We start from the raw sequence: 57,671 nt of genomic DNA, 5'->3' as shown, positions 1-57,671 counted from the left end.
ATTTACACCCCTGCTCCGGACAGCGATACGGAAGAGAAATTAAGCAAGCTGATGCGCGGAAAGCCGTCTTAGCCTGAACCTCAGGCCAAGACGGCTTTCTTTTTTACCGATGACATATATTAAGCTTCAGCAACCATGCGGTTCGTTAACTTGCCCAGCTTCTCGATCTCGATCGTGACGACATCCCCGGCTTGGAGATAAACCTGCTTCTCCGGCGGATAGCCCATCACGACGCCCTCCGGCGTGCCGGTCAGAATAATGTCTCCGGGCGACAACGTCATGCATTGCGAGATATAGCTGACGATTTCCTTGCAGTCAAAAATCATATCCGACGTATTCGAGTCCTGCCGGACCTCTCCGTTTACCGTGCAGCTGATCCGTAAACCATTGGGATCGCCTACTTCATCCTTGGATACGAGGTATGGGCCTACCGGAGCGAATTTATCGCAGGACTTGCCCGCCAGCCACTGGCTTGTCCGGGTCTGAAGATCGCGGGCTGACAGATCGTTTGATGCACTGTAACCAAATACGTAATCGAGAGCCTCGTCCACCGATACGTTTTTCGCCGTGCTTCCTATGACAATCGCAAGCTCTGCTTCGTAATCAACCTTTTGCGTCGACCGGGGCAACGGAACATCCTCGCCATGCGCGGCAAGCGCGTTGCTGAATTTACTGAACAGAATAGGGTATTCGGGAAGCGGCATATTCGTCTCTTCCGCATGCTTCCTGTAATTAAGTCCGATACAAATGATTTTCCCCGGTTCCGGCACGGATGGTCCAAAACTAATCTCCGATTCATCCAGATAACGTTCCTTAAATTGTTCAACGTATTGCCGGAGCTTGCCTAATTCAGCCTCTCCGCCCTGCAATAAGTCGTTTAAGGTTACATGACCGGCATCAACTATGCCTTTATCCGTCCGTACGCCCAAACGATAAGCAGAAGCTGCCGCCTTTTCCTTGAAATTGACTAATTTCACGAATAAGCCCTCCTAGTATTCCAATGATCTGCAATAGATTCCTCCTTTATTATACAGCCTTAGCCGTATCTCTTCAGCATCTTGAGAAACTTGCTGCCCGTAAGCGCTGGCGTTCCTGCATTGAGGCGGAAAACTTCATCGGATCCAGGCCTGTTAATGCCAGGTTGCGTGGTGAAAAATAAAGTTACGCCCGCGTTTTTCTCAATCTGCTTGGCCGTCTGATTAAACACGCCATACGGAAAAGCGATAATCTGATACGTGTTGCCCAGTTCTTCTTTGAGCCGCTCTTCCATCAGCTGTGCATCGGCTTCGATGCGAGCCTTATATTCCGCATTCGTCTCTACCCGGCCTTTATCAGGCAGATAAATCGGATTGCTAAGCTTAGGTCCCGTTTTACGGCCCATTTTATCAAGCGGGGCATAATCATGCTGGTTATACGTATGGCTGTAGAAGCTGAAGCCTTCCGCTTTAAGCTTGCGCATGGTATCCCAGGTCAGATGCTTGGTGTGTACGTTCTGCTTGTCGCTGCTTGCGCCAATGATGAAATCAGCAGCGGTAAACTTATATTTTTTCATAATCGGAACGGCGTATTGGTCAAAGCTCTCATAACCGTCGTCAAACGTAATCACAACGGCATTATCCGGCACCTTTCCTTTGCCGCGCATGAAGTCCGCGAACTGCTCTATGCTGATGACATGGTAACCGTTATCCTTCAGAATCTTCATTTGCGTGCCGAAACGGCTCGGAGATATCGTTGCCCCGCTTTCCGCTGCATCAATATGGTGGTACATGAGGACAATAACTTTATTCTTATAATGTGCGGCGCTGTTAAAAGCAGCGTCAAGCTGGTTGGTGGGCGCAGGCCAAGCAATTACGATCGCGATGGCAAGCAGTGCGGCAATCCCTTTCCATTTCACTACTTACTCCTCCTCGAAACGGGATTCGTTTGTTACTGACTCAGTATATTAAGCCGTTATCTCCAAAATGTTTCCGTATTGTAACGAATCCGCAAACATTCCCGGACCCGGAATCAAAATAAAAACTCCCCGCACAGCTACAGGAGCCGCACGGGGAGTATACTGATGATACTTATTTCAATCTTGCTATACCTGTTGCCACTTGCTCGATTTGAGCTTTTGTCAGGCTTTTGTCCGCGGAGCTGATTGTGACGTAACGATCGTCGATTTGGAAGCTCAGCATAGCTGTGTCGCTTGGCGCAAACCATTTGGCTTTTACACCATTTGCCAACGTTACTGCTGTGCTGTCATAACCAAACGAGTAGTCGCGCGGCGAAATTTGAACGTTCATGTGCTTGAACCAGAAGTTAACGGAATCTCCGCCGGTTACTTTTTGGAAGGCATCGTTTATTGTCATTAATGTTGGAGCGTAAGCCGTAGTAAAGCCGTCGAACTTCGCAAACTCGTCTCTAATCGCATTGTTTTGAGCTGTCGTATACGTTACTTTTGCCAGATCGGATTGAGCAGCGCCTACTTTCGCCACCGTAATGGCTACCTTTTCCAGGCGTGCTTGAGTCAGGTTTGCGTTCGGAGAGCTCAAAGTAACATAACGATCATCCACTTTTAAAGTCAGCATGAGAGTATCGCCTGCTTTGTACCATTTCGCTTTTGCGCCATTCGATAAGGTTACCGATGTACCGTCATATTCGTAGGAATAGTCACGCGGCGATACCGTTACGGTCATATTTTCGAAAATGATGTTTACGCCGTCCGCGGAAGCTGCGGTTTTCTTCAGAACGTCGCCGTTAATCATCATTTGCGGAGCGTAAGCCTCTTCGAAGCCGTCAAAGCTGGAAAATGCTTTCTTGAGCTCATCGAGCTGCGCTGCTGTATACAAAACTTTTACCAGATCGGTCTGAGCAACGCCTACTTTCGTTACGCTTGCTGCCACTTTTTCCACCTGGGATTTGTTTAACTTCCCGTTTGGCGAGCTAACCGTTAAGTAACGGTCGTCTACTTTCACCGTCAGCATGTCTTTGCCATTTACGTTGTACCATTTTGCTTTTGCGCCGTTAGACAGCGTTACGTTTGTGCCGTCGTAGTCATGCGAGTAGTCGCGGGGCGATACGTTGACGGTCATGTTGGTGAAGAGAAGGTTCACGCCGTCGCTTGTTGCTGCCGCCTTTTGCAGAGCATCGCCTTTAATCATCATTTGCGGAGCGTAAGCCTCTTCGAAGCCGTCAAAGCCGGCAAATGCTTTTACGATCTGATCAAGCTGAGCAGCCGTGTAATTCGTCAGTACCCATTGATCCGTTATGCTTGTGCCGATGTAGATGGTGTTTGTTTTGCTGTCGTATTGGATTGGCGTATTCAACGCGTTGGACAATGCGCGAACCGGCAAATAAGTCGTGTCATGATAAGTGATTGGCGAAAGTTTATTGCCGTTCTCATCCTTAGGAATATAGGTGCTGCCGTTGATTTTAAAGCCGATTCCGTGGTTCAGGAACGCGTTGATTTTCTCCATGTTACTTCCGGCAAATGCGCCGGCTGCTCCCGATACCGTCATGCCTGCGATCATCATCGTTGCGACTGTTCTTTTCATGTTTTTGTTCATTTTTTATAATCTCCTTTAGAGTTGAATTTGTTTTTTGTTTGAAGCTCCTTACAGACTTAAGTATAGATTTGCGTTATCTCGAAACCGTTTCGAGCTTGTAACGAAGCTGTAAACCTTTTTGCCCGGGCTGTATCAATATTTCGAGGACAAAAAAACTCCCCGCACAGCTGGAAAGCCGCACGGGGAGTGCTGAAGGATGCTTATTTCAATTTCGCTACGCCTGTTGCGATTTGCTCGATTTGAGCCTTAGTCAGGCTGTTATCCGCCGAGCTGATTGTAACGTAACGGTCGTCGATCTGGAAGCTCAGCATAGCTGTGCCGCTTGGTGCGAACCATTTCGCTTTTACGCCGTTTGCCAGCGTTACCGCTGTGCTGTCGTAACCGTACGAGTAGTCGCGCGGCGAGATTTGAACGTTCATGTGCTTGAACCAGAAGATGACGGAATCTCCGCTCGCTACTTTTTGGAACGCGTCGTCTTTAGCCATTTTTGTTGGAGCATAAGCAGCCGTGAAGCCGGCGAATTTCGCAAATTCGTCTTTAATGGCTTTCGTTTGAGCAGCTGTATACGTTACGGTTGCCACATCGGATTGCGCAGCGCCAACTTTAGCTATGCTAACGGCTACTTTCTCCGCTTGCGCTTTGGTCAAGGTTTTGTTCGGCGAACTTACCGTTACATAACGGTCATCTACTTTTACGGTCAGCATGTCTGTGCCGTTTACGTTGTACCATTTTGCTTTAGCGCCATTGGACAGCGTTACGTTCGTTCCGTCGTATTCGAAAGAGTAATCGCGCGGCGATACGTTTACCGTCATGTTTTTGAAGAGCAGGTTGACCCCGTCCGCAGTAGCTGCCGTTTTTTGCAGCGCATCGCCTTTAACCGTCAGCTGCGGCGCGTATGCTGCTTCGAAGCCGTCAAAGCCGGCGAATGCTTTTTTCATTTCATCCAGTTGTGCGGCAGTGTACGATACAGCGGCCATATCCGATTGCACGGCGCCAACGCTAGTTACGGCAGCCGCTACTTTTTCCGCTTGCGCTTTGCTCAAGGCTTTGCTTGGCGAGCTAACCGTTACATAACGGTCATCCACTTTTACCGTCAGCATGTCTGTGCCGTTTACGTTGTACCATTTCGCTTTAGCGCCATTGGAGAGCGTTACGTTCGTACCGTCGTATTCGAAAGAGTAATCGCGCGGCGATACGTTTACCGTCATGTTTTTGAACAGAAGGTTTACGCCGTCACCCGTTGCCGCTACCTTTTGCAGAGCGTCGCCTTTGAGCATGATTTGCGGAGCATAAGCCGTTTCGAACCCTTCAAAGCCGGCAAATGCTTTTTTGATCTCTTCCAGCTGTGCTGCGGAGTAGTTGGTCAGTACCCATTGATCCGTAGTGCTTGTACCGATGTAGATCGTATTCGTTTTGCTGTCGTACTGGATTGGCGTGTTCAGTGCGTTCGAAAGCGCGCGAACCGGAAGGTAAGTAGTGTCATGGTAAGTAATTGGCGCAAGCGTATTGCCGTTCTCGTCTTTCGGAATGTACGTGCTGCCGTTGATTTTAAACCCGATGCTGTGGTTCAGGAACGCGCTGATTTTCTCCATGTTTGTACCGGCATATACCCCTGCTGCTCCGGATACCGTCATGCCTGCGATCATCATTGTTGCGACTGTTCTTTTCATGTTTTTGTTCATTTTGATTATCTCCTTTAGAGTTGAGTTTGTTTTTCTATTTCCGAACTTCTAACCTTTTTACTTTCTGTCTTTATAACCTGTTTCTCTTTGTTTGAAGCTCCTTACTGACTTCAGTATAGAGCGGCGATATCTCCAAAAAATTTCGGGCTTGTAACGAACCTGTAAACATTATTGCCTCGATGTATTTCAATTGTCTTTATTTCATCTGTTCTCTCCTTCGCTGATTCGTTGTTGTTTCTTGCTGATGAACTTAGTATAGTAAGCCGATATATCCAAAAAATTTCGAGCTTGTATCGAAGCTGTAACAATTCATCCGTGCAAATGAGCACAAAAAAGATCCGGATCGCGTGATCCGGATTCCTCGTGGATATTCTCATTGAAAATCAATAATGTGCGTAACGGGCATGCTGTCCTTATCGGCGACCGTCACGCCAAGGCGCGTACCTGAAGGATTCCAACTTAACGGATATTGCGGAAAATAACTTGGGCCAATCGGCGAAACCTTGCCGGTTGCCGAGTCGAAAATATAAACCCCGTTCATCCCGCTCTGATTCTCGGTATACAACGCGGCCGCCAGCTTGGAGGAACCCGGAGACCAAGCGATATACGGAATCAAATCGCCTTTCGCAATGGAGAGCCCTTCCGCGCTTCCGTTCGAGTCGAAAATACGAAGCTCGCTGCCCGCCTTCCCGGCTTGCTTTTGGATTTCGACCGCAAGATGCTTGCCGTCCGGCGACACCTGGAACGTCATCGCATGTTTGACCAATTCGGCTGGTTTCGGATCGTCAGGCGTGAATTGCTTTAAGGTCTGGTTATTGTCCGTGTAGTAGATGCGCCCTTGGCCGACACCAAAATTCACGAAAGGCTGGTCGCCGAGCGCCGGATCATCCAGCTTCAGAAGAGTTACGGTTCCGTCTACCGCAATTTGGCGGATATCGCCAAGCCCGCTCATCGAGCCTGCCGCTAGAACATACGTGGTATCGTTCAGCCAGCCGCCGGTCTCCAAGTAATTGCTGCCCTTAATTTCGATCGTATTGCCCGTGCTGCTCTCTTTAATAAAATTACGGGCCGTATATTTATCCTTCCACTGCTGAACGAACGCATACTTGCCGTCCGGAGACGACTGTTCTTTTTCGACGGTTTGAACCTTCTTCACCGGTTCCTCAGCCGACTTCTGCTCGTTATTGTTTAAATCCACGCTTACGGTATTGTATTCGAACTGAGCTTCTTCCGTAGCCGTGGCTTGCTTGACAAGCTTGGTGTACATAAGCTGAACCAGATCGTCGGACAGCCATTTATCCATGCTCGCACCCTCGAAGCGATGAATCCGCTGCACCATAACTTCCTGGTTCGGTTTCTTCTCTGGGCTTTTTACAACCGTTAATTCCCCATGTTTATTCGTGTCATTGCCGTTATTGGCTTGATTACCGCTCTGTACAGAGGAACACGCAGCAAGTGCGGCTGCGAGCGACAACACGGCGCCTAATTTAATGATCTGTTTCATCGTTATCCCCCCGGATTTGTACCAGTTTCCATAAGTATAGAAGGCCTCTATGTCGAAAACATATCTGAATTGTATCCAAGTTGTAACAACTTTTATGGCAATGGCTCACCAGGCAGGGAGATAACAAATCTTGAGCCTTTAGGTCCCGATTCGGCCAGTTTAACGGTGCCATGCTGCTTCTCGGCCAAGCTCCTGACTAAAGCCAAGCCAAGCCCTGTACCGCCCGTTTCCCGGGATCGGTCGTCGCTAACGGTAAAGAACGGTTCAAAGATCCGGTTCTGAAGCTCTTCCGGTATGCCGATACCGTTGTCCGCGACTTCGATAATGACCCGCCGCTCGCCAGAGGCTTCCGTTTCCGAATGATTGGTAAGCCGAACCCGTCCTCCGGGGCGGTTATATTTTATCGCGTTGCTGAGCAAATTCGTAACCATATGCATGAGGTTGTCCTGATCCGCCCATACAAGGTCATCCTTTAGTTCGGAGGAAAGCGAGATTTTTTGTTTTTCCGCCTTAATATGCAGACGGCTTAGCGTCTCCTCGAGCAGCGGCTTCACCTGGAACTGAGAGGCATTGGTCTCAAAATCGTAAATATCCATCGAAGAAAGCTGAAGCGCCTTCTCGATGAGCGCATACAAACGCTCCGCTTCCTTGCTGATCTGGGTACGGGCATTTTGCAGCAAAACCGGGTCATCGCTATACAGGCCAAGCAAATCCGAGTAAGCCAGGATAGAAGTTAAAGGCGTTTTCAGCTCGTGGCTGATATTGCCGATAAACTGCTTTTGCTGCTGCTCCAGTTCCTGAAGCCTCTTGATTGCCGTCAGCAGCTTCTGCTTCTCTTCGTTTAATTCGTCGACATAAGATGCGATACTGCCGCTCATATCATAAATGCCTTCAGCAAGCTCGCCGATCTCATCCCGTCTGCGGACGGGCGGCTTGTCCAAATAACGGCCTTCCCCAATATCCTTGGCCGCCTGATTGAGCTTGCCAAGGATAAAGGCTTGCCTCCATACGTACAAATAACCAAGCAGGAGACCGGCCGCCAGCACGGCAGCCCCTGTCCCGATAAACAAGTCGCGGATATGGCGGTAAAACATTTTCTGATCTTGGAGCGAGCCATGAAACTGTACGCTGCCGAGAAATTGATCGGCATTATAAAGCGGTGCCAGATACAGCACCTGATTGCCTAGCGTAATATAGGCCTCCTGCCCTTTGGCGGTATGGGCAAGAGCATCCTTTACGTCGGTCACCGGCTGTACCGGCAGCGATGTCCCGGCGAATTGGCCGTCAGCGCTGTACAGCGTCACCGCCATGCCGCTTTGTCCGCCAAGATCTACCGCCAGGCTCTGCCCGTTACGCTCCATAAATTCGTCCGGGGATACCCGCTCACCGGTCAGATACTCCTCGCGTACGCGAAGATTTGCCGAACTCGCCAGCTGGGAGAAGCTTTGCTCCATTCGCTTCTGTTGATCCTCGCGAATCCCCGCAAGCACCAGCATGCTGAGCAATACGACAACAAAAGCGAGCAGCAAAGCGAGAAATACGGTGATTTTCCCTTTTAAGCCAATTCTGAACCTATGCCGGGAACCGGCAGCTCGGGTCATCCGTTTGTCCTCGTGCTTTTATAACCGATACCGTAAACGGTTTGTATGAGTCCTTGCCATTCGCCAAGCTTCTTGCGAAGCCTCTGCACATGGATGTCCACGGTGCGCGTACCGCCGGCAAAATCCATCTCCCACACCTGCTCAAGCAGCGCTTCCCTGGAGTATACCCGGTCCGGATGCTTCGCCAGAAGCGCCAGCAGATCGAATTCTTTCGGCGTAAGATCACAGATCTCTCCGTCAATCCTGACCGTGCGGCTTAAAAGGTCAATCGCTATTCCGCCAAGCTCCAATTTGCCCTCTTTATCTGGGTCCTGTTCCGGCGCTTCAATCTGGCGCCGTCTGTGGAGAGCCTTCACGCGGGCGACCACTTCCCGAATATCAAACGGCTTGGTCATGTAATCATCGGCGCCAAGCTCGAGCCCAAGCACTTTATCAACAATATCGTTTTTAACGGTGAGCAGCATAATGGCGGGTTTGTTGCCAGCCTCCAGCTTCCGGCATACCTCGTAGCCGTTCATCTTGGGCATCATTACATCAAGCACCATAACATCCGGCTTAAAGGCTGCAACCTTCTCAAGCGCCTCCATCCCGTCACCGGCAGTTTCTACCGTAAATCCTTCACGCTGCAGCGCATAAGCTATCGCGCTGGAGATACTGACTTCATCATCTACAACAAGCACTTTAATCATGCGATTTATCACTCCTCGTTCGAGCTTTCCTTATCACCGGGCAGGTATCATTAGATATGGCTTATTCTTTTCATTATAGCCGCGCTTGTTCCAAAGTCCAAAGCACAAATCCGATTTCAAAAAGAAAACACAAAAAAATCCCTTACGGATGTAAGGGATTGAACTTTTAAGTTATGGTGCGGTAGAGAGGACTCGAACCTCCACGGGCGTACGCCCACTACCCCCTCAAGATAGCGTGTCTGCCATTCCACCACTACCGCACATTTAATTTCATTTCCTTCATACCATCACTTCGAGGGAGAAGTAAAATGGTGAGCCATGAAGGACTCGAACCTTCGACACCCTGATTAAAAGTCAGGTGCTCTACCAACTGAGCTAATGGCTCTCATGCTGTAAAACGAACTCTCGAGAGCCGCTACATTAAAGGAAATGGTGACCCGTAGGGGATTCGAACCCCTGTTACCTCCGTGAAAGGGAGGTGTCTTAACCCCTTGACCAACGGGCCTTACTTACTTGTTGTTGCTATCGTCATCTCTCTCGAGCGACTTGTCCACCAAGAAAATTATGGCGGAGAGAGAGGGATTCGAACCCTCGCACCACTTACGCAGTCTAACCCCTTAGCAGAGGGTCCCCTTGAGCCACTTGGGTATCTCTCCATGGCTCCCCGAACAGGACTCGAACCTGTGACAACTCGATTAACAGTCGAGTGCTCTACCAACTGAGCTATCAGGGAATGCTTCAATCACTTGCTTTTTTCTTTCGTTTCAACCGCTTGATTACCGCGGCGACAAGTAATAATATATCACGGCCATTTCAGAAGGTCAAGCGTTTTTTAAAAAAAGTTTTCCGCGACATTTTCCGCATGCATATCGGGCTGGATCAAGCCTTCTTTTACGCGGATACTCGGTACCGCAGCTGCGGCAGACAAGCATGTATTTATAAGGAGTTGGCGCCTTGGAGGCCCTCTCCGGCAGCGAATTGCAGTAACGGGATCCGCCGACGTAAGCGAGCAGTTTTTTGAAATCCTCATCCCGGTGCTGGTACCCTCTCTTCATTATATGGAGATGATAATGGCACAGCTCATGCTTAATAATTTTTTCGGTTTCTTCTTCGCCAAACGCTTCTAATTGATGAGGACTAATCTCAATGTTATGCGATTTCGTAAAATAACGCCCGCCCGTTGCCTTCAAACGCCCGTTAAAGGTCGCCTGATGGATGAAGGGTCGTCCAAAGCTTTCGAGCGATACGCGTTCAACCCACTGCTGCAATTCATCGTCATTCATTTTCATGGTCATTGTATTCTCCCCCAGTACTTGAATTTTAAAGCGTTCATAGGCTACACTGTCAAGTAGAAATCATTATAGATGGCCTACGAGGGGAGTTTATTTTCACCATGCCTACAATGCGTTACGTCCTTATGAACGGCAGCAGCCACATTTTCTTTGTTGAGATGCCGGAAACCCATGCTTACCAGCTCAGCGCGCTGAACCTGCGCCTTCATAAAGAAATTGACAAACTTACCGCTGATCATGTGCCTCAGCTGCCGTACGCGGTCGCGGAATGCGACAATGTCGAGCTGCACGACAGCTCGATCCGGATCGTCTCCGGTCTGGACTACATTAATGAACTGGAACGCGATTTTGCAGCCGTTAAGGAATCGGCTTACCCGCTGATCGCCCTGCTCACCGAGATTCGTGCCCTGCAAGCCCAGCTTGAACAATGGTACGAGGATGAAGAACTCTAAAATGAATAATCCTCAATCGAGGCCTTTCGAAGTTGAGCGACCGCGTTTAAAGGTAGGATTAATCGCCAAATAGAATTTCGGTTTCCGTGGATTCAGAACTGAGAATTCTATTGTGGTAGGACCTGCACGGACATTCGCCCTTCTCCATACTGTAGTAGTACATCAGGTATGGCCGGAAGGAGAAGATACGAATGCCACAATGGCTTTGCAATCAAATGATGCGTGCTTTTCAGAAGAAGGATCTTAGGCAGATTAAACTGCTGAATGAATGCTGGTATTTCTATCGGAGCAAGCAAACAACAAAAAACGAAGACGAAAGCCGTCCCGAAATAACTCTTCATTAAAGTCTTAATAAAAAACTCCCGCCAGCGAGCTGCTGCGGGAGTTTTTTGCATCCGGAATTATTTTACGCTGTTCCAGAACGTGATTTCGTCGAGCGGAAGACGTACGGTTGGACGGCCTTCCTCTTTTGCTTTGCCGATCGGCAGAACAAGAAGAGGCAGGTAACGGTCCGGAATTTCGAAGAAAGCTTTCAGCTTATCACGGTCATAACCGCCCATTGGTACCGTGTCATACCCTTTGGATTTAGCCGCAAGCATAATTTGCATCGATACAAGACCGGCGTCAAAAGCAACGATCTCCGTTACGCGCTCCTTGGGAATAGAAGGGAACAGGCTTGTGTAATGATCGGTAAAGCGCTGGGCAATCTCTTCCGTCATGTAGCCGGCTTTAACTGCCGCCCCGTTGATCTCGCCAAGCTTGGTGTAGAACTCCAGATCTCCAAGAACGACTACAACAGCCGATGCGTCAACAACCTGTTGTTGGTTGTTCGCGATTGGGAGCAATTGATCTTTCAGCGCTTGGTCCGTGATTACCAGGAAGCGCCAGGATTGCGTATTTGCCGAAGACGGCGCTTTAGTTGCGAGTTCGAGAATTTCTTTGATTTCTTCATCCGAGATTTTGAACGACGGATCATAATGACGAACAGAACGACGGGATGTCAGAACTTCCGTAAAATCCTTGCCAACTTGTGTTTCGATAGTCATTGTTGGTTCCCTCCAATAATTAAATGATCTGTGTGCCAGATTGCTCAGTTAAAACCAAAAAAAGGCATAATAAAATGACGACTGTGAGAAATAAACCACAGATTAAACTGCGAATAATTTTACACAGTTACAAATATGAAAAGGCGCCTTTTATGCTGTAAGTACGCTCGCATCTGTAACAGTTTTGATAACAGTATAAAATCGTGACGGCGGAAAGTCAACTGGGATAGTGTGACTATTTTTTCCGCCGTCATCATTAACTATTCAAATCCATTCGCTTGAGCGTGCAAATCCTCTCGGAGAGCTGAGCAATCGTAACCTGCCGCAGCACTTCCAGCGTCCTTCGTTCCACTTCGTCGGTTATTTCCATAAAAGCGACCCGCATCTCCTGACCGAAATCATGGATGCCGGTTGTATCAAGCATTCCGCTGCATAACGGCTCCCCTACGCGCAAAGCCAAATAGACATCGGCTAGCGTGATCGTCTCCGGGGCACGCTTCAATCGGTAACCGCCGTCACGGCCTTCCCTGGTCTCAAGCAGCTGTTCCCGGGCCAGCTTAGCCAGCACGCGCCGCAGCATCGTTGCTTCCGACTTCATATGACCGGCCAGCTCCGCGCTGGTACAAGCATTAGGTTTGCGGGATAACACAACAAGCGCCTGCAAGGACAAGCCAAACCATTTATGATTCGGAGCGCTGCTGCACCGTTCTTTTTCCGTTTGAATGGCATTGTTATCGGGCTGAATAATGATGTTCATCCTCTCCTTCCTTAGTAGGATCTTAGAGGCACATCTGTATTATAGGCTCCAAAATATGCAGTCAGCAAGCCCGAAATTATGCCTGCTTGCGCATGGTAAGGGACACCCGGCCTTTTTTCAAATCAACGCCAAGCACCCATACGGTGACATTGTCGCCTACGGATACCACGTCCATCGGATGCTTCACGAATTTATCGCTCATCTGCGAAATATGGACAAGGCCGTCGTTCTTGATGCCAATATCAATAAAAGCGCCAAAGTCGATAACATTCCGTACGGTTCCTTGCAGTTCCATTCCCGGAGTCAAATCTTCAATATTGAGAACATCGGTATGGAAGATCGGCGGCGGCAGCTCTTCGCGCGGGTCGCGCCCCGGACGGAGCAGGCTGTCGATGATGTCCTTCAAGGTTGGCACCCCTACGCCAAGCGAAGGCGCAATGGCTGCGGGATCGATTCCCGATAGCTTCTCCTTCAGCTCCTCCGTGCCAAGCTGATTTTGCTTCAGGCCAAGCTCGGCAAACAGCTTACCGACAACATCGTAGGATTCCGGGTGAATCGGCGTGCTGTCCAGCGGATTCGCCGCTTCCGGAATACGCAGGAAGCCGATGCATTGCTCGTATGATTTGGCGCCAAGCCGCGGCACCTTTTGCAGTTGGCCGCGCTTTACGAACCTGCCGTTCTCCTCGCGGTACTTCACGATATTTTTCGCAATCGTTGCATTAATCCCCGCTACATAAGATAGCAGTGACGCGGACGCCGTGTTTACGTCTACGCCAACATGGTTAACCGCAGATTCGACTACGCCGCCAAGGCTTTCGTCGAGCCGCTTTTGGCTGACGTCATGTTGGTATTGCCCGACGCCAATCGCTTTAGGCTCGATCTTCACAAGCTCGGCGAGCGGATCCTGCAGGCGACGCGCAATCGACACCGCGCTGCGCTCGGCTACGTCGAGATCCGGGAACTCCTCCGCCGCTAGCTTGGAAGCGGAATAAACGCTTGCCCCGGCCTCGCTTACGATAATATATTTCAGCTCGCCTTGTCCAGCTGCCTTGCGTTTGCCGATTAAGCCGGCAATAAACTGCTCCGTCTCGCGGGAAGCTGTCCCGTTGCCGATTACAATAAGCGTTACGCCATAACGGTCAATCTGACCGTTAATGATTTTTTCCGCTTCCGCGACCTTGTTGTTGGGAGGAGTCGGATAGGTAACGGCAACTTCCATCAGCTTGCCGGTATCGTCAATAACGGCGAGCTTGCAGCCCGTCCGGTAGGCCGGGTCAACGCCCAATACCACATTGCCGCGCACTGGCGGCTGAAGCAGCAGATTGCGAAGATTTTCCGAGAAGATGGAGATCGCATGCTCCTCCGCTTTCTCCGTCAGCTCGCCGCGTACTTCCCGCTCGATCGAAGGGGAAATAAGTCGTTTGTAAGCATCCTCGATAACGGCCGACAGCACGTCGCGTACGGCAGGCGCCGTCTGCTGGCGAAGCAGTTTGCGCTGAATAAACTCATGAATCCGTTCCGCGGAAAGCTCAAACGAGACGCGCAGAATATCTTCCCGCTCTCCCCGGTTAATCGCCAAGACACGGTGCGGCGGCAGCTTGCGGACCGGCTCCTGGTAACTGTAGTACATCTCATAGACGGATTCGGCGTCCGCGTTTTTCGCTTCGGTCTTAAGCAGCGCCTGGTCAAAGGTATGCTTCCGCACCCAGGAACGGATCGCTGCGTCATCCGCGATATTTTCCGCCAGGATGTCCATTGCGCCTTGAAGCGCATCTTCTGCCGAACCTACGCCTTTGTCCTCATTCACATATTTAGCCGCCTCGACTAGCGGCTCGCCCTGGCGAGGCTGAGCCCACAGCCATAAGGCAAGCGGCTCTAATCCGCGTTCCTTCGCTACGCTGGCGCGTGTCTTGCGCTTCTGCCGGTAAGGACGGTACAAATCCTCGATTTCCTGCAGCTTGCCCGATGCCTCGATCGAGCGGCGAAGCTCATCGGTCAACTTGCCCTGCTCGTCAATCAGACGGATTACTTCGCGCTTGCGCTCTTCCAGATTGCGCATATATTGCAGCCGTTCTTCAATCGCCCGGAGATCATTCTCGTCGAGCTCGCCGGTCATCTCTTTCCGGTAACGCGCGATAAACGGTATCGTATTGCCTTCATCGAGCAAAGCCACAGCCGATTTTACTTTCGTAATCGGAATCGACAGCTGCGATGCCATGCTTTTTATGATTTGATCATTCTCGGCAGCAACCTGCTCGGGTGTCCGTTTGCCTGTGCCTGCCGCTTCCTCTTCTACCTGCTTTACTTTAGTATCCGCCAAACAACTGCACCGTCCCTTCAAACTTTTCATTTACAAAAAGGCCATAACTATATTGTCTCAGATTTGAAACCGCTTTTCCATATTTCCGGAAACGAAACCCAAAAAGCAGTAAACCGCCGGCAGAATCAGCCGGCGGTTCGCTTAATGAATCATCTCACATAAGGGTTATTGGCCATTTCAAAGCCAATCGTTGTTTTGGGCCCGTGTCCCGGGTATACCTTAACTTCAGACGGAAGCTTATACAGCTTCAATTGAATCGAATCGAACAAATCCCGCTCCCGGCCGCCCGGCAGGTCAGTCCTGCCGACCGATTGCCGGAACAGAACATCCCCCGAGAAGATATCATTCCCGCAGAGGAAGCTTACGCTGCCCGGAGAATGTCCGGGCGTATGCAACACTTTAAACGTATGGCCGATAAATGTCAGCGTCTGCCCTTCATCCAGCGCGTATTCGGCTGGACCTGTCGTCAGCGGCGGCGTCACGTCCGACCACCGCATCGAGCCGTTCTTGCGGGCATCCGTCAGCCAATCCGCCTCAAGATCATGAATGTACACCGGACAGCCCGCAGCAGTTCTTACTTCCTCTACGCCGCCCATGTGATCGAAGTGGGCATGAGTAAGCAGAATCGCTTCAACTTTAACTCCGGCGATCCGGTCCAGCAGCCGCTTCGGCCCCATTCCGGGATCGATAATAATTCCGCGCTCTTCGCCGCTCTGCTCATCTTTTTCCGTCAATAGATAAGCATTGGTTTGCAGCGGGCCAAGCGTAAACGTTTCAATACGCATGTTCGTAATACTCCATTCTAATCCGTTTAAACCGATTCAATCAACGCTCTAAGTTCTTGTACAACCAAAGCGTGATAACCGGCGCCTTCGCCGTAACGGCGCATAATTTCTTTACGGGTCTCCGCAAGCTTATCCTGGTAGTCCGCTGCTTCGCGGTCCGGATTTTCTTTCTTGAAGAGCACCATTGGCTCCTGGACGTAGGTTGGTCTTGGCCCCCAAGTGCCGTGTATAACCTTGCCTTCCGCGTCGGTTACGATAACAACCGGAACGGAGCGGCCTCCCATCGTCAGGAATTGATCCATCGTATCGAGATTTTCTTCCATAATAAGTACCTCAACCGGAACTCCTCCCGCCTCCAGCGCGCGGAATACAACCGGAATATTGCGGACAACGTCTCCGCACCAATCCGCCATCAGAATAAAGACGCGCAGGTCATTGCGGCTTTTGAGCGATTCGAAAAATTCGCGGTCGCTATCGTTTGCCCATTCAAATTTATCGTACCAGCCTTGAAATGCTTCCTTGTTCTTGGTCATTCCTTCAACAAACTGCTGCGGGCTAATCCCTTTGTTTAATTTTTCTGCTACGCTTCTGCTCATGTTCATCCCTCTTTCCGTTTAATTATACAGACTTGCCTCTGGAACGAATAAACTTGTATACCACATAAATTATCAGTAAGGCTATAGCAATCAGAATAGCCGGTTGTACGTACTGAGCAGCCTTCTGATCGACATCTTCCCAATTCTCACCTAATGTTTTGCCCAAATGAACGAATAATATCGTCCAAGGGATGGAAGCAAGCGCCGTCAGCAGCGTAAACAAGCCGAAGTTCATCTTCGCCATACCGGCCGGAATCGAGATAACCTGGCGCATAACCGGGATAAAACGGGCGGTAAAGACGATACCCGCTCCGTATTTCTTGAACCAGCCTTCCGCGATATCGACATGCTTCATCTTGATCTTAATATATTTGCCGTATTTCTCGACCAAAGGACGGCCGCCGAATCTTCCAATCGCGTATAAAATCCAGTTCTGCCCAACCGCGCCAAGCACGCCGAAAATAATCGCGCCCAGATACGATATTTTCCCTTCCGACACTAAGTATCCGCCGAAACCTAATACTATTTCACTTGGAATCACCTCTATGAGCAATCCAATTAGTATCCCGAAGTAACCAAGGCTTTCAATCCATACTAAAATTTCGTGCAATATATCCTTTATTAAATCCATTCCATCCCGCCTTCCCCAACCTAAATAATAGCAATTGACTGTATTCTACCATACGAAGCGGATAAGCATCTACCCGGCAGAAGTCCGGCTTGTCCATGCGACGAAAGGTGTCATGCCGGGACAGGCCTCCGCATACACTAGCATAACTTCGAAACCGTTCCCATTAAAAGAATAAAGAGGAGGAATCCTTATGTCACGTGTATTTATCATTAATAAAAAGCATGTACAGCTATTTATGTTTGCCCTGCTTATCATCCTCCTGGCAGCCGTCTATTTCAGTTGGGATCGTACGCGCACGGCAAGCAGCCAGCCGGCAAAGGTACAGACCATCCAGCTTGTAACGGGCGAATTCAGCACAACGACCGAAGACGGCAAAAAGCTGGAGGTATACCGCTGGGATCCGGGCACTGTCAGCCTCCGCAAGGGCGAGCCTGTCGAGCTTCGCATCAGCGGCGTTAACGGCAGCAGCCACCCTTTTGTCATTGAAGGCCTCGGCATTAAAGGCGAGGTAAAGAAAGGACAAACCACGGTTGTCCGGTTTACGCCTGAGCAAGCCGGCACCTACCCCATTATATGCCAGGTTCATACCGATATGAACAATGGCGGACCCATGGTCGGCTACATCGAGGTCCATTAACAAACAGTAATACGCGGCTTATGAAGTGACCGTCTCAAACTCGGACGCATATTTATGAGTTAGAGAGGAGTCGGTTCACGATGAAGTCAACTGCCCAGAAGCATACGTCCGGCCTGCCGTCCGCACGAAAAATCCGCCGCGCCTGCAGCAATGAACTGTATCGAACCGTCAAACGGTTGAAGGTATGGGTGCCCAAAGAGAAAATGGAGCAGGCCGAAGACTTGTATTATAAAAAGGTCATTATGAACCTGCTCTTTATTGCGGAGAACGAGAAAAACCGCAAGGTTCTGTCCGACTGGTGGGACGAGAACGTTGCCAGCGATATCGCCGAGCTGTGGGACGTGGATATCACGAAGCTCCGCTGGGCATTCCGCGATGCATTCGGGGGATAAAAAAAGCTGCCGTCTTCCGGCAGCTTTTTTTCTTATTTTTATAAACGATCAGTAATAATTGCTGTTCATAATCGGCGCATCCACTTTGTCCTGCAAGGTTGCAAGTCTAAGCAGAACGATACTGATTTGTGCCTTCGTCACCGCAGCGTTCGGGTTAAATTTCCCGTTCTCGGCCGTTAACAGTCCCAGCTTCATCGCAATCGTTACGGCGCCTTTGTTTTTGACTTGGGCAGCATCCTTCAGCTTGGTTACATCGGTATCATTGGACATAAATTCGGACAGTTTGTCGTATTTAAGCAGCTTTGTCAGCCATACGGCCAAGTCGCCGCGCGTCAAAGACTGCTCAGGGTGCAGCTTTTGCGTTGGGGAAGCTTTCAGGAAGCCTCTCTGTACCAGATACTCTACCGCCTGAGCATACTGGCTGTCGACCGGAATGTCGGCAAACCGCTGCTTCTGCGGAGTCATATAGCTTTGTCCTCCCGTAAAGCCGGCCAGCAGCATATTCACCCAGTCTCCGTTGTTCACGGTTTGGTCCGGGTGAACAAGTCCGTCGGCTTCCGGCTTAATAATGCCATAGTCAAACATGACTTGCAGCGATTTGGATGCCCAATGCTTCTTCGCGTCTGCCGGAATTTCACCCTTCTGCACCGTTGTGCCAGGGAAAATGTATTGCTGCTCCAGCTTGCCGGTAACCGCATTTACAATAACACCCCAGTTGTTGTCATCGGTTAATTTTGGCATGTACACAAGCTTTACCTGCTGCTCCTGAAGCTTGCCATCCACATAGTTGCCTCCGACTGTAGTGTATTGCAGTTCAGTTCGAATAGAGTCCCGGTATAGCTTAAGCGCTTCTTCTTCCGTAAGTTTCGCGGTTAAGGAATCCAGCTTGCTCAGCTTATCCGCCGGTGTAGTCATATTATAATAGTTCGTCAGATTCCCTTGTCCGTCCAGATTGATCTGAACAGCTGACGACTGGATCGGCTTGTCTTTATAGAATTGCTGGAAGCTGTAGATAAAGGCCGTATCCGGACTATAGGAACCCGTTCCCGAACGGTCTACCAGCTTGAGGCTGCCGGAGGCATTCGGATATAACGAAGTGACGAGATCCTGGGCTTTTGCCTTTGCTTGCGCTTCCGTAATCGACGGCTTCCCTGCCGTTTGATCCGCGGCGGAGGAATCACCGGTCGGGTATGAAAAAGTAGAATAGTCGATTAATTGGCCGGTTTTTGCATCCACTGTGGCATGAGTTTGAATACCGCCAAACGGGCTGCCGTTATAAATCGACCACGTCTTGCGGCCGTCACGGTCTGTGCTGGTAGAAGCTTGTTGGGTTCCTTCTGCGTTTTCCTTGCCGATAACCGCAGTCACGACCGCAATAGCTTCCTCCTTGGTCAATTCCGCTCCTGTATGTGGCTTAAAAGCAGCTGCCGAAGAAGAGATAGCGGAATAGCCGGTTGCCGGAAAAGAATCGATAGCCTGGCCTTGGTCATCGAGGAACTTGCCCGATTTGGCATCAATCAAGCCTATTCCGCTAAGCGCAACATATCCAAGCCGGTAGGCAGAAGTATTCGTCTGGTTCACGTAATAATCAGCGCCCGGAACATAGGCAAGCTGAAGCTTCAGTTCTTTTTTTATTTTATCGGCAGCTTGTTCAGCTGTCAGGGCCGTATCCGGAGAAGGGTAATCTTTACCCGTGCTAAAACCGTAATAATTAATAATATTCCCGTTACCGTCAACAACGACCTGAATTTGATTGCTTGTTGTCGGAATGCCGTTCACTTGAGCCTGATAGCTGAAGCTGTATTGTACCGGGCCAAACAAAGCTTGCGGATAATCACCTTCGACCGGCTTAAGCTGAAGCTTGTCTGTCGACTTCATGGAAGGAGAAGCAACCAAAATGAACTGCTTGGCGATTTTCTCAGCCTCTGCTCTCGATACTTTAGCGGGATAATAAGCTTCTTCCTTAGGGAGCGAATTATAATATGTAATGATATCCCCGGTGATTGCGTCAATTCTGGTATCAAATCCATAACTTCCGTTCTCGACGGACACGTTCCACTGTATCGTCCAGACCATTTCGTTGCTTGGCGGATATTGATTCGGATTACCCAGATCAATGCTTGTCACTTCGGCATCCTTCAGCTCCGGAAACAGCTTCCTGAAACGTTCAACGGCTTCATCCTTCGAAATTTTCGCCAAGCTTTCGTCCAGTACGCCACCCGGGGCGGTGCTTGCTCCTGTGCCAGTGGAGGAAACAACTGTCATTGTCCCTGATTCCGCCGCGTAAGCAAGACTTCCAACCGGAAGCAAGCTGAGCGCCAGGACCGTTGCAAGCAGCTTGCCTTTCATTGATTTCTTCATTCCTTTTCCTCACCTTCTCTAAAATAGAAATCACTTCCAAATTACACCTTAGTATAGACGATAGAAAAGGGGCGAAGGTTTCAATTTTTTTACAATTTGTTCATGAGAATCATTTACTATATTTGTAAAACAAAAAAGCCATCTGGGCTTTGAGCCCCAGACGGCTTTCTTAATATCAAACCATTATCCTTCTTGCAGACGATCAACGGATACCGTCTTGGAATTTCCTCCGACCTGTACGGTAGCTGTACCGCTTGCTTCATCTACATGCTCAATCCATACGGAATTCCCGTCATCAAGATGCACCTTGATCGATTCCTCTGAATTATAAATTTGTTTGGCACGGTTTACGTCCATTTGCTTCACGGCCTCCTTCGTACTTGCCTCTGCAGGTCAGTCTTTTGTCTCCGGAACCATGTAATCGGTAGTTGATTCATCGATTAACCCGTTATGCTCGGACACGGTGCCTCCGCCTAAGCCCTCATTCACCATACGGTCGATATCCATAAAGTAATTGTCGCGGCCTTCATCCCATTTGTCTGCCGGCGGCTTCTCATTGTTTTCCAAATCGTCAAATTGCATCATAGTCGGTTCACTCCTCCCTGCGGCAAGCATTATTGGTTCAAGCAAAATATACCCGATTTGATTGATTCTCATGCATTGCGGGAACAATAAGAGTAAGAGAAGGCATAAAGAAGATCATTTTAGGAGGAGTAACCAGATGCATACGGTGTGGAAAGGCGCAATCAGCTTCGGGCTTGTCCATGTGCCGGTGAAAATGTTCACCGCTACGGAGGATAAAGATATTTCGCTTCGCATGATTCATAAGCCTTGCGGCAGTCCGATCGCCTATGTCCGGCGCTGTCCGAATTGCGATGTAGAGGCGGAATGGGACGATATCATTAAAGGCTATGAGTATGAGAAAGGCCGTTATGTGCTGTTTGAGAAGGATGAATTAGAGCAGCTGGCCGGAGAAAAATCCCACACGATTCAAATTCTTGATTTTGTCGCACTCGAGGAAATCGATCCGGTCTACTTCCAGAAGACGTATTATTTATCCCCGGATCAAGCCGGAAGCAACGCTTACGGTTTATTGCTTCAAGCCATGTCCGATACCGGCAAGATTGGCGTAGCCAAAGTATCGATTCGTTCGAAGAGCAGCCTAGCCGCTATCCGGGTTATTGATAACTGCCTGGCGATGGAAACGATCTTTTATCCGGATGAGATCCGCTCGATCTCCCATGTTCCCGGAATTCCCGAATCGTTTACCATTAACGACAAAGAACTGACAATGGCCAAGCTTCTTATCGAGCAGCTGTCCACTCCGTTCGAACCGTCCAAATATACCGATGATTACCGGGCCAACATGCTTCAGGCTATCAATAATAAAGTTGCCGGTCAGGAAATTCGCGTAGCGCCTCAACAGGAGCAAACGAATGTGCTTGATCTGATGGCCGCCCTGCAAGCCAGCCTTGATGCAGCCAAGCTGCCTCCGGGCGGAGTAGGTCTCGATACCGGTGCAGGCAAACCTGCGGCTGCAGCTCCTGAAGCGGCATCAGACCAACCGGTTGTAAAGCCGCGCAAACCTAGAACCAAGAAGCCTAAAGCAACGGAGACCGTCTCTTAATGACGGTCTTTACGCTGCCTGCCGAGCCGATGATCCCTGTCGCGGATGATCGTATCCCCAAGGAATCCGGCTGGATCTACCAGATCAAATGGGACGGCGTCCGAATCGTTGCTACGGTTCACGATGACGGCAGGATTGACTTGTTCTCGCGCAAGCTGCTGAACAAAAATGCCGTTTATCCGGAAATCCACCGGACGTTGCAGGAGCAGGCGGAAGCACTTGGTCCTTGCATGCTGGATGGAGAGATTGTCTATTACGATGGCGAACGTCCGAATTTCCAAATGGTGCTAAGCCGTGAACGCAGCTTTGGCGGGGATCTCTCTTCGTCTTCAAGCAAAGGGAAAGTGCTCTATGTTCTCTTTGACCTGCTGCAGGACGGTGAGGAGGACTTGCGCCCGCTCCCCTATGCGGAGCGGCATAAACGGCTGCTTGCCAAGCTGAGGCCCATCCAATCCGACCGGCTTCTTATAGCCGATCTCTACACGGATGCGGATGCTCTATGGAAATGGGTCGATGACCATCAGTGGGAAGGAATAGTCAGCAAGCGGCTTGAAAGTTCTTATAAGGAAGGCAAAGCTCATCGCGATTGGTTGAAAAAGAAACGGGCTCTCCTGCTTGATGTTGGCATTGTAGGCGTAAAGCGCCGCGACGGCCGCGCAGCCAGCCTGATCATGTCCGATCAGGGCCGTTTTATCGGCAGCGTCTCGCTTGGCCTTGATGAAGCGATGCGGGATGCGCTTGGTCAGATGCTGCAGCTGCGAAGAAGCGATGCTCCCTCTTGGCCGATGCCTTTTCCGGCTTTGCCGGCTGAGCTTAAGGGCGAGAGCGTGATTTGGCTGCCGTCCCCGCTTCCTTGCCGCGTAACCGGGCTTGAACTGACATCCGCCGGATTATTAAGGCATCCCAAGCTTGTATCCTTTGGTCTAAAACCATCAGGAGGCCCCTCATGAACAAGACAAGCTCATCTGCCAAGCGGCACGCAACGGTCATGGTGGAAGGTCAGGAAATAACCGTCACCAATCCGGAAAAGCCGCTTTGGCCCGAACATGGGATCACCAAGCTGATGTATTTGGAAAAGCTCGCCATGCTGTCGCCTTTTTTGCTGAAGCATTGCAAGGATCGTTATTTGACGACCATCCGTTATCCGCATGGTTATGCGGGCAAATCGTTTTATCAGAAAAACTGTCCGGAACCAAAACCGGATTTCGTTCATATCGCCGAAAGCGAAGGGATCTCGTATATTCATCTCGACAACCTTCCGACTCTGTTATGGCTTGGCAACTTGGCTTGCCTTGAATTTCATGCTTCCTTCGACCGGATCAGCAATCCGCACTACCCTACCGAATGGATTCTGGATCTAGACCCTTCCCGCGAGGAAGAACCGCGTATCATCGAAGCGGCCGCGCTTGTCGGGAAGCTGCTGGAATCGCTGAAGATCAGATCCGTTCCAAAGACCTCGGGGGCAACGGGCGTCCAGATTGTTGTACCGCTTCAGCAGAAGTACACCTTCGATGAGCTGAGAGGCTTAGGCCAATTTGTCGGAGACTACTTATCCAGCGCGTATCCGCAGCTGTTCACCGTCGAGAGGTTGACCAAAAACCGCGGCGATCTGATCTATGTCGATTATCTTCAGCATTACAAGGGGAAAACAATCTCGGCCCCCTATACGCCAAGAGCCCGCTATGGCGCCCCCGTCTCTACGCCGCTCAAGTGGGAAGAAGTATACGCGGGAGGCATAAAGCCGGCCGACTTCCATCTTCTGAATATCGGGGAACGTCTGCAGCGTTACGGCGATTTAATCGATCTGGAAAAGCCGCAGGATTTGGGCCATGTGCTCAGCTTTATCCACGCTAAAAAATAAGCCGCTCTTTACAAGAGCGGCGATAACAGCCTGGCAGCGGCCTCCGCTGCCTTTTCCTTTTTCGGTCTTTGCCGAAAGCCTTCCAGATCAAGCTCTCGGCTGTCATGCAGATCCTGTTCGTAATCCCGCTTCAAATGCTTGATTGTCCCGACGTCGAACAATACCGCATTTTGCTCGAAGTTGCTGTGAAAGCTTCTCATGTCCATATTGGCCGTTCCCACTACCGCAAGCAGCTCATCCACGATCATCACTTTTGCGTGAATGAAGCCTTTTTGATAACGGTACACCCGGACTCCCGCTTCCAGCATCCGCTCTACATACGACAAGGTCGCCCATAGAACGAGCTTCGTGTCGGGAATACCGGGGATGATCAGCCGTACGTCTACCCCGCTTTTTGCGGCACTCCCCAGCATGGCCAGCAGACTCTCATCCGGTATAAAATACGGCGTTGAGATGTAGACGCTTGTCCGAGCCGCTTTTACGGCAGCAAACGCCGTCTCCAGAATAGGCTCCCCGCTCCGGTCGGGTCCGCTGGACACAATTAACACCGGCTCCTGCAGAGCCTCGTCCGGATCATGCTCGGGCATATAACCGGCATTCACCGGCAGACGCTCCTTGACGGCCAGCTCCCAATCCTTCAAAAACAGCTCCTGCAGAAAATAAACCGCATCCCCTTCAAGCCGAAGCTGCGTATCCCGCCAGAATCCAAGCTTCTTATCCTTGCCCAAATACTCGTCTCCGATATTGATGCCGCCTACGAATCCGACTTTCCCGTCAATCACGGCAATCTTGCTATGATTACGGCTGTTTAGGAGCCGGTTGAGGAAAGCCGCCCCCGGCGGTGAAAAACAGCTTGCCTGCACGCCCGACCGCTTCAGCTCCCGGACATACCGCTTGCTCAATTTGACGCTTCCAATTCCGTCATACAAAACGCGAACCTCAACGCCTTCCTTGGCTTTGGCGGTCAGGATATCCAAAAATTCCCGGCCAATCCCGTCATCGCGAATCGTGTAATAGTCCAGATGAATATGATGATTGGCCTTCTTCATTTCTTCTAATATAGAGGCAAACGTCTCCCTCCCGTTTGTCAGCACCTTCACTTCGTTGCCTAAAGTGACCGGTCTGCCGGAAGAAACGCGAAGGAGCCGAAGCAGCGGCTCCTGCTCCAGCAGGCCGGCTTGCCCGAACTCGCCCGGACCGGTTGCGCAAATAGACAACCGCTCGGCAGCTTGCTCGTATTCTCTCGAGACGGCTTGTCCTTCCTTGATGCGTCTAGAGCGCCCCACCATCCAATACCCCGCAAATCCAAGAACGGGAACGGCCAGAGAAAGGACGATCCATGCAGCCGCCTTCGCCGGAAGACGCCTCTCGATCCATACAATGACGGCAGGCTGAGCGCTATACAGGAGTAAAAATAGGATTATTGCCGTAAGCCAACCGATCATCCTCTCACCCCATTACTGATATCCCCTGAAATACCCATTCACTTAGTGTGGTCGACCTGTCATAAGCGTATACTTTTGGAACACAAAAACAGCTCACTTGCCGATGGTTCCGGCAGATGAGCTGTTATCCCTCAACGCGAGGATTGGATAAATAATGACGAAGCGCTTCCCTCCAATGCGGAAGCGGCGTAAATCCGTTGCTGCGAATCGCGACGTGATCCATAACCGAATAATGCGGGCGGGGAGCCGGCCTTGGAAACTCTTCCGTCGTACACGGCTCGATCCTCGTGCCGCTGCCGCTCTCCTCCATAATGGCCTTCGCAAATTCAAACCAGGAGCAGACGCCGCTATTAGAAGCATGATAGATGCCGAAATAATCGGTGCTTACAAGCTCCAGCAGAAAAATAGCCAAGTCCCTGGTGTATGTCGGCGAGCCCCACTGATCCGCTACAACCTTTAGCTGCTCCCTCTCCGAAGCAAGCTTCAGCATGGTTTTTACGAAGTTATTGCCGTAAGCGCCAAAGACCCAGGAGGTTCTGACGATAAAATAACGGTCATGAAGACTCGACACGGCCTGCTCACCCGCCAGCTTGGACTTACCGTATACGGTCCGTGGATTAGTCTGGTCATGTTCCTTGTACGGAACCTTTCCCGTTCCGTCAAATACGTAATCGGTGCTTACCGCGCATAGCTTGGCGCCAACTTCTCTTGCTGCTACGGCTATATTACGCGTACCGGCAGCGTTAATCCGGAAGGCTTCATCGGGCTCCGCTTCCGCCTTGTCCACTGCCGTATAGGCCGCGCAGTGAATAACGGCATCCGGACGAAGCCGGGCTAATACGCTGCGGCATTGCTCCAAATCCGTAATATCGAGCTCCGTGCGGCTTAGTCCAATGATCTCGAATTGGCCCTCGGTATCCAGCAGGGCGAGCTCGCGTCCCAGCTGTCCGTTTGCTCCCGTAACGGCTACCTTCTGCTTCCTTTTCTCCCCCGCTGCGGTCATTTGGACTCGAGCCTTTTCGCATACTGCGTATCGTAATAGTTCCTGTACGCACCGGATTCCACTTGCTCGAGCCATTCTTTATTGTGAAGATACCATTCGATTGTCGATTTTATCCCGTTCTCGAAGCTATGCTCCGGTGTCCATCCAAGTTCGTTTTTAATTTTATCCGCATCAATCGCATAACGCCGGTCATGGCCGAGACGGTCCTCCACATGGCGGATCAGCGATTCCGGCTTGCCCAGCTCCCACAGAATGGTTCTCACCACATGAAGGTTGGTCCGTTCATTGCTGCCGCCAACGTTATACACTTCGCCGATCCGGCCTTGATGAAGCACCAGATCGATCGCCTTGCAATGATCCTCGACATACAGCCAATCTCTGATCTGAAGACCGTCGCCATAAACCGGCAGCGGCTTATCCTGCAGCGCATTGAGGATCATCAAAGGAATAAGCTTTTCCGGAAATTGATACGGTCCGTAGTTATTCGAACAACGCGTAATGACAGCCGGCAGTCCGTAAGTCTCGTGATAAGCGCGGACAAGCAGGTCTGCTCCGGCTTTGCTAGCCGAATACGGACTATTAGGCGCAAGCGGCGTGTTTTCCGTAAACAATCCCTCGGCACCAAGCGTACCGTACACTTCATCCGTTGATACCTGCACGTATCTCTTCACCTGATACGTCTTGGACAAATCTAGCAGCGTCTGCGTCCCGACGATATTCGTATGAACAAACAGTCCCGGCTGCAAAATACTGCGGTCTACATGGGATTCCGCTGCAAAGTTAATGACCGCGTCAATACCGGACTCAAACAACGGGGTAAGCGCCGCCTGATCGGCGATATCCGCTTTGACAAACGTATAGTTCGGATGACCCTCCACCTGCCGGAGATTTTCCGGATTGCCCGCATACGTTAAGGCATCAACATTAATGAACTCGTAATCGGGATAACGACTCATCATATAATGAACGAAGTTGCTTCCTATGAACCCCGCTCCGCCCGTAATTAACAGTTTCATTGCGAATGCTCACCCCTCATATACAAAATTGATTTCCGCCTGGGCAAGCACGGGATGCTTGGCGTCTTTATCCGATAAGATCGGCTTCGTCACCGGCCAGTCAATGCCAAGCGCCGGATCATTCCAGGCAATTCCCCTGTCATGCTCCGCAGCGTACAAGGCATCCACCTTATACTGTACCTCGCAGTTCGGCACCAGCGTACAGAAGCCATGGGCAAAGCCTTGCGGAACTAACAGCTGTCTCTTGTTGGCCGCGCTTAGAATAAAGCCCTGCCATTGTCCAAAAGTTGGCGAGCCGCGGCGAATATCTACTACAACATCGTAGATCGCCCCCGCCGTAACCCGGACCAGCTTCGTCTGCGCTTTTGGCTGAAGCTGATAATGCATGCCGCGGAGAACCCCCGCTTCTACCGACAAAGAATGATTATCCTGAACAAAAGCATGGAGGATGCCATTCTCGCGTGCCGTCTTTTCGTTATAGCTTTCCGTAAAAAATCCTCTGTGATCGCCGTATACGGGTGGCTCCAGCAGCTTCACTCCCGGCAGCCTTGTTTCTATTACGTTCATGCCTCACCATCCTGTCAGATCAAAACTCAACACTATCATTATATTCGGCAAACTCGTACTGACCCTTAGGTATACGCCATTTTTCTCCTATAGAACGAAGATAACTCTGGCATGTTTCGAGCTTTGCGAGAATAAAAGTCAGTAGGACGTCAAATACCGGCCGGACGGAAGGAGGATCAACATCCCCATGTTCAAGGACAATAAGCGTGTTTCATCGACCGATACGTTAATTGGTAAGCGGTCTGATCAGACCTTCATCGGCAGGAACGAAAAACTCCCATTCTGCTCTTCCGGAAGGAAGAACAGAATGGGAGTTTTTACGCTTTAAGCCGCTACGTCTCTTTTCTTGAAGACATACCAGGCCAGACCAACAAAGATGGCATAATAGACGGCCAGGACCGCAATAGAGAAGCCCATTGTTAAACCGTCGCGCAACGGAGTATCATTCAAATACTGCGTAAGGTCAAGGTGGATAAACAGAATGTAATCCGCCCATTTGTATTTGAGAGCAGCGAGCAACGGCGTGAAGGAATTAACACCCAGAATCAGGAACAGCGACAAGCCGATAGCGAGCGCGCCGCTGCGGGACACGGTCGCCAGCATAAAGGCCAGCGTTGTTGTGACGATTAGCGACACATACTTCAACAGGGCGTACTTGATCAAATAAGCGGCAATAGATCCCGAGACCAGCGGGGAAATAATGTCGGTTGCCGTGTTTCGGCTGGAATCAAACAGAATCAAATTCAGCACGATGGTAAACAGCAGCATGACAATAACCATCCCAAGCGCATACAGAAGGACGGCAATGTATTTGGACAGCAGAATTTTGGACCTTGTCCATGGACGAATCAGAAGCAGCTTGATTGTGCCGCTTGTGAACTCGTCGGCTACGCCGGAGGAAGCGATAATAATCGTAAATACCGTAATCAGCGTATAAGCGATCATGACTTCCGTCATGATCATGTTCCATGCGGCCATCGTATGATTTTGATTTACGAAATAACCAATAATCGAAATCGCCGCGATCAAAGCAAGCAATATTCCCAGCATGACATACGTCCGCGGGCGGCGGTAAATTTTCATGTTCTCATTCTGAACCAGCTTGAAAAAATTAAACAATGCGTTCACCCCCCGTTACTTCAAGGAATTGGTCCTCAAGCGACTTGGTTTGTACGCGAATGCCGTATACCTTGATGCCTGCGGCAACCAATCTGGCATTAAAGTCCGCCGCGAACTCGCGGTTTGCTTCAATAATAAGGCTGTCGCCTTCCCTGAACGCAGCTTTGCCAAGCTCCGCCGCAACTTCGGATGCTTCCGCAGGCTTGTCTACCTCGAACAGCATATTTACGTCGCTCGCGACATCCAGACCTCCTTGATGGATAGCCCGCACATCGATCAGCTTGCCGTTTTGAATAATCGCAACCCGGTCGCACATCAGCTCCATCTCGGAGAGCAAATGACTGGAGACAAACACGGCGATGCCTTCCTCCTTGGATAGCTGGCGGAGATAATCGCGCAGCTCGCGGATACCCGCCGGGTCCAATCCGTTGGTTGGCTCGTCTAGGATAAGCAACTTTGGACGGTGAAGGATGGCTTGAGCTACCCCAAGTCTTTGGCGCATCCCTAGAGAATAGGTTTTCACCTTATCATGAATGCGGGATTCCAGACCAACAAGGGCAATGACCTCCTGAATCCGTTCAGGCGTCACACCTTCGATCATCCTCGCAAAATGGACAAGATTCTGATAACCGGTCAAGTACTTGTACATTTCCGGATTCTCAACAATCGCCCCCACATTGCGTATTGCCTGCTGGTACTGGGTCCGGATGCTGTACCCGCCGATTTTGATTTCGCCCGCGGTCATAGCCATAAGGCCAACCATCATGCGGATCGTGGTTGTTTTACCCGAGCCGTTGGGCCCAAGAAAACCAAAAACTTCGCCAATCGGCAGGTCCAGCGTCAGATTGTCGATAATCGTCTTCTTCCCGATTCGCTTCGTAACCTGCTGCAGCTGTACGATCAGTTGCTCCATGATACCCTCCCTTTAAATGATGCATCTAATGATGAATCATTGCTTTATTTTCCAAAATCTAGTTCTATGTATCGTCCGTCTATTATAGCGAATTAGAAGGGGGAGGGAAAGTGAACAGCCTATTAAGACTTTATTTAGTTAGACTCGGGAACAATCCGAGCAGCAGCCAAGCGGAAGGACAACACGGAAAAAGCCGGTCCGAAAAAGTGCCTTTGCATCATGCACCTTCACCATTTTTCCGCAGCCCACGCAATAAAAGCATTCTTCCAATTGCATCATCATTATTCCCCCGCTCCCAATACTAATTGTATCAATACCGATTAGTTGTTACACTTCGTATCTTTACTTTATTGGATTTAGCGAAAGTTGTCAATACTTGTATACAATTTGTCGTCTTTTTATCTGTAAGCGTTTACAGTCTGAGAGATAAAAACAGCGTCCTGTTAAGACGCCGTCTGATTGGTATCCATCTGTTCTTTAAGCAGCTGATGAATTCTCTCTTTCTCTTCCTTGCTTACAATAAGGTACCATATTTTATTGATCATGCTTCCCGAACCGCTAATCTCAACCGTATTAATATTGCCGAGATCTTCCCGGTAATCGGACATAAAGGTCTTCATCTCGTCAAATGTAATGTTGGTTTTGACGCTGTTTCCAAGCTCTTTCAGTATTTTTTGAATCTGCGTAATATTGGAGAACTGAAGCGAGCTCTTCATAACCTCCATCATGATTTCCCGCTGTCTAGCATTCCGGCCGAGATCCCCTCTTGGATCATCGTAACGCATTCTGGAATATTTGAGCGCCAGCTCGCCGTTAAGATTGAGTGTTCCTTTATCGAATTGATGATCCTCATAATAGAAGGCAAACGGATTATTTACTTCGACACCGCCTAGAATGTCAATCAAATGGGCGAAGCCTTCCATGTTAATCCGGATATAATAATCAATGGGATAATCGAGGAAATGCTCGACCGTATTTTTCGCCATCGCTACTCCGCCAAAGGCATACGCATGATTGATTTTGTCGGTTGTACCATGGCCGATAATTTCCGTTCTCGTATCACGCGGGATGTTGAACATGAGGATGGATTTCTTCTCTGGATTAACCGCAAGCACAATTAAAGTATCGGAGCGTCCTTTATCATTCTCCCGCTCATCAACGCCCATCACCACTACCGTAAAAGGATGCCGTTTCTCGATTAAAGCTTGAGCCGCTTGCTGGGGTTTGACGGTAACCTCAGGATCCTTGCTTACATATACCGTTGGCTGAATCGGCTCATAAATTTTGTCCGCCGTCTCCTTCACCGAACCGTACAGATGCCAGACATATCCGCCTGTCCCAGCAGCAATGATGACCAATCCCGCTCCAATGCCAATAAGTGCTCTTCTCCAGCCCCGTTTCACCCTTTGCTTCCCCCTTCTTCATTACCGCAAACTCTAGATGGCCGTGTGGACTTCCTCCCAATGATCCCCGAGCACAATCCGGTCATCTTCGGTTAAATCCGTTCCGATGTGAGCTTCCAGAAGCGTGAGTCCGGACCTGGCCATAACGGTATGCCGCTCTCCCGGCAGAAGCTCGACAACTTCGCCTGTCTTAATAATGCTTCTCTTCTCATTGCGGACCAGCTCTCCGACACCTGCCAGTACCGTCCATACGATCTTCCGCTTCAAATAAAAGGCATAGCTTAGAAACCCGCCGTCTACCATTTCGAGCTTTCTTGTGATTGATTGCTGTCCATCCTCGCAGGATAAGCAGTTAATTACGACTGCACTTCCCCATCGGCCAGCCTCATATCCAGGGGTTAGCGGCTGCTGTTCCGTGCTTATATTCCGCGACTGTTCATCAGGAATGCAGGCGGCTTGATCGGCAATCAAAATTCCCGCAGAAGAAACGGCCACAGTAATATTGCTCAGCCCCATCATAATTACGGGAACTGCCGAATCATTATAAATAGAAGCGTTTTCCGGGAAGGCAGCAGCAAGATCGTTCCAGCTGTTAATGCGGCAAAAGGGCTGCTCCGGCATCCGGAAGGTAGGGCTTTCTTCAAATAATTTGATCATTCTGCCTGCCAACCGGCTATAAAGCTCCTCGTAACGACGGAAAAGCTGCTCGTACTGGATGGGAAGACCTTCTTCAGTCAAAGCGGATATTACGCTTTCCAGCCGGAAGACGATAATACCGCTCTCATCGCTTGTCACCGCATGGTTTAATTGATGCCTGCGAAGCTGCTCCGGCAGCTCCTTCAGCGTCTCAAGCCAGTCCTCTTCCTCCACATACAGATCCGCAGGCAATACGGCAACCGTCTCGTGGAGAGGAATGGAAGCAACCGAATAAAGATAGGAAGCAGCAAGGGCAACGGCGGGGTAGCTCCCTTTCGTCTCCGGCTCCTGTATCACGTTCAGGCTGACGGAGAGCTGGCTGCGCAAAGTTTCCGTCTGATTGTGGCTGATTGTAATAAACGTATCCTGCTGCAAACCGACCTGATTCAGCTGTCGCCACAGCCTGTTCAGCAAAGACTCTTTATCACCGCTTGGTCCAGGCAACAGGGGAAGAAGCTGCTTCGCACGCTTCGAATGAGAAAGCGGCCACATCCGTCTGCCTTGACCGCCGGCTAATAATACGAGTCTTACTTGCTGCTCTCCCATTACATCCTCCTGTTTGTACCGTAATAGGTGTAATACAGCTGTTCCTTGCTTTTCTTTTTCTTATTGTTGAGCACCACGCCAAGAAGCTTCGCTTTTACATGCTCAAGGCTGGCGTACAATTTTTTCGCTTGCTGGCGCTTTGTCATTCCAACGCTGATTACAGCAACTACGCCGTCGCATTTGGAAGCAAGCACAAGTCCGTCGGTTACAACAAGAGAAGGCGGAGCGTCAAACAGAATCATATCGTAATGGGCGGACAGCTCTTCGATAATCTGATTCATTTTTTTGGAGCCCAGCATTTCCGATGGATTAGGCGGAGTGGGACCGGAACCGATAAAAAACAAATTATCAACCGAGGTGGAATGCACGGCATCCTCCCAATCCATCTGATTAGCCAAAACATTCGTCAGGCCAGTCTGATTGGACAGCATAAAAACCGTATGAAGGGTTGGCCGTCTCAAATCCGCATCAACCAGAAGTACACGCTTGCCCTCTTGCGCGAAAGCAACCGCAAGATTCGCAATCGTTGTTGTTTTGCCGTCACCGGACTGACAGGACGTAACCATCAACGTCTTTACGGGTACGTCAATAGAAGAGAATTGAATATTCGTACGCAAAGAACGGTACGCTTCAGCAATAGGGGAATCGGGATTACTCGTCGTAATCAGCTTGCTATTTTCCATTATGGATTGTTGCATGGGTTTACCACCTGCCAGCTATTATTGGATTGCCTTATGGCTTAATGCCCGATATAATGCATGGATCTTGTACTGATGCGGGCTTTGACGCAGAAGCTCCTGATTCAGCATGCGGACCAGCAAAGTCCGAAGCCGGTTAGGAGGATGAAAGACGATACCGTACTCATATTGGTTATCCCTTGCGTTGCGCCAAACGACATGGCCGCGCAGATTAATCGCCACGCCGGAAAGCTTCATCTGGAAATCCAGCATGTAGCCTTTATGCACAGGAAAACGTAGTCCCGATAAAAAGCATAGTCCATGACGGCTCATTTTCAGGATCAACACCGGGCATGTCGAAGCCGTAAGCAAGAGGCCCTGCTCATCCAGCAGGCCAGCTATTGCCGTTATCCCTTCGTGCAGGTGAATACGATTATTAGACCGTGGTATAAACGGATCGGCCCCCATGGTTAAAGCATCTCCTTACCTGATTTTCACCCGCGAAACCTAACTCTATCGGCTACGCTAGCAGAGAGGAATAAAGGCGGCGAAACGTGTGAATACTGAGGATAAATGATACAATACGTATCTAGCATTTCCTTCACTTTACGATACGTTTTGTAGCATGTCAAGTGGAAATAAAGAGTGTGCGGATATTTTGCGACGTTTTGTTGCAACAAATGAAATTTTAACGTTTACGTATTAATATAGGTGTAGCGGAAGTCAGTCATTTTAGGAGGATATAAAGATGAATATAGGAAACCGAATTGCTGGCTTGAGGGAAGAAAGAAAATGGACACAGGAGCAAACCGCCTCGAAGCTCGGCATATCCAGGGCTGCATTATCTCATTACGAGAAAAACCGCAGAGAGCCTGATACGGAGACCTTGGCGAAGTTTGCTGACCTGTATCAAGTTTCCATAGATTATTTGGTAGGAAGAACATCGAATACACAAGCGGCGTTAAGCGAAGATATTCGTAACTTTGTCGATCATTTGGAGCTGTCTGACGAAGAGCTGCTGGAGAAGTATAATTTAAGCGTGGACGGCCGTAAGCTTACAGCTGAAGAGACGAAACGGTTTATTGCCTTCGTGCGGGCAGAACGTATGATGAATTAGGCCGGGACAATGGTTAGGGCTGGATCAGGTCCGCTGGCCATTTTTCCGGCGGAATATTGAGTTGAATTAATATTTCCCTAATATTTAGCTCAGTACGTTTATCTTCGGTGCTTGCTACTTGCATTTCTGCATCTCTCATTTTATCCGACTCCCTACTCCTAATAAAGTAAAACAATAATGTTATTATACCTAACAGTTCGGCTGGAATATGTCGGAAAGTGTGGTAAGATTAGTTCTTTTTTTGTCGAAAATAGGAATATGGGCCCATCTTTTCGTAAAATTCCAGCTTCAATCTCATTGGAAGCCTTTGTAAGATCTCGTAACAAATGGTTAGAAATAGGTTAGAGACAGATAGAACTGCTCCTAACCTTTTTTTCATAGATAGACAATCTTCCTTACTGTTTCATCCTATGCAAGTCCAAAACATAAAATAACCGTCTCCGTGGAGACGGTTATTTTATGTTCGGCTATGCCCTCGAAGGTTAAACGATGAGTTCATTCTCCGACTTGAGTTTTATGGCATTTTGCAGCAGACGCTCGAGCAAAGCTCCAAACACGGCGATTACAAAGGAAGCAAAAGCTACAGCCAATCCCATTACGATAATCCCCGGCGCATCTTCTTGTCTTGCCATGACAAACACGAACGGCATCATCGCCACAAAAATGATTCCAATACATACACCGCAATATTTAATCTTCTTTAATGCCCGGACGGACAGCTCCGAGAACGCAATGTTCTTGTCAATGTAACCAAGCAATCTCATGGCCATATATAAAGCTATAAAGTATGGGATTACGGCTACAAAAAAGCCGATATCCGATAGATGCATCCTGCCTGGAAATTGGTTAGGGTCATTCCGTATCAAAGCAATCACCGCAAATACGCAAACAGCAATCGCAGGTATCGCCATTAATAGCACGGTTATCTTTAGAAAAAAAGTGGATACCCGGTTCATAATAACCACCTCATCGGTCTAGATTCAGTGTTATTATAATCCGTCATTTATCGTTTTACAATATATTTTAATCGTTTTATTAATTAGAATTAGGCAAAGTATTTGCATTGCCCTCCCCTCTTGCTCTTGCTCTTCCCTGTCCCCACCTTAACAGGCGAGCGGCATTTTGCGCAGCCTGCCTTTTTAAATGGTGGGTGCGAAGGAATAGAGGGAAAGTATCTCCTGGAGGAGTGTAACGTGCGCCTTTGAAATCGTGGGATTACCTAAGCCTAATTAATTCAGAGCCCCACGATTTCAACAGCGACCGGAAGGAGATCCTTTCCCGGCATTCCGAGCTACTCCTACCTTATAAAAAAAACAGGCTGGGCAACTGCCCAGCCTGAATTTATTAACCACCTGTACGAGCCAGCTCTTTCATGCTTTCTTCGAAAGCAGCGAGAAGCGCTTTGTCGTCCTTCAAGCCGGCATCTTCCGCTTTGCGGATATGCTCCAGCATTTTTTTGTAGTCCTTCGGAATAACCTTAACGAATTTCGTGAGGCTTCCTTCCCAATCGTTCAGGACACGGGAGCCAACTGCAGAGCTTGTGTACTCCACATGACGCTCAATCAGGCCACGAAGCTCGGCAGCATCTTCTTCAGTCTCCAGACGCTCTAGGAGAACCATCTCGATATTGCAGTTATTGAAGAAATCGCCTTGCTCATCGTACACGTATGCAACGCCGCCGGACATACCTGCCGCAAAGTTACGGCCTGTGCCGCCGAGAACAACAACCCGGCCGCCCGTCATGTATTCACAGCCATGATCGCCTACGCCCTCGACAACAACCTTCACGCCGGAGTTACGGACCGCGAAGCGTTCGCCGGCGATACCGCGGATGTAAGCTTCGCCATCCGTTGCACCGTACAGCGCCGTGTTGCCGATAATAACGTTCTCTTCGGCTACAAACGTAGCTTTCGGAGACGGTGCAACGATAATTTTACCGCCGGAGAGGCCTTTACCTACATAGTCATTGGAGTCGCCTTCGAGCGAGAGCGTTATGCCCTTCGGTACAAATGCGCCAAAGCTTTGGCCGGCAGAACCAACGAAGTGGTACGAAATAGTATCTTCAGGCAAGCCTTTCGCGCCGTAACGACGGGTTACTTCGCTGCCCAGAATTGTACCTACTACGCGGTTTGTGTTGCAGATCGGGAATGTGCCGCGAACGCGTTCGCCGCTTTCCAGAGCTGCTTGCGCACCCGGAACGAGCTCTTGCATGTCGAGCGACAGCTCGAGGCCATGATTTTGCTCTTGTACGTTATGACGCGCTGCGTCTTGCGGTACATCCGGCGTATGCAGCAGAAGGCTAAGATCAATGCCTTTTGCTTTATAGTGATCAACCAGGTTTTTCGATTCAAGAACATCGACGCGACCAACCATTTCTTGAATGGTACGGAAGCCAAGCTCAGCCATAATTTCACGAAGCTCTTGCGCAATGAAGTGCAAGTAGTTCACGACATGGCTTGGATCGCCCATAAACTTCGCGCGAAGCTCAGGGTTTTGCGTTGCAACGCCAACCGGGCAAGTATCAAGCTGACATACGCGCATCATAATGCAGCCCAGTACAACGAGCGGTGCAGTCGAGAAGCCGTATTCTTCAGCGCCGAGAAGGATTGCGATCGCAACGTCGCGGCCGTTCATCATTTTACCGTCGGTTTCGATAACGACGCGGTCGCGCAGGTTGTTCAGCATCAGCGTTTGATGCGTCTCCGCAAGACCAAGCTCCCATGGCAGACCCGCATGGCGGATCGAGTTCATTGGAGATGCGCCTGTACCGCCGTCGTAACCGCTGACCATGATAACGTCAGCACGAGCTTTCGCAACACCTGCAGCGATTGTACCTACGCCAACCTCGGATACGAGCTTCACGTTGATACGAGCGCGAGGGTTTGCGTTCTTCAGGTCATGAATCAGCTCGGCAAGATCCTCGATCGAATAAATATCATGATGCGGAGGTGGCGAGATCAAGCCTACGCCCGGAGTGGAACCGCGAACTTCCGCAACCCAAGGATAAACCTTGCGCCCTGGAAGCTGACCGCCTTCACCCGGTTTCGCGCCTTGCGCCATCTTGATTTGAATCTCGTCCGCGTTAACCAGATAGTTGCTCGTTACGCCGAAACGGCCCGATGCAACCTGCTTGATCGCACTGCGGCGGGAATCGCCGTTTGCATCAGGGATAAAGCGTGCAGGATCTTCGCCGCCTTCGCCGGTATTGGATTTGCCGCCAATACGGTTCATCGCGATTGCGAGACTCTCATGCGCTTCTTTACTGATGGAGCCAAACGACATTGCGCCTGTCTTGAAACGTTTGAAGATCGATTCAACCGGTTCAACCTCTTCAATAGGTACCGACTGACGTCCACCCTTGAACTGGAGCAGCGAACGGAGCATCATATGCTTCTTGTCTTCGCCTTGAACCATGTTCGAGAACTTCTTGTACAGTTTATAGTCGTTCTTGCGGGATGCCATTTGCAGCGTGTGAATCGTTTGCGGGCTGAACAAATGGTCTTCGCCGTCTTTGCGCCATTGGTAATCGCCGCCGGAGTCGAGTTCTTTCTCCCCGCCCTCTTGGTCAGCGTATGCTTTGTTATGAGGCTTGAGCGCTTCTTGAGCGATGATATCGAGTCCGATACCGCCAATACGCGATGGCGTCCATGTGAAGTATTCGTTAATCAGCTCTTCCTGCAGGCCAAGCGCTTCGAAGATCTGAGCGCCGCGGTACGATTGAATGGTCGAAATACCCATTTTGGACAGTACTTTTACTACGCCTTTTGTTGCCGCTTTGATGAAGTTCTTAACGGCCTTCTCATGCTTGATGTTGCTGAGCATGCCTTGGCGGATCATATCGTCAAGCGTCTCGAAAGCAAGATAAGGGTTAACTGCATTGACGCCGTAACCGAGCAGGAGGGCAAAATGATGCACTTCGCGCGGATCGCCGGACTCAAGCAGAATCGCTACCTTTGTTCTTGTACCTTGACGGATCAGGTGATGGTGCAGAGCAGCTACGGCAAGCAGCGACGGGATTGCAGCGTTGTCCTTGTCAATACCGCGGTCGGACAAAATAAGAATATTATGGCCTTTATCAATAACGCGGTCCGCAGCATCGCACATCAGCTTAAGCGCTGCGCGCAGGCCTTCTTCGCCTTCGGCAGCCGGGAAGAAGATCGGAAGCGTAATCGACTTGAAGCCAGGACGGCGTACGTGGCGAAGCTTCGCGAATTCCTCGTTCGACAGGATTGGCGTATCCAGCTTGATATGGCGCGCGCTTTCCGGTTCAGGCTTCAGCAGGTTGCGCTCAGGTCCGATTGTCGTGCTTACCGAGGTAACGATCTCTTCGCGGATCGCGTCGATCGGCGGATTCGTAACTTGCGCGAACAGCTGCTTGAAGTAGTTGAACAAGCGCTGAGGGCGCTCGGACAATACGGCAAGCGGCGCGTCGTAACCCATGGAAGCGATCGGCTCCTGGCCGCTGCTCGCCATTGGCTCAAGCACTTTGCGAACGTCTTCGAACGTATAGCCGAATGCCTGCTGACGCTGTTGCACGGTAGCGTGATCCAGTTCAGGAAGCTCCGGTGCGTCCGGCAATGCTTCGAGATCAACGAGATGCTCGTCGAGCCATTCGCGGTAAGGCTGTTCAGCCGCGATTTGCGCTTTTACTTCCTCATCGGAAATAATGCGGCCTTCTTTTGTATCTACAACGAGCATACGGCCCGGACGGAGACGGTCTTTGTACGCAATCTCTTCTGGAGCGATTTCCACAGTGCCGGCTTCGGAACCAAGGATGATATGATCGTCTTTCGTTACATAATAACGGGCTGGACGCAGGCCGTTACGGTCCAGGTAAGCGCAGATTTGCGTACCGTTCGTAATCGCCATTGCGGCAGGTCCGTCCCACGGCTCCATCAGAGTTGCGTGGTATTCATAGAATGCTTTTTTCTTGTCGTCCATGCTCTCATGGTTCGACCAAGGCTCCGGTACCATCATCATTGCAACATGCGGAAGGGAACGGCCGGACAAATGCAAGAACTCAAGCGCGTTATCGAACATCGCCGTATCGGAACCATCCGGGCTGATGACCGGCTTTACCTTCTCCATGTCTTCGCCGAACAGTTCGGTTTCGAACAACGTCTGACGGGCATGCATCCAGTTGATGTTGCCGCGCAGCGTATTGATCTCGCCGTTGTGGATCAGATAATGGAACGGATGCGCGCGTTCCCAGCTCGGGAAAGTGTTCGTACTGAAACGGGAGTGAACAAGTGCCATAGCCGACACGACAGCTTCGTCGTTCAGCTCCTGGTAGAACGAGCGTACCTGCTCGGTAGTCAACATCCCTTTGTAGACGATCTTCTTGCTCGAAAGGCTTGTGAAATAGAACATTTCTCCGCCTTCTTTGCCGCCGAAACGGATTGCGATCTCAGCGCGTTTGCGGATGACGTACAGCTTGCGCTCAAAGGACAATTCGTCCTGAATACCCGGGTTCTTCGCGATAAACACTTGGCGAACGAACGGCTTCACCGACAAAGCGGATTGGCCAAGCTTCGAATCGTTCGTAGGAACCGTACGCCAGCCAATCAGCGATTGGCCCTCTTCGCGGATGATGCTCTCCAGTTCGCGCTCGAACGAGCTGCGGATGGCTTCATCATGGGGCATAAACAGCAGGCCGACGGCATATTCTCCTTCTTGCGGAAGGTCAATCTCAATCTTTTTCAATTCACGTGCGAAGAAATCATGCGGGATTTGAATCAGGATACCTGCTCCATCCCCCGTGTTAGGTTCGCTGCCTTGACCGCCGCGATGCTCCATGTTCTCGAGCAATGTCAGCGCCTGACGAATGACAGTATGCGATTTTCTTCCCTTGATGTTTGCTACAAATCCCATGCCGCATGCGTCTTTTTCATAGCGCGGGTCGTATAGACCTTGTTTCGGCGGTAATCCAAAAATTTTCTCTTTCATCGTGTGCAACCTTTCTATCAGAAGATTTTTGGGCAAGCATAGCTCAATAACGGTATATCGAACGGCAGCAATCGAGGCGCATCGGCCTGTTGCTTGCCATTCTTACGAGCTTAAACGTGATGGCTTGATGGCATCTTATCCGCGGACACAAACTTTCCGAAGCTTTTAAAGGAAATCGTTCGTATCTGGTCGAAAATAATTAGCTGCATGAAGCTTTCGTTTAAGATTGACCATGTTCCGGGCCGTGTTCCGCCATTGCGGTTATTATATTATTTTAACATCAGGCCAAAAGGGAATCAATTTAATATTTTTATGAATGTGATAAAACTTTACTTTACAGCACATTGTTCGTGTTCTTATACTATGCCTAACATTTTATCAAAAGGAGGATGAACATTTGTATAGCAAATCAAGGAAAATGCAATCTGTTGTTGTCATGTTAGCTTTCATGATCTTGGCCGCATCGGCCTGGGGAGGGTCGCCGGCTAGGGCTGAATCGGGGGTGCCGGAGCCTTATCGGATCGTTGCTCTCGGCGATTCCTTAACTGCGGGTTACGAGCATGGTTATACCGAAAAATCCGTTCCTTACGGTTATGTCGAGCAGGTGTACGAGCAGTCGCTGTTCCACGGTCTCCGCGCGGAATACGTCAATTACGGGATTCTTGGACTTAAGGCAGAAGGCTTGAACCGCCTGCTTCAGGCTGTTTCGGGCGGCCGTACCGTGAAAGCCGACGATATCCAGAAGGAGCTGCAGGATCCCCGCAAGGAAACTCTTGCCGGCCAAACCGCTCAAATGGCTAAATCCATACGTTCCGCCAGTCTGATCGTTCTAACGATCGGAGGAAACGACTTGCTCCCGGTTATGACGAAGCTGGATTCCAGAGCAACCGCCGAAGAAATTACCACATACATCCAAACGATATTGGATCAATACGAAAAAGATCTCGAAGCTTCAATCCGAACGATAGCCGCCATGAACCCCAAGGCGCAAATGGTCATGTCGGATCAATATTTGCCGGTTCCCGCGCCTTTGCAGTTCGGCTCCGCGACAATCGAGCTGTATCCCGAAGCAAAGCGCAAGCTTCTGCTCGACGGAGTAACGAAGCTTCGCGGCAAGCTTGATCTTGTAAGCACCCGTCTTGCGGCCGACGGCATCAAGCTGCAGGTTGCGGACGTCAGCAGCTTATTCGTAGGCCATGAGCTGGAGTACACCTCCATCGCGCAAGGCGACATCCATCCGAACCATCAAGGCTACGCCGCAATGGGACGCGCTTTCGCAACCGCGATTTGGGGCGATTACCGGACCGCACGTCCCCGCCAGGCCAATGTTCAAATGTCCGTTGTTGTGGCCGGCAAGGAGCTTCCCGCTTCGGCAGCCCCGCCCGTCCTTCGCAGCAACCGCAGCTTTGTTGCCATGAGGGATATAACGGACGCCTTAGACGCGAAGCTGAGCTGGAATAACGCGGCCCAAAGCGCGACGGTTACTTACAACAATCATGCGGTCGTCTTTGCCGTCGGTTCCGCGTACGCAACAATCGACGGCAAGAAGGTCAAGCTGACAACTCCTCCCGCATTTTTGCTCAAGTCAGGAAAGGAATCAAAAACTTACCTTCCGCTCGCCGCCTTGTCCGAAGCGCTTGGCCTTCAGGTGACTTACCGCAGCACCCTGCAAACCGCCTTTATAAACAAATAAATCAACCAGACCTCAGGTCGCCGTTTCCCCACTATAGTAGAAGAAATTATTCTAGTTACTTATATTCCTTCCGTAATTCCTTCAATATTTCCAGCCCGCGCGCGGACCATCGCATCAGACGGTCCAGCGCGGCGATCTGGGCTGCAACCGCCTCCTGCAGCGAGGCATTGTAGTCCGGCACATCCCCTTCAAACGGCTTCACATCGCGAAGCAGCACATTCGTTTTTTCCGTATAGCTCAATGCTTTGCGCTCATGGAACATCGCGACGTCCGGATTATAAGGATGATGCAGGTCTCCCTGCTCGGGATGCTTCAATACGGCCAGCACCTTAAAGACCGCGCGCGGCCCGTTTACCTCAACAATCTCGCCAATATATTGGCCGGATCTGACATCGGCTTTAACCAGCGCTCCCGGAACGATAAAATCACGATTTTCTTGCATATGTAATATTCCTCCTAAAAATAAATGGATTAGCCTATTTTGCACATTCGCATGCTCGCTACTTATTTCCAATGTGCTATAATACCGCTTAGTACGTCGAGCGGCTTTTCTTCATCCAGCAGAAATTCACAATATCATATAAGAATGTTTTCTTGCAAAGCAACCCGTGATTTTCCGTTTGCAGCGGAGATAGCCGTCAGCTAGGACTATCGCCCCTGCAACTTCAATAGCAGGATGACTTGTTTTAAATCGAGCAGAGTCGTAATATGGAACTAGAAAAGTAGGTGACATTATGCGTAAGAAAAGAGTGCTCCTGCTCTCCGAAGGATTCGGATCAGGGCACACGCAAGCCGCGCATGCTTTGGCAGCAGGCCTGCGCCAGCTCAACCCGGATATACAGACCCGCGTGATGGAGCTGGGCAATTTTCTTAATCCCGTGCTAGGACCTTTAATTATTTCCGCCTATCGCAAAACGGTCAGCAAGCAGCCCAAGATGGTCGGCCTGATGTACCGCAGCAATTATAAAAAATCGCTAAACCGATTTATGCAGCTTGCGCTTCACCGTATGTTTTATACACATACTTCGCAAGTAATCGCCCAATTGAAGCCGGATCTCGTTATTTGTACTCATCCTGTTCCGAATGCGGTTGTCAGCCGCCTGAAGCGGCTTGGGCTGAACATAAAGCTATGTACCGTCATTACCGATTACGATGCGCATGGTTCATGGGTGAACCAGGAAGTGAACAAATTCCTTGTCTCCTCTGCCCTGGTAAAGGACAAGCTCATTAAACACAGCGTGCCGGAGAGCCGGATTGCCGTAACCGGCATCCCCGTTCATCCTCTTTTCTGGAAATCCTACGATAAGGTCCAGATCAGAGAACAGTTTGGACTTAAGGCGCTTCCTACCGTCCTTATTATGGGCGGCGGCTGGGGTCTTATGTATGAAGACAGCCTGCTGGAATATATGACGGAGTGGCGCGAACGCGTTCAATTTATTTTTTGCGTAGGCAATAATGAAAAGGTGAAAGAAAAAATGCTTGCGAATCCGAGGTTCCGGCATAATAACGTCCGAATTATCGGATTTACCAAAGAAGTCAGCAAGCTGATGGATGTGGCGGATGTTCTTGTAACCAAGCCAGGCGGAATGACCTGCACGGAAGGGATGAGCAAAGGCATTCCGATGCTGTTCTACGAGCCGATTCCCGGGCAGGAAGAACAAAACTGCGAATATTTCATCAAAAACGGCTTCGGCGAAATGCTGGAGACGACCGAAACGGTTGATAAATGGATGGCTGTCATTCAGCAGCCCGAAGCTTCGGCCAGCTATCGCCAGAGCCTAATCAATAAAAGAAACGAAGAATATAATCCGATTACTTGTCCTAAAGCCGTCTTGCAGCTGTTGCAATGACGGCTTTTTGCTTGCACAAAATCATCCCCCGTTCGAATAGTACAAACCTTTTCCGGTTATTGTTATTATAGAGAAGGATACGTATATCGCAGTCGAATAGCAAAGGGAGCGGATTAGGATGAAGGAACGGAGCATGGACGGAAAAACAATCATTCTGCGTCTCGAGATCGATACCCAGCAGGCGTATTTCGGCAAAGCTGTCTCCGCGATTGAAGCGGCAGGCGGCGATATTGTAGCCATTGACGTCATTCAAACCGACAAGCAGATCAGCATACGGGACTTGACGGTGAAGATTACGGAAGCCGGTGCAGCCGAGCGGCTGCAAACCGCACTTCAGAGCGTGCCGGGCATTCGCCTCCGGCATGTGTCCGACCGCACTTTTTTATTGCATCTTGGCGGAAAAATAACGATCCAGCCCAAAACCCCCATCCAAAACCGGGATGATTTATCCCGTGTGTATACACCGGATGTCGCGAGGGTGTGCCAAGCTATTGAGGCTGATCCGAAAAAGGCGTTCACCCTCACCATCAAGCGCAATACGGTTGCCGTCGTCTCCGACGGGAGCGCAGTGCTTGGCCTTGGCAATATCGGACCTTATGCTGCAATGCCCGTTATGGAAGGCAAAGCGATGCTGTTCAAGCAGTTCGCGGACGTGGACGCCTTCCCAATCTGTCTCGATACCCAGGATACCGAGCAGATTATTGCGTCGATCAAGCATCTTGCCCCTGCCTTCGGCGGCATTAACCTGGAGGATATATCGGCGCCCCGCTGCTTCGAGATTGAACGCAGGCTTCGGGACGAGCTCGATATTCCGGTCTTCCATGACGATCAGCACGGGACGGCCGTCGTCCTGTACGCGGGGCTGTTGAACGCCCTTAAGCTAACAAAGCGAAAAATCGAAGATACGCGGTTTGTCATTTGCGGGATCGGAGCTGCCGGAACGGCATGCACAAAAATGCTGCTGGCCGGGGGGGCCAAGCATATTGTAGGGGTTGACCGCGAAGGGATTCTGACGGCAGACAAAACCTACAGCCATCCGATGTGGCAATGGTATGCGGAGAATACCAATGAGGCAAGAATCAGCGGAGGGCTAAACGAAGCGCTCGCTAATGCCGATGTATTTATAGGGGTATCCGCCGGCGGCATTTTGACCCGGGAGCATATTCAATCGATGGCTCCCGAGCCTATTGTATTCGCCATGGCAAATCCCGAGCCCGAGATTCGGCCGGAGCTGGCCGAAGATATCGTAGCCGTCATGGCCACGGGAAGAAGCGACTATCCGAACCAGATTAACAACGTCCTCTGTTTTCCCGGCATTTTCCGGGGAGCGCTGGACAGCCGTGCCGTCACGATCAATGAGCAGATGAAGCTTGCCGCAGCCGAAGCGATCGCCTCCGTCATCAACGAGGATGAGCTGAGCAGGTTCTATATTATTCCAAGCGTTTTTAATGCAAGAGTGGTTGAAGAGGTCCGCAAAAGAGTGATTCAAGCTGCGCAGGACAGCGGAGCAGCCCGCAGAAGACCAAGAGAATAAATAAAGGAAAATAACAAAATTTGTCTTAATCTCAATTGGGAGATTAAGACAAATTGTTGTGTAGGCCTTATCGTTTATACTATAATAACTAGGTTAATAGGTTAATAGCTTAAACCTAAGGAAGGATGTATAACGAATGGCTACGGCTTCACCAACCTTGCAGAAAAGGGACAATATTCCCCAACTGCTACTCGTACGGGCAATGGCTATCATAGGCGTCCTGTCCGTCCATTCCACTTCGTTTGCCACCGTGGCTATGGTGGATTCGAACTACTTTTTTCTTTACAACTTCTTCAATATTTTTATGAAGATTGGAACAACGACCTTTATTTTCCTAAGCAGCTTTGTCCTCTTCTACAATTATTATACCCGCCCGTTGGACAAGCAGCTGCTCGGAAGCTTTTATAAGAAACGGTTGTTGTACATTATTATTCCGTATTTGGTCTTCTCTTTATTTTATTTCACGGTGCTGCATTACCTTTATTATCCGGATCGGTCTCTATCAACGGAAATCCATAATTTTATCGATAAAGTACTTACCGGCAAGGCATATACGCATTTATATTTCGTGTATATAAACATACAGTTCTATCTGATGTTTCCGTTGTTCCTGTGGCTGATGAAAAAATATCCGCGCACGATCAAATGGGCCATTCCCGCGGGGATTGCCATTCAATGGGCTTTCTTTATTATCAATAAGCACGTGCTACCAGCCCCCGGCGTTCCTAACCGCGGCAGCTGGTCGTTCTCTTATTTCTCGTATTACCTGCTTGGCGCTGCTCTAGGGATTTATTACCCGAAAATCAAAGAATGGATTATTATTGCAAGGAAGCATGCAACAAACGCTCGCGTCGTAACGTGGGTTGCCCTGTGGGCACTGTGGATCGCGGCGGGCTTAGCCCATGTGTATTTGTATTACGAGACCAGACTTCACCTGAAATCGTTCAACACTACATTGTTCGATCTGGTGTGGAATATTCATGGGGTGCTGACGGCACTGGTTTTATTGCAAATTTCGTTTATATTGTCCAAGAAGCTGCCGCACGTCCTGACCAAGGTTATCGCGAGACTTGGCGCTTTATCGTTTGGCGTATACCTGATTCATCCATTCTTCCTGCTTCTTTACCGGGAACACCCGCTTCATACGGGCACGGCATGGCTGCTTCATCTTTGGTATCTTGGCGGCTTCGCGCTTGCCCTGACCGCATCCTGGTTCGTCGTTGGTTTCTTCGCCCGCTATGTGCCATTCAACTGGTTTGCTTTCGGCAATTTGCCAAAGCCCAAAAAACGGCCTTCTCAGCCGGTTATGCCGGAAAGACAGCTGGACGCGTAATACATCCGTAGGAGGAATAAGTTGTGAGAATGAAAGTGATTGCTGCACTCCTCGTCATCGCCATTGCGATCACTTGGCCGGTGTCCAAATACCAGCTTGAGGCTTCCGCCAACAAACCAGCGCATTATAAGAACAAGGTTATCGTCCTTATGTATCATCATATCGATGTGAAAGAAAGCGGTGCGACGATCTCGCCCAGCCGTTTCGGCACGCATATGAAAATTCTGAACGATAACGGCTACAATGTAATCAGCATTGAGCAGTTCGAGGATTTCATGCAGCACAAAGCGAAAGTACCGGACAACGCCGTTGTTATTACCTTTGATGACGGGTACGAAAGCTTTGACCAATATGCGGTTCCCATTTTGAAAAAATATAATTTTCCGGCTACGCACTTCGTTATCGGCTCGAGCAGCGACCATCAGAATGTGCACACGAAGCATCTGACTTGGGATACGATGCGCAAGCTAAAAGGCGAAGGCTTCAGCTTCTATAGCCATACTTACAACCAGCATGACTATGCCCCGCTTGATAAAAAGGGCAAGAAAAAGGGCCCTATGCTGAGCAATCCGATTTACCTGCCGGACAAAGGGCGCGTGGAGACAAAGAAGGAATACATGGCGCGCGTTGAAGCGGATGCCCAGCTGATGGAAAAAAGGCTGAAGGAAGAGCTGAATAATACGCGTCAGATGCTCGCTTTCCCGTATGGCGCTTTTAGCCCGACGGCTAAACAGCTTGAGAAAAACGCAGGCGTCACCTTATTCTTTACCGTGCATCCTGGCATTAACAGACCGGGATCAGACGAAGCATTCCGCCTAAATGCCGGAACACCGGCACTCTCGGGCAACAAATTCCTCGAGATGCTGAAGAAATACGGATAACTGATTATGAATAGCCCTACAGCCAATAACCTTAGCCGCCCCGGCTAAGGTTATTATTATTAATGCAGAGGACCGGAGCCGGGATACGGCTCCTCATGCGGCTCCACATGGACATGGACGCTCATGATATTATGTTTGCCTTCCATCCGCTGCTCGATTTCATCGCTTATCCGATGACTTTCAATAAGCGTCAGACCGGGGTCAACCTGCACGATCACATCGATGAGCACATTGCTTCCGTGTACGCGGGCCTTTATATCTTTAATGGATTTGACGCCTTTCGTCCCCTCTATCGTGGAACGCAGCGTCATCAGCTCGTTCGCATCAAAGCCATCCGTCAAAGCATGGGTTGAGCTGTAGAAAATGTCCCATGCGGTCTTGCATATAATGGCGCCAACCGCAAGCGCGGCCACCGGATCCAGCCAAGGCAGGCCAAATTGAGCGCCGATAATCCCGACTGCTGCCCCGATACTGACAAGCGTATCAGATAAATTATCTTTTGCCGCCGCATGCAAAGCCTGGTTATTGATCAGGTTGGCCAGCCTGCGGTTATAGAGGTATACGGCCCCCATACAGGCTGCCGCAAACAAAGCGACCCATGCCGAAGTCAGCGAAGGCACGGTCTGCTCTCCTGAGAATAAAGAACGTACCGTGTTGATAATCACCTGCAGGCCAACCGTCGCCATAATGAACGAAGCAATAAGCGCTGCAATCGTCTCTGCCCGAAAATGTCCGTAAGGATGATCCTTATCAGGCGGCTTTTGAGAGATGCGAAGACCAATCAGTACTGCTACCGAAGCGATAATATCCGTCAGGTTATTAAAGCCGTCCGCAACGAGCGCTCCAGAGGCAAACCAATAGCCTGCGCCTAGCTTGATAGCCGACAGCCCGATATAAGCCCCGATGCTGACCAAGGCTCCTTTCTCGCCCTGCTTGATCTCTTCATACTGATTCATTGCAGTAACCAAACCTCATTTCATCCTTAGTTCCCGAGAGTACCTTGTCTCCATCATACCCAAGCGATTCCATTAGGGTCTAAAGAAACAGTGTTTACCCTATGAGTCCTTTTATGCATGCATACAAAAAAAGAGCCGTACAGTAAGGACTGTACAGCTCTTTTCCTATTATTAAACCGCGTACATACGCTCGCGAAGGGCTTTAATCTCTTCGCTCTCGAGGTACTCGTCGTAAGTCATCATTCTGTCGATCAAGCCGTTAGGCGTAATCTCCATGATCCGGTTCGCAATGGTTTGCACGAACTGATGGTCATGCGATGTAAACAGAACCGTGCAATCCGTGTCGGTCAGACCGTTGTTAAGCGCCGTAATGGACTCCAGGTCCAAGTGGTTCGTAGGCTCGTCGAGGATAAACACGTTTGCGCCGCTCAGCATGATTTTGGAAAGCATGCAGCGTACTTTCTCGCCACCGGACAAAACGGATGCTTTCTTCATCGCATCGTCGCCGGAGAAGAGCATGCGGCCCAAGAAGCCGCGGATAAATGTCTCGTCCGGGTCTTTGGAGTATTGGCGAAGCCATTCCACGAGGTTCAGCTCAACGCCATCGAAGTAAGGCGCGTTGTCTTTCGGGAAGTAGCCTTGCGTTGTCGTAACGCCCCATTGATACGTGCCGGCATCTGCTTCCAGCTCGCCCATGAGAAGTTGGAACAATACCGTCTTCGGCAGGCCGTTAGGACCAACAAATGCGATTTTGTCGCCTTTGTTTACGGCAATCGTCAAGTTATCAATCACTTTCTCGCCGTCGATTGTCTTCGTCAGACCTTCAACAAGCAGCAAGGATTTGCCCGCTTCGCGTTCGCCTTTGAAATGGATAAACGGATATTTGCGGTTCGACGGACGAATGTCGTCGAGCGTAATTTTATCCAGCAATTTTTTACGGGAAGTCGCTTGCTTGGACTTCGATTTATTCGCACTGAAGCGTTGAATAAACGCTTGAAGCTCTTTAATCTTATCTTCTTTCTTCTTGTTCTCGCCGCGTTGGAGCGCGAGAGCCAGCTGGCTGGATTCGTACCAGAAATCATAGTTGCCCACGTACATCTGGATCTTGCCAAAGTCGATATCCGCAATGTGCGTACATACGGTATTCAGGAAGTGACGGTCATGGCTGACTACCACTACGGTGCCTTCATAGCCGGACAGGAAATCTTCCAGCCAACGGATCGATTCGATGTCCAAATGGTTGGTAGGCTCGTCGAGGAGAAGGATGTTCGGTTCGCCGAACAACGCTTGCGCAAGCAGGACGCGTACTTTCTCGTTGCCGCCCAGCTCCGCCATTTTCTTGTCGTGCAGATCCGGCGTAATGCCAAGGCCGTTCAGCATCTCAGCCGCTTGCGATTCCGCTTCCCAGCCGTTCATGTCCGCGAACTCGGCTTCCAGCTCGCCTGCGCGCATGCCGTCTTCGTCGGTGAAGTCCGCTTTCGCGTAAAGGGCGTCCTTCTCTTTCATTACGTCATACAGCTTCTTATGGCCCATGATAACCGTTTCGAGGACGTTGAACTCATCGTATTCGAAATGGTTCTGCTTGAGTACCGCAAGACGCTCGCCCGGCGTAATATGAACTTCGCCGCTGGACTGTTCAACCTCGCCGGACAAAATTTTCAGAAACGTCGATTTACCGGCGCCGTTCGCGCCAATCAAGCCATAGCAGTTGCCAGGCGTAAATTTAATATTTACATCTTCGAATAGTGGCTTTTTACCGAAGCGAAGCGTTATGCCGCTTGTACTAATCATTGTATTTAATCCCGTCCTTCTCTTCCAAACTCAATTTATCTCGAACCATTATACCACAGTCTGAACGTTCAATTACACCCAAATGGGAAAAAGATACCCATTAGCTGTTAACAGATTCAACCTTTTGGGAATGGACAGTTTCTGTCCTTATTCCTGCTTTCTGCATCCGCCACACTGCCCATGCGCTTGCTCCATAAATCAATGCACTTAAATAGAACAATACATTAATCGTCAGCCAATCAATTAAATACCCGCCAAGTACAATAGCAATGCCGGAAGCTACCGTTGTCCAGAAATGATAAGAGCCTATCGCAAGGCCTCGTCCACCAGGAACCGTGTGATCGGCCAACAGCTGTCTTTCGCTCATTTTTTGCATGGCGTTACATATCCCCATAAGTAGCTGAAGAACAAGAATCCAGCCATATGACATTACCCATGGAAAAGCGAGCATTGCAGCCATCATCCCGAGAGAGCTCACCATTAGCATCTTTGTGCTATGCTTGTCCAACCGGGGAGCGAGCCATTGAGAGACTATTGCAGAGCTAATCGTAAAGACGGCAAACGCAAGACCTTATTTCGAGTAACTATTGCCTAGATTTTTCAAAAACAGCAGATAATATGGATAAATCATGCCTGCTGCAAGGGTCACCATGCTCTGTGAGCGAACAAGCCATCTCATATTTGTTAAAGCTCACCTTCCTTGTATTGCTCGTAGAACGTATTCACAAACAGCTCATCCGGGTCGTATTGCAGTTTTTTTTGGAAAAAGAACTTGTAGTTCGGGTACGCCGTCTGAAATTGCCCAAGGCTCGGATAACCCGCATAGGGTAAATAATACGTTCCTCCACGGCTTAACGCTTCATCTACAATCTGTCTGACAGACTGCTCCATATGCTCTTGACCTTTATCGGACAATGGAACATTAAATAAGCAGACTAATGCAAACATATCTTTCTTGGCGTAAGAAAGAGCCGCCTCGTTATCCTCATTCACATACCGTACCGTAATGTTCAACAGGTTCAGGTTCTCGCTCATGACAATCTTCCCGAGTGCTTGCACGAAGCTATCGAATTGATTAACCGGAATAAAATACTCCTGCAACAGATCACTGCTCTCAGGCTGATCGCACTCCATGAACTGCCAGGCTGCACGCATCGCGTTATTGCGGCTGATCAGCTCGCCGGATTGCTCGGTGAAAAATTTCGTTTGAAGATCCCAGGTTAACGTTTTTCCCCAATCAAACGACCGGTTCAACTGGAACAACAGCTTGCCCGGCGCCATCCACGGCTCGCGCGTGATTAGTTTGTTATACTTCTCCAGCGGCTCAGAGTGGTCAAGCGAGTAATTCTTCGCAAACATCTCCGTCAAGAAGCCGTCCGGAGATACCGATATACGGCCAATGTGCATTCGGACATTGGGATCCGATTTAACACTGGTCAGAAAGTATTGTACGTAGTCCTTCGTCGGCATCGTTTCTGTTGTAACGGCGTACAGCTCATCGTCATCAAGTCGCAGCGTTACGTCCAGAATAATGCCAAACAGTCCGTAGCCGCCCAGCACCAATGGGAACAGCTCGGCATTTTCCGTTCGGCTGACCTGCCTAATCTTCCCATCGGCCATCAATAGCCGGAAGGACTCTACGCTTTTGATCATCGAGCCGTTTCGAATGTCTCTGCCATGCGCATTTACGCTGATTGACCCGCCTACCGTAAACGTATTTTGGGATTGCATGGTGCGGATGGCCAGACCGTAACGGTTAACAGCATTCTGAATATCTTCCCAAGTTGTGCCTGCTTGAACGGTTATCTGCTTTTTCCCCGGGTCGATGGACAAAATTCGGTTGTAGCTGGTCATGTCCACAACAACTCCGTCCTTGTAGTAGGTATGCCCGCCCTGACTGTGCCGTTGCCCGGCTATCGACACCTTTAAACGATGTTCTTGCGCATCCTGAAGCAAGTGTATGAGTTGCACCTCCTCCTTCCCCTTCACCACTCTTTCCACTTTAACCGGATGCAGCCGGCTGTAATCCGTCATTAAATAGGGATCCTGATCTGCCGAGCTTGTCCGGAAGTAAGTGAAGAGGCTAAGTGCTACAAGCAGGACGACCGCAATCGTTTTTCTGGCCAAGCGTTTCACCTCAATTTATTAACCTGTCTATATTGGAACATTTTTGAAATATTGTCGTCAACTCTTTAACCTAAAGAGCTAGACGTTGATAAAAATAAACAAAAAAGACCGCCATTAAGGCAGCCTTTTTTAATACTATTAATCCCAGTTCAGCTTCACTTCGTTGCCGGTACGGGACGATTCGTAAATCGCGTCCAAAATGCGGCTGTTGGTGTAGCCCGAAAGCGCCGAGGAAATCGGCTCCTTGCCTTCGTTAATGCACTCCACGAAATGCTTGCTCAGCAGCACGCGGTCTTCTTCGCCCTCAAGCGGTTCGATGTTAGACTCGATAACCTCGTCGCCTGCATGCGTTACGAATTTGCCGTCGCTGCCGATAAGGGCCGCGCCGCCTTCCTTGCCCATCAGGTGGATAAACGGATCCTGGCTCATACCCGCCGCATGCGCTGCCCAGCTAACATCAAGCGACAGCGTTGCGCCGTTATCGAACTTGATGAGTGCCGTTGCAAGATCCTCCACGTCATAGTAGCCGTCCCAGTTCGGCGTGCCCCAAGTGCCAATACCGCGGCGTTCCGGACCAAATTCGGCATAAGTGGAGCCGTATACGGATACCGGCTTTGGATTGCCCATTAGATAGAGCGACAGGTCCAGCATATGAACGCCGATGTCGATCAGCGGTCCGCCGCCGGCCATATCCTTGCGGGTAAACCAGGAGCCCCAGCCCGGGATGCCTTTTTTGCGTACCCAGCCGGTTTTTACGTTATAGATTCGGCCAAGATCGCCGTTTTCAACACGCGCTTTAATCGCGCGGTTAATGCCGGTCCAGCGCATTTGCTGCGCCATCATGAGCACTTTGCCCGAAGCCTTCTGCGCTTCATAAATAGTACGGGCCGCCTCGGCATCAATCGCCATCGGTTTCTCCAGCAAGACATGCTTGCCCTGCTTTAAAGCTTCAATGGCTAAAGGGGCATGGAACTGGTTCGGAACGCCAACGACAACGGCATCGATCTCCGGATCCTCCAGCAAGGCCTGCGGGTTCTCGTGAACCGTCTTTATGCCAAACTCCTCTGCTCTTTGCGCGGCAAGCGGCAAATAAGCATCGGTAATCGCGGCAACGTATACCGATTCCGCTCCAACCTTCGCGAATGTTTCCAAGTGGACCTTGCCGATAGCCCCTGCTCCAATTATGCCAAGACGAATAGGCTGACTCATGTTCTCTAGTTCCTCCTAAAATGAATTATCACCGTAATGGCGATAATCAATTGCAACAATATATCCTAAGTATAGCTCTCCTGCCAAGGAGAGTCACTGTGCTTATTTGGCTTACTCTTGTTCTCGTTTGTTATTTTCCCGGCTTGGGCAGCGCCAAGTTTCGCCGTGAAGGAGAATTCGGACACGTTGTTCCTCCAGCCCGATTCGTTCCCGCTCGTTAGCCAGTCTGTCAAGAGCTTCTCGCGGCGTATCGTCGGCAAGCTTAAACGCTCCGTAATGCATCGGTACAAACCATTTGGCTCCCGTATCCTCAAACGCCTGCAACGCCTCCTCCGGCGTCACATGCTGAGGTCCCATGAACCATTCCGGCTCGTAAGCGCCAATCGGCATTAAAGCCACATCGATATCGAATCGGCTTCCGATCTCCTTGAAGCCGGAAAAATAACCGCTGTCACCGGCAAAATAAATCGTTGGATCCAAGGATTCCTTCTGAACCGGCTCCATCACCCATCCGCCCCAATGCGAGCTGTTCATGTCCCATAGATTGCGACGGGTCCAGTGCTGCGAAGGAACAAAGGTAATGCGGATGCCGTCGATAACAACCGACTCCCACCAGTGCAGCTCTCTTACATTCGTAAATCCCTTCAGCCTGAGCTTCGTGCGGAGCCCTGCCGGAACCAGCAGCAGCTTGTTGCCCTGAAGACGCCGAAGCGATTGGATATGCAGATGATCGTAGTGGGAATGAGAGATAAGAATAATATCAACCGGGGGTACGTCGTCAATCGGCAGCCCCGGTGGTGCCAGTCTTCTCTGAAAAGCCATCTGTCCGGCCCATACCGGATCGGTCATAATATTTTTACCGGCAAGCTGAACAAAGAAGGTAGAATGCCCAACCCACGTCAAAGACGGCTTTGCCCGATTCTCATGCAAAAAGGAAAGGTCCGGCTCAACGCACGGAACGGAATAGGAATAATCCTTCGTTTTTATTTTACGGAGACGCTCCTGGCGCCATCGTTGCAGATGCTTTATGGAATTTTGCAGCTGTACCGGCTCGCTGTTCGTAAATTTCGTAAATTTCGTAAATTTATTCTGCTTCAACCGTACATCCCTCCTGATTGTCTCGCCCTGTTATTTAAAGATACCAACTTGGGAATGTCCAATCAACTGCTGCCGAGCTGTATTCGCGTAAGCTGTTTTTTTCATGTACACTATGTTAATAAGCTTAAGTTAGTGAACGGGAGGCATAGTGAAAATGAAACTTATTTCAATAGAACCAACCCCAAGTCCAAATTCCATGAAGCTGAACGTGGATGAATCGCTTCCGCGCAATATCAGACAATCCTATACGAAAAAAGAAATCGAGTCCGCACCGGAGCCGTTGAAAACTCTCCTCGCTATCGAAGGCGTGCGGAGCATCTTCCGCACGGCCGACTTTATCGCGCTGGACCGCGTAGCTAACGCGGACTGGGCGCGTATTCTCGCCGACGCGAGAGCGCTGCTGCAAGGCGGCAATGATGGCGACGCGTCAGCGGGAGCCTCGCTTGCGGCTGAGAGCTACGGCGAGGCGCATGTGCTTGTGCAGATGTACCGCGGCATCCCGATCCAGGTACGCGTGAAAAACGGCGAGCGCGAAGCCCGCTCCGCGCTGCCGCAGAAATTTACCGATGCCGTAACCGAAGCGGCCGGCGCTTCGATGATCCGCGAGCGGAAGCTGGAGGAATTTGGCGTCCGTTACGGCGAGCTTGAAGAGATTGCGGCCGAGATCGTGAAGGAGCTGGAGGCTGCTTATACGCCTGACCGGCTGAAAGAGCTTATCTCGGCAGCCCAGGCATTAGGTCCTGGCGAAGAATCCGCTGCTCCGGCTAGACCGGCACCGCTCTCTGGCGAAGAAATCGCCAAGCGCTTCGAGTCGCCGGAATGGCAGGTCCGTTACGCCGCGCTGGAGCGGATGGCTCCGGAGCCCGAACTGCTGCCGCTGATTGCTAAAGCATTGCATGACGAGAACATGTCGATCCGCCGACTTGCCGTCGTTTATCTTGGCGACCTGCGCACGCCGGAAGCCATGCCTTACCTGTTCGAGGCGCTGCGCGACAAGTCCGTTTCCGTACGCCGTACAGCCGGCGATACGTTGTCCGATTGGGGCGATCCGGCTGCTACCGGCCCGATGATTGAAGCGCTGCGCGATCCGAACAAGCTTGTCCGCTGGCGCGCTGCGCGCTTCCTGTACGAAGCCGGCGACGAGAGCGCCGTGGAAGCGCTGCGCGAGGCAGCGAAGGATGCCGAGTTCGAGATTCAGCTGCAAGCGCAGATCGCGCTGGAGCGGATCGAGCGCGGCGAGGAAGCTGCCGGCTCCGTATGGCAGCAGATGACCGCTGCCCGTAGCCGCGAGCAGCAGCAATAAGAACAGCTATTTGAGTCTCGGTCCGGATGCGAAGCTGCCAGCTACGTTGCATAAGCTGATTTACGTTGCAGAAAGTACAATATATTACCTCAAATCCGTACTTTTCAAGCCAATCCGGGCTATATATACTGCTGATATCGCAATGGTGTCGCAAAAAAGAGCATTCGCTTGATCGCAAGCGAATGCTCTTTCCTATTTTTATTGATAATCCAATTGGACCTGCACAAGCATCGAACCGTCATTGCCGTATGGCTCGTAACGGGCGGAATAGCGAACGGATACATGCGCCACCTTAAAGGCCGTCGGCAGATCGGTCGCAAGCTGCGCGCCATGCAGATAACGGAACTTCATGCCCGTCTGCTGCTCCATCACGGCCTCGCGGATTTCCTGCTCCAGCTCTACCAGGCTGGCTACCGTATTTTCCGGCTCCGTCCAGTGCAGGCCAAGATCGGTGATGAGCTTAGCGTAGACATCCGCCTTCCCGCTGTCCGTGTTCCTTAGCTTGTTAAGCTCGCTGCCATAGGAATGGTTTGCCGCCGGATAGGTTTTGACCCATTGATGATCAACGCGCATCTCGTCATCCGTCTTCAAGTAATAGCTATAGCTGAGACGGGACTCGGTTTGCTGCGTGCCGGCCTGCTTCACAACCGGATCATCCCAGGTCAGATCGAGATGATACCAATTGCCGCCGAGCTGCACCATATTCCAAGCATGATCGCCGGTCTTAACTTTGCCCTCGGCAATAAGAACAGGAATTCCGACAGCTTTTAGCATTTTATAAGCAAGCAGCGAATAACCTTGACATACAGCGGTTCCCGTTGTGAGAGCTTCGTAAGCGGTGTAATGCTTTAAGGTTTCGTCATACCGCAGTCTATTGACAATCCAGTCGTGGATCGCCTTCACCTTCTCATGCTCATTCATCTGCGGGGTAATAATCTGCCCGATCGCTTGGCTGACCATGGCATCAACGGCAGCGGTCTGCTCCGTCGTCTCGCGGTATCTGGCCTCCAGCTTGATGGTGGACAGATTACCCCAGCTGCGGATGGTATAAAGATAGGAGTCAAGAATATACGCGGTGTAATCATCCTGCGCCAGCGCCAGATTAATCGTATTTTGCAAGCCGTCGGAAAGCTTGTGCTTGTCTCCTTTATATTGAAGCGTAAAATGCTCGGATCTGCTTTGAAATTGCGATGCCAGCTCATCCTCGAGCTGATCGATCGTACCGCCTCCGCCGCTTGACGCAGACGCAAAAACAGAGAACAGATCGGATTTCATATTTAAACCGATGGCAACGGCAAGCAAAGCTGCTACTGTCGCTATTTTCCAACCTGTTTTTCGCATAGGTACCTCCCGCTTCGGGAATATTAGTTTCTTTCCTTATTTTATGCGATTCCCAATCGTGATAAACACTGCAGTACCTAAAATATAAAGGATATGAATCTATCTCCATCATAACGCTATTTTCCGCTATGGCAAGATAAGATTTCGTTGTCAAACAGGAAGCGAAAAAATAAAGCCAGCCTATGCAAATGCTGGCTTCCGTTTCGGTTATCTTGCTTTTCATTCTCTTAATGAATTATAGTAGTAAAGTAAATAATAGAGACTTCGTACACGCGTGCTCGGAGGTTAATGCTTTGATGCTTTTCCGTCAAACACCCCCGCAGCAC

The 57,671-nt window shown here is 50.2% G+C and carries 53 protein-coding genes, 5 tRNA genes and 1 pseudogene (1 of these 59 only partly in view); 15 read left to right on the top strand and 44 right to left on the bottom strand.

Annotated elements, in window-relative coordinates:
* Positions 1–72, top strand: the end of a protein-coding gene (locus tag WFJ73_RS15850) for a helix-turn-helix transcriptional regulator (protein ID WP_336773979.1). 786 nt of this gene lie to the left of the window's left edge; 72 of the gene's 858 nt are visible here — the last part of the coding sequence; its start codon lies off the left edge, out of view; the stop codon is at positions 70–72.
* A 47-nt stretch (positions 73–119) separates the two neighbouring features.
* On the opposite strand, the gene WFJ73_RS15845 is transcribed toward WFJ73_RS15850, so the two are convergent.
* The 13 genes from WFJ73_RS15845 to WFJ73_RS15785 form a co-directional block, all read right to left on the bottom strand.
* Positions 120–977, bottom strand: a complete 858-nt coding sequence (locus WFJ73_RS15845; protein WP_336773978.1) for a fumarylacetoacetate hydrolase family protein — start codon at positions 975–977, stop codon at positions 120–122.
* Positions 978–1,036: 59 nt separating this feature from the next.
* Positions 1,037–1,894, bottom strand: a complete 858-nt coding sequence (locus tag WFJ73_RS15840) for a polysaccharide deacetylase family protein (protein WP_336773977.1) — start codon at positions 1,892–1,894, stop codon at positions 1,037–1,039.
* A gap of 172 nt (positions 1,895–2,066) precedes the next feature.
* Positions 2,067–3,548: a hypothetical protein gene (locus WFJ73_RS15835; RefSeq protein WP_336773976.1), complete on the bottom strand. Its 1,482-nt coding sequence runs from the start codon at positions 3,546–3,548 to the stop codon at positions 2,067–2,069.
* 200 nt (positions 3,549–3,748) lie between these two features.
* Entirely contained in the window at positions 3,749–5,230 is a 1,482-nt protein-coding gene (locus WFJ73_RS15830) for a hypothetical protein (RefSeq protein ID WP_336773975.1), read from the bottom strand.
* A gap of 373 nt (positions 5,231–5,603) precedes the next feature.
* On the bottom strand, positions 5,604–6,734 hold the full coding sequence (locus WFJ73_RS15825; protein ID WP_336773974.1) for a hypothetical protein: 1,131 nt from the start codon (positions 6,732–6,734) through the stop codon (positions 5,604–5,606).
* Between the two features lie 92 nt (positions 6,735–6,826).
* Entirely contained in the window at positions 6,827–8,335 is a 1,509-nt protein-coding gene (locus WFJ73_RS15820; protein ID WP_336773973.1) for a HAMP domain-containing sensor histidine kinase, read from the bottom strand.
* Entirely contained in the window at positions 8,332–9,024 is a 693-nt protein-coding gene (locus tag WFJ73_RS15815; RefSeq protein WP_336773972.1) for a response regulator transcription factor, read from the bottom strand. The genes WFJ73_RS15820 and WFJ73_RS15815 overlap by 4 nt, the downstream gene beginning before the upstream one ends.
* 174 nt (positions 9,025–9,198) lie before the next feature.
* Positions 9,199–9,284, bottom strand: a tRNA-Leu gene (locus tag WFJ73_RS15810).
* A 49-nt stretch (positions 9,285–9,333) separates the two neighbouring features.
* Positions 9,334–9,409, bottom strand: a tRNA-Lys gene (locus WFJ73_RS15805).
* Between the two features lie 45 nt (positions 9,410–9,454).
* Positions 9,455–9,529 (bottom strand) — tRNA-Glu (locus WFJ73_RS15800).
* Positions 9,530–9,589: 60 nt separating this feature from the next.
* A tRNA-Ser gene (locus WFJ73_RS15795) sits at positions 9,590–9,680 on the bottom strand.
* 1 nt (position 9,681) lies between these two features.
* A tRNA-Asn gene (locus WFJ73_RS15790) sits at positions 9,682–9,757 on the bottom strand.
* Between the two features lie 88 nt (positions 9,758–9,845).
* Positions 9,846–10,307, bottom strand: coding sequence for a SprT family protein (locus tag WFJ73_RS15785; RefSeq protein WP_442955957.1), 462 nt, complete (start codon positions 10,305–10,307; stop codon positions 9,846–9,848).
* Positions 10,308–10,417: 110 nt separating this feature from the next.
* Here WFJ73_RS15785 and WFJ73_RS15780 point away from each other — a divergent pair, with 110 nt between their 5' ends.
* Complete coding sequence (locus tag WFJ73_RS15780; RefSeq protein ID WP_336773970.1) at positions 10,418–10,768, top strand: hydrolase/acyltransferase; 351 nt, start codon at positions 10,418–10,420, stop codon at positions 10,766–10,768.
* Between the two features lie 191 nt (positions 10,769–10,959).
* Positions 10,960–11,112 carry a cortex morphogenetic protein CmpA gene (gene cmpA, locus WFJ73_RS15775; protein WP_015846520.1) on the top strand — a complete coding sequence of 51 codons (153 nt, stop codon included), beginning with the start codon at positions 10,960–10,962 and terminating at the stop codon, positions 11,110–11,112.
* Positions 11,113–11,169: 57 nt separating this feature from the next.
* Here cmpA and WFJ73_RS15770 read toward each other — a convergent pair whose 3' ends face one another.
* The 6 genes from WFJ73_RS15770 to WFJ73_RS15745 form a co-directional block, all read right to left on the bottom strand.
* Positions 11,170–11,814, bottom strand: coding sequence for a nitroreductase family protein (locus tag WFJ73_RS15770; protein WP_336773969.1), 645 nt, complete (start codon positions 11,812–11,814; stop codon positions 11,170–11,172).
* Between the two features lie 256 nt (positions 11,815–12,070).
* Positions 12,071–12,571: an Rrf2 family transcriptional regulator gene (locus WFJ73_RS15765; protein ID WP_336773968.1), complete on the bottom strand. Its 501-nt coding sequence runs from the start codon at positions 12,569–12,571 to the stop codon at positions 12,071–12,073.
* A 76-nt stretch (positions 12,572–12,647) separates the two neighbouring features.
* Positions 12,648–14,891, bottom strand: a complete 2,244-nt coding sequence (locus WFJ73_RS15760) for a Tex family protein (RefSeq protein WP_336773967.1) — start codon at positions 14,889–14,891, stop codon at positions 12,648–12,650.
* 149 nt (positions 14,892–15,040) lie between these two features.
* Complete coding sequence (locus WFJ73_RS15755; RefSeq protein ID WP_336773966.1) at positions 15,041–15,676, bottom strand: MBL fold metallo-hydrolase; 636 nt, start codon at positions 15,674–15,676, stop codon at positions 15,041–15,043.
* 26 nt (positions 15,677–15,702) lie between these two features.
* The gene (locus WFJ73_RS15750; protein WP_336773965.1) at positions 15,703–16,272 is read right to left on the bottom strand and encodes a thioredoxin family protein; all 570 of its coding nucleotides are present in this window, start codon (positions 16,270–16,272) and stop codon (positions 15,703–15,705) included.
* Between the two features lie 22 nt (positions 16,273–16,294).
* Entirely contained in the window at positions 16,295–16,903 is a 609-nt protein-coding gene (locus tag WFJ73_RS15745) for a DedA family protein (protein ID WP_336773964.1), read from the bottom strand.
* 190 nt (positions 16,904–17,093) lie between these two features.
* Between WFJ73_RS15745 and WFJ73_RS15740 the strand changes: the two genes are divergently transcribed.
* Both WFJ73_RS15740 and WFJ73_RS15735 read left to right on the top strand, forming a co-directional pair.
* Positions 17,094–17,540, top strand: coding sequence for a cupredoxin domain-containing protein (locus WFJ73_RS15740; RefSeq protein WP_336773963.1), 447 nt, complete (start codon positions 17,094–17,096; stop codon positions 17,538–17,540).
* An 80-nt stretch (positions 17,541–17,620) separates the two neighbouring features.
* Positions 17,621–17,932 carry a dehydrogenase gene (locus tag WFJ73_RS15735; protein ID WP_336773962.1) on the top strand — a complete coding sequence of 104 codons (312 nt, stop codon included), beginning with the start codon at positions 17,621–17,623 and terminating at the stop codon, positions 17,930–17,932.
* A gap of 48 nt (positions 17,933–17,980) precedes the next feature.
* On the opposite strand, the gene WFJ73_RS15730 is transcribed toward WFJ73_RS15735, so the two are convergent.
* The 3 genes from WFJ73_RS15730 to WFJ73_RS15720 all read right to left on the bottom strand — a co-directional run bounded on the left by WFJ73_RS15730 (position 17,981) and on the right by WFJ73_RS15720 (position 20,875).
* Complete coding sequence (locus tag WFJ73_RS15730; RefSeq protein ID WP_336773961.1) at positions 17,981–20,293, bottom strand: YcdB/YcdC domain-containing protein; 2,313 nt, start codon at positions 20,291–20,293, stop codon at positions 17,981–17,983.
* Between the two features lie 183 nt (positions 20,294–20,476).
* The gene (locus WFJ73_RS15725) at positions 20,477–20,650 is read right to left on the bottom strand and encodes an H-type small acid-soluble spore protein (protein ID WP_317979774.1); all 174 of its coding nucleotides are present in this window, start codon (positions 20,648–20,650) and stop codon (positions 20,477–20,479) included.
* A gap of 36 nt (positions 20,651–20,686) precedes the next feature.
* On the bottom strand, positions 20,687–20,875 hold the full coding sequence (locus WFJ73_RS15720) for a hypothetical protein (protein ID WP_336774026.1): 189 nt from the start codon (positions 20,873–20,875) through the stop codon (positions 20,687–20,689).
* Between the two features lie 139 nt (positions 20,876–21,014).
* On the opposite strand from WFJ73_RS15720, the gene ku reads away from it, so the two are divergent.
* From ku to ligD, 3 genes are read left to right on the top strand one after another with little or no spacing between them, the layout of a single operon-like run.
* On the top strand, positions 21,015–21,920 hold the full coding sequence (gene ku / locus WFJ73_RS15715) for a non-homologous end joining protein Ku (protein WP_336773960.1): 906 nt from the start codon (positions 21,015–21,017) through the stop codon (positions 21,918–21,920).
* A complete protein-coding gene (locus tag WFJ73_RS15710; RefSeq protein ID WP_336773959.1) occupies positions 21,920–22,870 on the top strand; it encodes an ATP-dependent DNA ligase in 951 nt (316 codons plus the stop codon). Before ku ends, WFJ73_RS15710 begins: the two co-directional genes overlap by 1 nt.
* Positions 22,867–23,781 (top strand): non-homologous end-joining DNA ligase, encoded by a 915-nt coding sequence (gene ligD / locus WFJ73_RS15705; RefSeq protein ID WP_336773958.1) that lies wholly within the window; start codon positions 22,867–22,869, stop codon positions 23,779–23,781. Before WFJ73_RS15710 ends, ligD begins: the two co-directional genes overlap by 4 nt.
* 8 nt (positions 23,782–23,789) lie before the next feature.
* Here ligD and cls read toward each other — a convergent pair whose 3' ends face one another.
* From cls to WFJ73_RS15650, 11 genes are all read right to left on the bottom strand, one after another.
* Complete coding sequence (gene cls / locus WFJ73_RS15700) at positions 23,790–25,226, bottom strand: cardiolipin synthase (protein WP_336773957.1); 1,437 nt, start codon at positions 25,224–25,226, stop codon at positions 23,790–23,792.
* A 124-nt stretch (positions 25,227–25,350) separates the two neighbouring features.
* On the bottom strand, positions 25,351–26,229 hold the full coding sequence (gene rfbD / locus WFJ73_RS15695) for a dTDP-4-dehydrorhamnose reductase (RefSeq protein ID WP_336773956.1): 879 nt from the start codon (positions 26,227–26,229) through the stop codon (positions 25,351–25,353).
* Positions 26,226–27,245: a dTDP-glucose 4,6-dehydratase gene (gene rfbB, locus WFJ73_RS15690; RefSeq protein WP_336773955.1), complete on the bottom strand. Its 1,020-nt coding sequence runs from the start codon at positions 27,243–27,245 to the stop codon at positions 26,226–26,228. Before rfbB ends, rfbD begins: the two co-directional genes overlap by 4 nt.
* 9 nt (positions 27,246–27,254) lie before the next feature.
* Complete coding sequence (gene rfbC, locus WFJ73_RS15685; RefSeq protein ID WP_336773954.1) at positions 27,255–27,812, bottom strand: dTDP-4-dehydrorhamnose 3,5-epimerase; 558 nt, start codon at positions 27,810–27,812, stop codon at positions 27,255–27,257.
* Positions 27,813–28,136: 324 nt separating this feature from the next.
* Positions 28,137–28,931, bottom strand: a complete 795-nt coding sequence (locus WFJ73_RS15680) for an ABC transporter permease (RefSeq protein ID WP_336773953.1) — start codon at positions 28,929–28,931, stop codon at positions 28,137–28,139.
* Complete coding sequence (locus tag WFJ73_RS15675; protein WP_336773952.1) at positions 28,924–29,844, bottom strand: ABC transporter ATP-binding protein; 921 nt, start codon at positions 29,842–29,844, stop codon at positions 28,924–28,926. The genes WFJ73_RS15680 and WFJ73_RS15675 overlap by 8 nt, the downstream gene beginning before the upstream one ends.
* Positions 29,845–29,982: 138 nt before the next feature.
* Positions 29,983–30,126: a hypothetical protein gene (locus tag WFJ73_RS15670; RefSeq protein ID WP_317979764.1), complete on the bottom strand. Its 144-nt coding sequence runs from the start codon at positions 30,124–30,126 to the stop codon at positions 29,983–29,985.
* A gap of 161 nt (positions 30,127–30,287) precedes the next feature.
* The gene (locus WFJ73_RS15665) at positions 30,288–31,247 is read right to left on the bottom strand and encodes an LCP family glycopolymer transferase (protein ID WP_336773951.1); all 960 of its coding nucleotides are present in this window, start codon (positions 31,245–31,247) and stop codon (positions 30,288–30,290) included.
* Between the two features lie 33 nt (positions 31,248–31,280).
* Positions 31,281–32,489: a sugar phosphate nucleotidyltransferase gene (locus tag WFJ73_RS15660; protein WP_336773950.1), complete on the bottom strand. Its 1,209-nt coding sequence runs from the start codon at positions 32,487–32,489 to the stop codon at positions 31,281–31,283.
* Positions 32,489–33,187, bottom strand: a complete 699-nt coding sequence (locus WFJ73_RS15655) for a CpsD/CapB family tyrosine-protein kinase (RefSeq protein WP_336773949.1) — start codon at positions 33,185–33,187, stop codon at positions 32,489–32,491. Before WFJ73_RS15655 ends, WFJ73_RS15660 begins: the two co-directional genes overlap by 1 nt.
* Positions 33,188–33,208: 21 nt before the next feature.
* A complete protein-coding gene (locus tag WFJ73_RS15650) occupies positions 33,209–33,634 on the bottom strand; it encodes a PilZ domain-containing protein (RefSeq protein ID WP_336773948.1) in 426 nt (141 codons plus the stop codon).
* 280 nt (positions 33,635–33,914) lie between these two features.
* Here WFJ73_RS15650 and WFJ73_RS15645 point away from each other — a divergent pair, with 280 nt between their 5' ends.
* Positions 33,915–34,283, top strand: a complete 369-nt coding sequence (locus WFJ73_RS15645) for a helix-turn-helix domain-containing protein (RefSeq protein ID WP_336773947.1) — start codon at positions 33,915–33,917, stop codon at positions 34,281–34,283.
* A 13-nt stretch (positions 34,284–34,296) separates the two neighbouring features.
* Here WFJ73_RS15645 and WFJ73_RS15640 read toward each other — a convergent pair whose 3' ends face one another.
* From WFJ73_RS15640 to gltB, 3 genes are all read right to left on the bottom strand, one after another.
* Positions 34,297–34,422, bottom strand: a complete 126-nt coding sequence (locus WFJ73_RS15640; RefSeq protein WP_280525714.1) for a hypothetical protein — start codon at positions 34,420–34,422, stop codon at positions 34,297–34,299.
* 343 nt (positions 34,423–34,765) lie between these two features.
* Positions 34,766–35,239 carry a DUF2975 domain-containing protein gene (locus WFJ73_RS15635; protein ID WP_336773946.1) on the bottom strand — a complete coding sequence of 158 codons (474 nt, stop codon included), beginning with the start codon at positions 35,237–35,239 and terminating at the stop codon, positions 34,766–34,768.
* A gap of 388 nt (positions 35,240–35,627) precedes the next feature.
* Complete coding sequence (gltB, locus tag WFJ73_RS15630) at positions 35,628–40,229, bottom strand: glutamate synthase large subunit (RefSeq protein ID WP_336773945.1); 4,602 nt, start codon at positions 40,227–40,229, stop codon at positions 35,628–35,630.
* Between the two features lie 397 nt (positions 40,230–40,626).
* On the opposite strand from gltB, the gene WFJ73_RS15625 reads away from it, so the two are divergent.
* Positions 40,627–41,922: a stalk domain-containing protein gene (locus WFJ73_RS15625; protein WP_336773944.1), complete on the top strand. Its 1,296-nt coding sequence runs from the start codon at positions 40,627–40,629 to the stop codon at positions 41,920–41,922.
* Between the two features lie 55 nt (positions 41,923–41,977).
* Here the strand turns inward: WFJ73_RS15625 and WFJ73_RS15620 are convergent, their stop codons facing one another.
* Positions 41,978–42,364, bottom strand: coding sequence for a kinase-associated lipoprotein B (locus WFJ73_RS15620; RefSeq protein ID WP_336773943.1), 387 nt, complete (start codon positions 42,362–42,364; stop codon positions 41,978–41,980).
* A 292-nt stretch (positions 42,365–42,656) separates the two neighbouring features.
* Between WFJ73_RS15620 and WFJ73_RS15615 the strand changes: the two genes are divergently transcribed.
* The 4 genes from WFJ73_RS15615 (at position 42,657) to WFJ73_RS15600 (ending at position 47,520) form a co-directional block, all read left to right on the top strand.
* Positions 42,657–43,772: an MGDG synthase family glycosyltransferase gene (locus WFJ73_RS15615; protein ID WP_336773942.1), complete on the top strand. Its 1,116-nt coding sequence runs from the start codon at positions 42,657–42,659 to the stop codon at positions 43,770–43,772.
* Positions 43,773–43,890: 118 nt separating this feature from the next.
* Positions 43,891–45,306 (top strand): NAD-dependent malic enzyme, encoded by a 1,416-nt coding sequence (locus tag WFJ73_RS15610; protein ID WP_336773941.1) that lies wholly within the window; start codon positions 43,891–43,893, stop codon positions 45,304–45,306.
* Between the two features lie 136 nt (positions 45,307–45,442).
* Entirely contained in the window at positions 45,443–46,639 is a 1,197-nt protein-coding gene (locus tag WFJ73_RS15605; RefSeq protein WP_336773940.1) for an acyltransferase, read from the top strand.
* A 29-nt stretch (positions 46,640–46,668) separates the two neighbouring features.
* The gene (locus tag WFJ73_RS15600) at positions 46,669–47,520 is read left to right on the top strand and encodes a polysaccharide deacetylase family protein (protein ID WP_336774025.1); all 852 of its coding nucleotides are present in this window, start codon (positions 46,669–46,671) and stop codon (positions 47,518–47,520) included.
* Between the two features lie 59 nt (positions 47,521–47,579).
* On the opposite strand, the gene WFJ73_RS15595 is transcribed toward WFJ73_RS15600, so the two are convergent.
* The 6 genes and pseudogenes from WFJ73_RS15595 to WFJ73_RS15570 form a co-directional block, all read right to left on the bottom strand.
* Positions 47,580–48,476 (bottom strand): cation diffusion facilitator family transporter, encoded by an 897-nt coding sequence (locus WFJ73_RS15595; protein ID WP_336774024.1) that lies wholly within the window; start codon positions 48,474–48,476, stop codon positions 47,580–47,582.
* Between the two features lie 171 nt (positions 48,477–48,647).
* Positions 48,648–50,267: an ABC-F family ATP-binding cassette domain-containing protein gene (locus WFJ73_RS15590; RefSeq protein ID WP_336773939.1), complete on the bottom strand. Its 1,620-nt coding sequence runs from the start codon at positions 50,265–50,267 to the stop codon at positions 48,648–48,650.
* A gap of 100 nt (positions 50,268–50,367) precedes the next feature.
* Positions 50,368–50,826 (bottom strand): annotated as a pseudogene (locus WFJ73_RS15585) (MFS transporter); the annotation flags it as partial.
* A 125-nt stretch (positions 50,827–50,951) separates the two neighbouring features.
* Positions 50,952–52,394 (bottom strand): FAD-binding oxidoreductase, encoded by a 1,443-nt coding sequence (locus WFJ73_RS15580; RefSeq protein ID WP_336773938.1) that lies wholly within the window; start codon positions 52,392–52,394, stop codon positions 50,952–50,954.
* Positions 52,395–52,532: 138 nt separating this feature from the next.
* Positions 52,533–53,603 (bottom strand): Gfo/Idh/MocA family protein, encoded by a 1,071-nt coding sequence (locus WFJ73_RS15575; RefSeq protein WP_336773937.1) that lies wholly within the window; start codon positions 53,601–53,603, stop codon positions 52,533–52,535.
* A 111-nt stretch (positions 53,604–53,714) separates the two neighbouring features.
* Positions 53,715–54,701: an MBL fold metallo-hydrolase gene (locus WFJ73_RS15570; protein ID WP_442955954.1), complete on the bottom strand. Its 987-nt coding sequence runs from the start codon at positions 54,699–54,701 to the stop codon at positions 53,715–53,717.
* Between the two features lie 154 nt (positions 54,702–54,855).
* Between WFJ73_RS15570 and WFJ73_RS15565 the strand changes: the two genes are divergently transcribed.
* On the top strand, positions 54,856–56,004 hold the full coding sequence (locus WFJ73_RS15565) for a virulence factor (RefSeq protein WP_336773936.1): 1,149 nt from the start codon (positions 54,856–54,858) through the stop codon (positions 56,002–56,004).
* Positions 56,005–56,202: 198 nt separating this feature from the next.
* Here the strand turns inward: WFJ73_RS15565 and WFJ73_RS15560 are convergent, their stop codons facing one another.
* Positions 56,203–57,345 (bottom strand): transglutaminase domain-containing protein, encoded by a 1,143-nt coding sequence (locus WFJ73_RS15560; RefSeq protein WP_336773935.1) that lies wholly within the window; start codon positions 57,343–57,345, stop codon positions 56,203–56,205.
* Positions 57,346–57,671: the final 326 nt, after the last annotated feature.

Origin of the sequence: Paenibacillus sp. MMO-58, from assembly GCF_037146255.1 — a bacterium.
GTDB lineage: Bacteria > Bacillota > Bacilli > Paenibacillales > Paenibacillaceae > Pristimantibacillus.
The sequence above is the reverse complement of the archived record's forward strand: the minus strand, read 5'-3'. Positions and strand labels throughout refer to the sequence as shown.

Excerpts from the sequence above, each read along its gene's own strand:
- WFJ73_RS15835 (WP_336773976.1), bottom strand. The coding sequence starts at position 3,548 with ATGAACAAAAACATGAAAAGAACAGTCGCAACGATGATGATCGCAGGC.
- WFJ73_RS15830 (WP_336773975.1), bottom strand. The coding sequence starts at position 5,230 with ATGAACAAAAACATGAAAAGAACAGTCGCAACAATGATGATCGCAGGC.
- WFJ73_RS15825 (WP_336773974.1), bottom strand. The coding sequence starts at position 6,734 with ATGAAACAGATCATTAAATTAGGCGCCGTGTTGTCGCTCGCAGCCGCA.
- WFJ73_RS15820 (WP_336773973.1), bottom strand. The coding sequence starts at position 8,335 with ATGACCCGAGCTGCCGGTTCCCGGCATAGGTTCAGAATTGGCTTAAAA.
- WFJ73_RS15815 (WP_336773972.1), bottom strand. The coding sequence starts at position 9,024 with ATGATTAAAGTGCTTGTTGTAGATGATGAAGTCAGTATCTCCAGCGCG.
- WFJ73_RS15785 (WP_442955957.1), bottom strand. The coding sequence starts at position 10,307 with ATGAATGACGATGAATTGCAGCAGTGGGTTGAACGCGTATCGCTCGAA.
- WFJ73_RS15780 (WP_336773970.1), top strand. The coding sequence starts at position 10,418 with ATGCCTACAATGCGTTACGTCCTTATGAACGGCAGCAGCCACATTTTC.
- cmpA (WP_015846520.1), top strand. The coding sequence starts at position 10,960 with ATGCCACAATGGCTTTGCAATCAAATGATGCGTGCTTTTCAGAAGAAG.
- WFJ73_RS15770 (WP_336773969.1), bottom strand. The coding sequence starts at position 11,814 with ATGACTATCGAAACACAAGTTGGCAAGGATTTTACGGAAGTTCTGACA.
- WFJ73_RS15765 (WP_336773968.1), bottom strand. The coding sequence starts at position 12,571 with ATGAACATCATTATTCAGCCCGATAACAATGCCATTCAAACGGAAAAA.
- WFJ73_RS15755 (WP_336773966.1), bottom strand. The coding sequence starts at position 15,676 with ATGCGTATTGAAACGTTTACGCTTGGCCCGCTGCAAACCAATGCTTAT.
- WFJ73_RS15750 (WP_336773965.1), bottom strand. The coding sequence starts at position 16,272 with ATGAGCAGAAGCGTAGCAGAAAAATTAAACAAAGGGATTAGCCCGCAG.
- WFJ73_RS15745 (WP_336773964.1), bottom strand. The coding sequence starts at position 16,903 with ATGGATTTAATAAAGGATATATTGCACGAAATTTTAGTATGGATTGAA.
- WFJ73_RS15740 (WP_336773963.1), top strand. The coding sequence starts at position 17,094 with ATGTCACGTGTATTTATCATTAATAAAAAGCATGTACAGCTATTTATG.
- WFJ73_RS15735 (WP_336773962.1), top strand. The coding sequence starts at position 17,621 with ATGAAGTCAACTGCCCAGAAGCATACGTCCGGCCTGCCGTCCGCACGA.
- WFJ73_RS15730 (WP_336773961.1), bottom strand. The coding sequence starts at position 20,293 with ATGAAGAAATCAATGAAAGGCAAGCTGCTTGCAACGGTCCTGGCGCTC.
- WFJ73_RS15725 (WP_317979774.1), bottom strand. The coding sequence starts at position 20,650 with ATGGACGTAAACCGTGCCAAACAAATTTATAATTCAGAGGAATCGATC.
- WFJ73_RS15720 (WP_336774026.1), bottom strand. The coding sequence starts at position 20,875 with ATGCAATTTGACGATTTGGAAAACAATGAGAAGCCGCCGGCAGACAAA.
- ku (WP_336773960.1), top strand. The coding sequence starts at position 21,015 with ATGCATACGGTGTGGAAAGGCGCAATCAGCTTCGGGCTTGTCCATGTG.
- WFJ73_RS15710 (WP_336773959.1), top strand. The coding sequence starts at position 21,920 with ATGACGGTCTTTACGCTGCCTGCCGAGCCGATGATCCCTGTCGCGGAT.
- ligD (WP_336773958.1), top strand. The coding sequence starts at position 22,867 with ATGAACAAGACAAGCTCATCTGCCAAGCGGCACGCAACGGTCATGGTG.
- cls (WP_336773957.1), bottom strand. The coding sequence starts at position 25,226 with ATGATCGGTTGGCTTACGGCAATAATCCTATTTTTACTCCTGTATAGC.
- rfbD (WP_336773956.1), bottom strand. The coding sequence starts at position 26,229 with ATGACCGCAGCGGGGGAGAAAAGGAAGCAGAAGGTAGCCGTTACGGGA.
- rfbB (WP_336773955.1), bottom strand. The coding sequence starts at position 27,245 with ATGAAACTGTTAATTACGGGCGGAGCGGGGTTCATAGGAAGCAACTTC.
- rfbC (WP_336773954.1), bottom strand. The coding sequence starts at position 27,812 with ATGAACGTAATAGAAACAAGGCTGCCGGGAGTGAAGCTGCTGGAGCCA.
- WFJ73_RS15675 (WP_336773952.1), bottom strand. The coding sequence starts at position 29,844 with ATGGAGCAACTGATCGTACAGCTGCAGCAGGTTACGAAGCGAATCGGG.
- WFJ73_RS15670 (WP_317979764.1), bottom strand. The coding sequence starts at position 30,126 with ATGATGATGCAATTGGAAGAATGCTTTTATTGCGTGGGCTGCGGAAAA.
- WFJ73_RS15660 (WP_336773950.1), bottom strand. The coding sequence starts at position 32,489 with ATGGGAGAGCAGCAAGTAAGACTCGTATTATTAGCCGGCGGTCAAGGC.
- WFJ73_RS15655 (WP_336773949.1), bottom strand. The coding sequence starts at position 33,187 with ATGCAACAATCCATAATGGAAAATAGCAAGCTGATTACGACGAGTAAT.
- WFJ73_RS15650 (WP_336773948.1), bottom strand. The coding sequence starts at position 33,634 with ATGGGGGCCGATCCGTTTATACCACGGTCTAATAATCGTATTCACCTG.
- WFJ73_RS15645 (WP_336773947.1), top strand. The coding sequence starts at position 33,915 with ATGAATATAGGAAACCGAATTGCTGGCTTGAGGGAAGAAAGAAAATGG.
- WFJ73_RS15640 (WP_280525714.1), bottom strand. The coding sequence starts at position 34,422 with ATGAGAGATGCAGAAATGCAAGTAGCAAGCACCGAAGATAAACGTACT.
- WFJ73_RS15635 (WP_336773946.1), bottom strand. The coding sequence starts at position 35,239 with ATGAACCGGGTATCCACTTTTTTTCTAAAGATAACCGTGCTATTAATG.
- gltB (WP_336773945.1), bottom strand. The coding sequence starts at position 40,229 with ATGAAAGAGAAAATTTTTGGATTACCGCCGAAACAAGGTCTATACGAC.
- WFJ73_RS15620 (WP_336773943.1), bottom strand. The coding sequence starts at position 42,364 with ATGCAAGAAAATCGTGATTTTATCGTTCCGGGAGCGCTGGTTAAAGCC.
- WFJ73_RS15615 (WP_336773942.1), top strand. The coding sequence starts at position 42,657 with ATGCGTAAGAAAAGAGTGCTCCTGCTCTCCGAAGGATTCGGATCAGGG.
- WFJ73_RS15610 (WP_336773941.1), top strand. The coding sequence starts at position 43,891 with ATGAAGGAACGGAGCATGGACGGAAAAACAATCATTCTGCGTCTCGAG.
- WFJ73_RS15605 (WP_336773940.1), top strand. The coding sequence starts at position 45,443 with ATGGCTACGGCTTCACCAACCTTGCAGAAAAGGGACAATATTCCCCAA.
- WFJ73_RS15600 (WP_336774025.1), top strand. The coding sequence starts at position 46,669 with ATGAAAGTGATTGCTGCACTCCTCGTCATCGCCATTGCGATCACTTGG.
- WFJ73_RS15595 (WP_336774024.1), bottom strand. The coding sequence starts at position 48,476 with ATGAATCAGTATGAAGAGATCAAGCAGGGCGAGAAAGGAGCCTTGGTC.
- WFJ73_RS15590 (WP_336773939.1), bottom strand. The coding sequence starts at position 50,267 with ATGATTAGTACAAGCGGCATAACGCTTCGCTTCGGTAAAAAGCCACTA.
- WFJ73_RS15575 (WP_336773937.1), bottom strand. The coding sequence starts at position 53,603 with ATGAGTCAGCCTATTCGTCTTGGCATAATTGGAGCAGGGGCTATCGGC.
- WFJ73_RS15565 (WP_336773936.1), top strand. The coding sequence starts at position 54,856 with ATGAAACTTATTTCAATAGAACCAACCCCAAGTCCAAATTCCATGAAG.
- WFJ73_RS15560 (WP_336773935.1), bottom strand. The coding sequence starts at position 57,345 with ATGCGAAAAACAGGTTGGAAAATAGCGACAGTAGCAGCTTTGCTTGCC.